Origin of the sequence: Streptomyces sp. NPDC048479 (genome assembly GCF_040651435.1) — a bacterium.
GTDB lineage: Bacteria > Actinomycetota > Actinomycetes > Streptomycetales > Streptomycetaceae > Streptomyces.
Window position 1 is genome coordinate 1 of record NZ_JBEZKA010000012.1, and the last position, 56470, is coordinate 56470.

Genomic DNA, 56470 nt, shown 5'->3' on the forward strand with positions numbered 1-56470 from the left:
AGCCGACCGAGCAGCCGTACGGCGTCCGCGACTGCGCCTTCCGCGATCCCGCGGGCAACCTGGTCCGCATCCAGGAGCTGCGCTGAGCCGTCCGGTCATCGATCCGGCCATGATGGCCGGTGTCGCGACCACCTGCGAAGAATGCGGCGGCCGGCGCTTCCAGGCAGCTGTCCTCGACCACCCCTTCGGAGCCCGCGCCATCGCAGAGGTGCTCGCGATGTCGGCCGCCGAGGCCGAGGCGCGCACGCCGACTGCCCACAACGGCGGCGTCGACATCCTCGCCGAGCCGGCCACCGGCCTCCATCCTGCCGCCGTCGAGCAGTCGCTCGGCCTGCTCGGCCTGCTCGACCGGCTCGTCGGCTCCGGCGAGCCGGTCATCGCCATCGAGCACCTCGCCGCCTACTTCAGCATGCAACCCAGGTGCTCGCGGACATCGATGAAAAGGAGTTCTCTCATGTGTCACCCATCGTGGGGCCGCGCACGCACCGCGGCGCAGCGCCTGAGCGACCTCGCGCGGCTGCGCCGAGTCCGTGACCGGATCGACCGGGAGTACGCGCAGCCGCTGAACGTCGAGGCGCTCGCCCGCGGCGTGAACATGTCGGCCGGGCACCTCAGCCGCCAGTTCCGGCTGGCCTACGGGGAGTCGCCGTACGCCTATCTGATGACGCGTCGCATCGAGCGCGCGACGGCGCTGCTGCGTCGTGGAGACCTCGGCGTCACCGAGGTCTGCTTCATCGGTCGGCTGCTCATCGCTGGGCACCTTCAGCACCCGCTTCACCGAGCTGGTCGGCATGCCGACCAGCGCCTACCGGCGCCGCGCAACGGGCGCTGCGGCGGGGATGCCGCCGTGTGTGGCGAAACAGGTGACAAGACCGATCAGGAATCAAGAAGCGCCGGTCGCCGAGCCGCAACTAGCGTGATGGCCATGGCATCCATCGAATCCGTAACCCTCGACGTGGCCGACCCCACGGCCGCCAACCACTTCTACACCGCCGCCTTCGGTTTGGACACGCAGATACGCCTGCGGGCCTCGGAGGCACCCACAACCGGCTTCCGTGGGTTCACGCTGGCGCTCACGGTGTCCCAGCCGGCCACCGTCAACAGCCTCATCGACGCCGCCCTCGACGCCGGCGCCACGTCGCTGAAGCCTGCCGCGAAGTCGCTGTGGGGCTACGGCGGTGTCGTACAGGCCCCGGACGGGACGATCTGGAAGGTCGCGACCTCGGCGAAGAAGGACACCGGCCCTGCCACCCGGCGGGTCGACGAGATTGTGCTCCTGCTGGGAGTCGCGGACGTGGCCGCGAGCAAGAGGTTCTACGTCGACCAAGGCCTTGCCGTGGCGAAGAGCTTCGGCCGCATGTACGTCGAGTTCGCTGCTGGGTCGAGTCCCGTCAAGCTGGCGCTGTACAGACGCCGTGCCCTTGCCAAGGACGTCGGCGTCTCTCCCGACGGCACCGGATCGCACCGGCTCATGATCGGCGGCGATGCCGGGCCTTTCACCGACCCGGACGGGTTTGCATGGGAGGCCGCATCGCTGGCAGCCACGCCCTGATGTGTCGCTGCTGCCTGCCCTGCCTGGTCGCCCATCACGAGACAGCCGCCGGGCTCGGGGCGGTGCCGGGTGCCGAGCTGATGCGCCCGCCGTGGCCGACCACCATCGTCACTCGGACCGAGTGCACCGCGCCCCTCGCCGGCCATGGGGTTCGGGTACTGCCGCCGCCGAGCTGCTGAGCCAGGCCGGGTTGGTTATGCACGCGCACCTGCTGCGCGAGCCCGACGATGCCGAGAAGGTGCCGCGGGCCCACCTGCCGGCTCGCAAATCGGCCGACGTGCTCAGCCGCCGATCGCTGTGCTGACCAGCGCTTCGAGTTGGGTGGAGTTGGCAGAGGGGCGGGTGCTGCGTTTGGCGCGGCATATGGCGACGGCGCCTTCGACCGCGGCGACGATGCCCCGTCAAGCCTCTTGGGTATAGAGAGGCCTGTGCCGCGTCTCCTTGTACCGCGTACTCAAGTCGACGCGGGGGACCGACAGCGATAGACCTGCCCCATGACCTCACCTTTTGGAGAGCTGCTCCCCGGTACGCAACGAGCCCTTCTGCATCGCATCGCCGTCGCTCAGTCCGAAGGGCGCGCCCCCTCGGTCGTCGCCGCTGTGGCGCGCGAGGGACACCTGGTCTGGACGGGTTCCCGTAGCTCGGTCGACGGACATGCCCCGGACGCCGACACCCAGTACCGCATTGGCTCGATCACCAAGACCTTCACGGCCGTCCTGGTGCTGAGGCTGCGCGACGAGGGGCTGCTGGACCTGAACGACCTTCTGGAGAAGCATCTCCCCGGCACGGGAGTGGGGGATGTGACCGTCGCTCAGCTCCTCGGCCACAGCGCCGGTCTGGGCGCGGAATCCCCGGCGCCGTGGTGGGAGCGGACGCCGGGCTCGCTCCGCCCCGAACTCTCCGATGTCCTCGGTGAACAGCCGCGGATGCATCCCGTCGGCCGCCGCCACCACTACTCCAACCCTGGCTATACACTGCTCGGTTCGCTGATCGAGGCGGTACGCGGGGCGTCCTGGGAGGAGGTCCTGCAGCGCGAGATCCTGGAACCGCTCGCCATGGACCGTACAAGCGCACAGACTCGGGCCCCGTATGCCGGCGGCTGGGCGGTGCACCCTTGGGCCGATGTGATACTCCCCGAGCCTTCCGAGGATCTCGGTCTGATGGCTCCGGCCGGACAGCTCTGGTCGACCGCCGCCGATCTCTGCAGGTTCGCCGCATTCCTTGCCGAGGGTGACGACCGCGTGCTGAGCGCCGCGTCCGTGCGGGAGATGCGGACGCCGTCCGTGCCGGCGGAGGTGGGCGAGTGGGACAGCGCCTACGGCCTGGGGATGCAGGTCCAGCGGAGGGACGGGCGCACTCTGGTCGGGCACACGGGTTCGCTGCCCGGCTTTGTCGCCGGGCTCTGGGTGAGCGTGGACGACGGGGTGGCCGCCGTCGCGCTCGCCAATGCCACCTCGGGGCCGCTTACCGCGGTGGTCGCCGCCGATCTCGTGCGGATCGTGGCCGAGGCCGAGCCGCGTATCCCTGAGCCCTGGCTGCCGCTGCCCGAGGTCGATCAGTCGCTCCTTGAGCTGACCGGGCCCTGGTACTGGGGGACATACTCCTTCGGTCTGCGCCTTGGCGCCGACCGTGGTGTGGAACTGCAGCCGCTCCGCGGCACCGGCCGCGGTTCGCACTTCGTTGCAGAGGCGGACGGGACCTGGACGGGCCTTGACGGTTACTACGCGGGGGAGACATTGCGGGCGGTGCGGCGGGACGACGGGTCGGTGAGCCATCTCGACCTGGGGTCGTTCGTTTTCACACGTGCACCGTACGAGCCGGGCGAGGCGGTGCCCGGCGGCGTGGACAAGGAGGGCTGGCGCGGACTCCGAAGCTGAAGCGGATGTCCGCGTGGAACGGATGTGGACTGAAACGGATGAGGACGTGAAACGGAGGTGATGTTTCACGTGAAACGGGCGCGAGGCTGACCCCGGACAGCCGTCAGGCAGTCAACTCCCGCTCCAGCGGCGTACGGAAGCGGGGCGTGATCCGTGCCTCTCCCACCCACGCCGACAGTCGTGAGGCCTCCGCTTCGATCGCGGCGGCGGCCTCACGGCCCGGGTCGGTCAGCAGTCGCCAGACGATCTCGCCGTCCGCGCGCTGGGTCCAGCCGCCGATGATCTCTCCGTTCCACCACACGGTGGGGCCGATATTGCCCGAGCGGTCGAAGAGAGCGGCGCGATGGTCAACGCTGAGATGAAAGCCGCGGTCGGCCCAGGCCATGGCACTCGGATCGAGCGCGGGGAGCAGTGCGGCCCAGGACTCCACGGGCGGTTCGGGCACGGTGTCGCCGGGCGCCACATAGCCCGTGCCCGCATCGAGGCCGACCTCCTCGGCGCCGACGGCAGCCAGCGCTGTGCGTACATCGCCGAGGGTCCACCCCGTCCACCATTTGAGGTCGGCCTCGGTGGCCGGTCCGTACGAGAGCAGCCAGCGCCTGGCCAGTTCGGCCCGTGCCTCGGCGGGCGGCAACGGAGGCCATGGCTCGCTCGCCGTCCACCGGAACTGGCTGGAGGTCCAGGATCCGCGCGGCCGGTCCCGCCGGATGCGGCCGTCGGCGGCGAGTACGCGGATCACCCGGCTGGCCACGCCCTGTACCGTCTCGTACTTCTTGCCGGGGAAGACGGTGATCTTCGTCCGAAGGGCCGGGACGTCGGTGGAGAGCTGGCCGCCGGTCGCGGAGCCGCGTGCGGCGAGAGCGGCCAGGACCGCCTCCTCGGCTTCGGCGAGCCACTGTTCGTCCAGCCCGTTCCCGTCCTCCGCCAGATGACTGATGAGTGTCCTGCGCTCCTTGGCGGCGATGGAACGCGCGGTGGACGCATCGACATACGGGGCGAGTTCGGCTGAGACGGCGAAGAGCGTGCGCCGCATGGAGAGCAGCCGGACCAGCGTCACGTCCTCGTACAGGGACTGCTCCACGGCTTGGACGCCCGGATCGGTGAGGCGTGCGCAGGCGGAGAGGAAGACGGTCGAGGCGTCGGTGGCGTGCAGTGCGACGATCGCGTCGGCGACCGCCACCGGTGTGTCACCCCGTACGGACGGGGCCAGCAGATGGCGGCGGCCGAGCCGGATGCGGCGCTGCTCGTCACTGATCCGGTGCACGATGAATTCCCTTGGTCAGAGCGGGAGTTTGAACCCCACATGGGAGGCGGTGAAGCCGAGCCGCTCATAGAAGCGGCGCGCATCGGTGCGGCTGACGTCCGACGTCAGCTGCACCAACTGGCAGTCCTGACGTCGCGATTCGTCGATGGCCCATTCGATGAGCCGGGTGCCGAGTCCGCTGCCGCGCTCGTCGGCGTGGATGCGGACGCCCTCGATGATCGAGCGGGTGGAGCCGCGGCGGGACAGCCCGGGGATGATCGTGAGCTGGAGCGTGCCGACGACCCGGTCCTCGCGTACAGCGACGGCCTGGTACTGATTCGGGTCCTGGGCAAGCCGTTCGAAGGCGGCGGTGTACGGGGCGAGGTCCTCCGGCGATTCGCGCTGAGCGCCCAGCGGGTCGTCGGCGAGCATCGCCACGATCGCCGGGATGTCTTCGACTGCCGCCGGCCGTATTTCCAGATCGCTCATGATCGGCAGACTACGCGGGGACCCGCAGTTCCTCGACAGTCCTGACCAGGGGAGCCAGCTCGGGGTTCTTGGCTGCCTCATCGAGCGCCTCGCGCAGAGCCGTGTCGTTGGTGGGCCGCGCCTCGGCGAGCAACTGCAGACCGGCCTCGGTGACGTCGGTGTAGATGCCGCGCCGGTCGGTGTCGCAGAGATAGCGGGTCAGCAGGCCGCGGTCCTCGAGGCGGGTGACCAGGCGGGTGGTGGCGCTCTGGCTGAGGACGACGGCGTCGGCGACCTGCTTCATCTGCAGATGGCCGCCGGGGCCGCTGTGCTGGCGGCTCAGGACGTCGAGCAGTGAGTACTCGCGCATGCTCAGGCCGTGCCGGGACTCGAGGGCGCGCTCGATATGGGCCTCGATCTTCCCGTGGAGCAGGGAGAGAGCGCACCAGCTCTGAGAGAGAGCGATGAGTGCGGGATCGGTCGCGGTCATGTGTCTTCCTCCTCCGGGCCGGAGCGGCTTCTCACCAGAATAGACGACGAGTGCAATAGCCCGCGCTTGCAATTAGCCCGCGTATGCAATTATTGTCGACGCTCGTAAGGCGCAGATGCAATCGTCTCGGAAGGTGTTGTTCCATGCCACTCGCGCTCCTCGCACTCGCCATTGGGGCCTTCGGTATCGGCACCACCGAGTTCGTGATCATGGGGTTGCTGCCCGAGGTCGCCACGGACTTCGGGGTGTCGATCCCCACAGCCGGGTTCCTGGTTACCGGCTATGCGCTCGGTGTCGTACTCGGCGCCCCGCTGATGACCGTCCTCGGCACCCGGATCTCCCGCAAGCGCATGCTGATGCTGCTGATGGGACTCTTCATTGCGGGCAACCTGCTCTCCGCGGTCGCCCCGGTGTTCGGCGTGATGCTCGCCGGCCGGGTAGTCGCCTCGCTGGCGCACGGCGCGTTCTTCGGTATCGGCTCGGTCGTCGCGGCGGATCTCGTCGCCCCCGAGAAGAAGGCCGGCGCCATCGCGATGATGTTCACCGGTCTGACAGTGGCCAATGTCGTGGGCGTCCCGCTGGGCACCTTCGTAGGCCAGAGCATCGGATGGAGGGTGACCTTCGCCTTCGTCGCCGGGCTCGGTGTCATCGGCCTCGTCGGCATCGCGAAGCTCGTACCCCACATGCCGAAGGTCGAGGGTGTACGGCTGCGCCACGAGCTGGCCGCCTTCCGCAATGCGCAGGTGCTGCTCGCCATGGCGATGACGGTCCTCGGCTTCGGCGGAGTCTTCGCCGCCATCACCTACATCACGCCGATGATGACCGAGGTCACCGGCTTCGCCGATGGCTCCGTCACCTGGCTGCTCGTCCTCTTCGGCCTCGGCATGGTCGGTGGCAACCTCGTCGGCGGCAAGTTCGCGGACCGTGCCCTGATGCCGATGCTGTATGTGTCGCTGGGTGCCCTTGCGGTCGTGCTCGCCCTGTTCACGCTCACCGCCCACAACAGGATCGCGGCGGCCGTGACCATCGTGCTGATCGGGGCCCTGGGATTCGCGACCGTCCCGCCCTTGCAGAAGCGGGTCCTGGACCAGGCTGCCGGAGCCCCCACGCTGGCCTCTGCCGTCAACATCGGCGCCTTCAACCTCGGCAACGCGCTCTCGGCCTGGCTGGGCGGCATGGTCATCGCGGCCGGCCTCGGCTACACCGCCCCCAACTGGGTCGGCGCCGCCCTCGCCGCCTCGGCTCTCGCTCTCGCCGTCCTCTCACGCCGTCTCGAGCGCCGCACCGACACCAGTCAGGTCATCGCCGCCTCCAGCCCCGACGCGGCGCTGGCCACCGCAGCCCACCACTGAAGGTGGATCTGCCCGACCGGCTAGCCCGCCGCGACCGTCAAAGGTGCAAAGCGGCGGGTCCAGTCCCCCGGAAGGCTCGGGATGCCGTACGTCATCACCGCGTTGAAGGCGATCGGCTCCAGGCCGTGCTTCTTCACCCAGGTGAGCAGTGCCTCATGGCGTAGGTCGATATCCGTACGGAGCGGCCGGTCCGTGCCCGCCGCCAGCGAGGCGATCAGCGCTTGCGCCGTCTCCGTGTCCCGGGCGATCAGTGGTCCGACGACCTGAGTCTCCATGTTCGGCCAGGCCGCCGCGTAGCCCGTCAGGACGCCGTCCTCCTCCGCCACCCGGAGCTGGTCCGCGAAGGCGGGCAGGCGGGTGATCATATGGGTGCGGTCCAGGCCGAAGACCTCGGTGTCGAGGCGCAGGACGGCAGGGAGGTCCTCGGCGGTCGCCGGGCGGGTGAACACTTCGGCGGCCGGGCCCGAGGCATGGAAGTGGCCGCGGACCATTTCGGCGCGGCCAGTGTTCATGAAGCCCAGCTCCTCGTAGAGCGGCTGTCCGTTCGGGGTGGCGTGCAGGGTGACCGGGGTCTCCGCGGTCACCTCGAGCACATGCTTCATCAGGCGCCGTCCGACGCCCTGGCGGGCGAACCGTTCGGCGACGAGCACCATCCCGATCGCGGCGAGCCCAGGGCCGTACGAAGTCAGTACGCAGGCGGTCATCAGTCCCTTGCCGGCCGGGTCGTCGATGCCGTACCCCGTCCCTGCCGTCAGCAGCAGGCCCCATTTGTGCTCCTCGCGAGGCCAGCCGCGGTCCTCGGACAGATCGGCGCACGAAATGAGGTCATCCGTGGTCAGACGGCGAATGGGCAGCTCGGAGAGCGGTGTCGACATAGAGGTCAGGCTGTCTGACGCGGTGATCGTTCGTCCAGTGCTTTCGGTGAAGTGGCCAAGACGCGCGACCGCCGGCCGCGCCGCGTGAGTCCCCACGGCTTGAGGACGGAGATGACGGTCATGAAGACGTATGTGGTCAGGGAGACGGCCGGGCCCATCACCAGGTCGAGCGGCTCGGCCAAGGGAGCGCCGGACGAGATGGTGTCGACCGCGCTGTTGACCCCAGGGCGCAGAGCGAAGAGTGACGCGGTGATGGTGGCGAGGGTCAGCCAGAACTTCGTATAGACCCAGCGGTGTCTGGCAAGGCCCCATTTGGTGCGGAGCGACAGCAGCAGACCACTGATCAGGGTCAGCATCGCGACCGGGATCACCAGCCAGTCTGTGAAGACCTTCATTGAGCGGCACGTGGCCTCGGTCATCGGCCCCGACTCGGTGGTGGCGGCGGTGACGGCAAGCGCGAGCAGACCGAGCGTGAGCCCGAGCCAGCCGGCGGATGCGGCTACATGGACGACGAGGAGGGCCCGGCGAGTGGGGCGCCTGAGTGGTTTCACGTGAAACACGGTGCCGGGTGGGCCGGACCGTCGCGTCTGACAGCGGGAGTAATCGCGAGTACTAGCCTCGGCGTACATGGAGGGAACACGCAGGCTGCACATATTCGATCTCGACGGCACACTGATCCGCGGATCGGCGGCGCCCGTGGAGATATCCCGGCAGCTGGGGCTGCTGGAAGAGATCGGCGAGCTGGAGCGGGACATCATCGCCCGCAGGATCGACCCGCCGGAGTATGCGGTGCGTGTGCACGCTCTGTGGGCCGATCTCACCGAGGCGCATGTGGCGGCCGCTTTTGAGACGGCGCCCTGGCTCGACGGTATCCAGGAGGTGTGGCGGGAGATCCGTAAAGGCGGCGACTACTGCGCCGTCATTTCACTCTCGCCCTCCTTCTTCGTGGAGCGGCTGCTGGGCTGGGGAGCTCATGCGGCGCATGGCTCACTCTTTCCCGAGCTGCCCTTCACCCGGCCCGTGGACCCCGCGGGCATTCTCAACGCGGCCGCGAAAGTGGAGATCGCTGATCGGCTTTGTGCAGACTTCGGGGTTGGCCTGGACGCATGTGTTGCATACGGTGATTCCATGTCCGACGCGGAGATCTTCGCGTCGGTGCCCACAACGGTGGCGGTGAATGCCGACCACCATCTGTCGGGTCTGGCTACACACACCTATATGGGGGACGATCTGCGCGAGGTCTATGAACTGGTGCGATTTCGCAGATAGTTCACCAGCTCCGGGGGTCCGGGAGACCCGGCACATGGACATGGGGGCATTGGAGCCTAACGGGAAAGCGGGTTCGGATGCCCGGACTTTCCGCTCTTTGTCCAATGCGGTCCCGCCACCTGGCATGCTGCGACGACGGGCGCTGCGGTCAATGTCACATTCCGGGCTTACCTCTCCCTGATCGGCGCGTGGCCGAGGTTAGTGTGGGCCGGCAGCAGTCTTGAGGCAACGGGGAATTGAGGCACGTTCCGGACCAGCGGAAGTGCGTGGACCGACCGAAAGATGTTCGAGGCGAGGCAGACAATGGACGCTCCGACCACCACGTCGGCCGACAACGGCACTGCAGGTGACAGCGGCGGAGGCGGATGGTTCACCCCTCGTAAGCAGCCGGCCCAGGGCCGGGCCGCCCCCGCTCCCGCCCCCGGCGAGGGGGCGTCTGCGGGTGATGGCGGGCAGGAGCGAATAGCCGCCCCGCGGCGCCCCGTCGCCTCCATACGCCCGGTGGGCTCCGGTCCGTCCCGTACCGCGCCGTCGCCCGCGGCTGAAACTCAGACAGCCCATGTGGCCGCTGCCGCCGCCCCCATGGCCGCCGCCCCGCTCGATGAGACTGCTCTCGACGAGGTCCCCGTCGACGACCTCCCGATCGAGCACGACCCGATCGAGCGCGCCCCGGACGAGCGCCCCCCGCTCGACAACGCCCACGAGGCCCAAGAGGCCCACACAGTGCATGAAACCCCCGGCCGCCACGAGGCCCCCACCCCTCATGAACCACCACCCGCCGCCCCCGCGGTCCCCGCTTCCCCCGACGCCATTCTCATCCGCCGCACCATGGCGGAGATCGAGCCCGTCGCCGACAAGGTCACCTCGTACTTCTACGCCCTGCTCTTCGTCCGCCATCCCGAGCTGCGTGGCCTCTTCCCCGCCGCCATGGACTCTCAGCGTGACCGGCTCCTCAAAGCCCTGCTCACCGCCGCCGATCACATGGACAACGCGGCCGTGCTCACCGACTACCTCCAGCACCTGGGCCGCGGCCACCGCAAGTACGGCACCCAGGCCGCGCACTACCCAGCCGTCGGAGAAGCGCTGATCGGCGCGCTGAGCCGGTACGCCACGACGACCTGGGACGAGGAGACCGAGGCCGCCTGGGTCCGTACGTACATCACGATCTCCCAGATCATGATCGACGCGGCCTCCGAGAACGAGCGGCACGCTCCCGCCTGGTGGCACGGCGAGGTGGTGTCGCACGACCTCAGAACTCCTGACATCGCGATCATCACCGTTCGCCCCGACCAGCCGTACGCCTTCCTGGCCGGCCAGTACACAAGCGTGGAAACGCCCTGGTGGCCGCGGATCTGGCGGCACTACTCCTTCGCCGGAGCGCCCCGCTCCGACGGTCTGCTCTCATTCCATGTCAAGGCGGTCCCGGCCGGCTGGGTCTCCAACGCCCTGGTCCACCACGCCCGCCCCGGGGACATCCTGCGCCTCGGGCCGCCCGCCGGCTCGATGACCGTCGACCACACCACCGACAACGGTCTGCTCTGTCTGGGCGGCGGTACCGGTATCGCTCCCATCAAGGCGCTGGTCGAGGATGTCGCTGAGCACGGCGAGCGGCGTCCGGTACAGGTCTTCTACGGAGCGCGCACCGATTTCGACCTCTACGACATCGACACGATGCTGCGGCTCCAGCAGACGCACCCCTGGCTCTCGGTCCGCCCGGTGGTCGACGGCCGGTCGCAGTTCCCGGACGCCGTACGGGAGTTCGGCCCGTGGTACGAGTACGACGCCTATCTCTCCGGACCGCCCGGAATGATCCGCAGCAGTGTCAACGCGCTGCGCGGCATCGGCATCCCGTCCGACCGGATCCGCCACGACTCCCTCGAAGAACTCGTGGCGGCCGGCGACTAGCGGCGTGCTGGGTGGCGTACTAGCCCAGGTCGGGTGCGTGCATCGCGCGTACGCCCTCGATATTGCCGTCCAGGTAGTGCCGCAGTGACAGCGGTACGAGATGGACGGCCGCGATCCCGACCCGGCTGAACGGCACCCGTACGATTTCGTACTCCCCGCAGGGCTCGTCGATCTCCGGGCCGTGCCGCCGCGCCGGGTCCATGGACTCCAGTCGGCAGACGAAGAAGTGCTGCACCTTCACCCCCGTCACACCGCCGTCCGTGATGTGTTCGACAGTGTCGACGAAGCAGGGCACCACATCGGTGATCTTGGCGCCGAGCTCTTCGTCCACCTCCCGGTGGAGCGCGTCGACGACAGTGGCGTCCTCGGGCTCGACCCCGCCACCGGGCGTGAGCCAGTAAGGATCCACTCCGGGTTTGGTGCGCTTGATCAGGACGAGGTCGCTGCCGTCCAGCAGGATGGCGCGTGCGGTGCGCTTGACCACAGGTCGTTCGGTCATGGCAAGAGAGTGGCCCACTCCACCCGTTCTGAAACTCCTGTCCGCCTTGCGGTCACCAGTCGACGGCTGCGCGCAGCAGCCACTCGTGCGCCCGCGCGATGTGCGGAAGGGGGAGTGTGCCGGTGCGTACGACCAGAAAGTACGTACGCAGCGGGGGCACCGGCGGGTCGAGCAGCGCCACCACCCGGCCGCGCTGCAAGGCGTCCTCGCAGAGATAGCGCGGCAGCACGGCGAGCCCGGCGCCCGAGGCCGCGGCCTCCAGGACCGCCCGCAGATCGGGCGCGATGACGGCGCCCGCGGCGGCCGGCCGGGAGTCGAAGACGGCGGACCAGTAGCGCGAGACCAGCGGCAGGGACTCGTGGACCTCCACGACCGGAAGCTGCTCGAGCACCACATGCCCCTTGCACAGGACGCCGGGCCCCAGCCGCGCCGCCCAGCGCGGCGAGGCGACGAGTACGTGCTCCTCGTCGCAGAGCGGAGTCGCGGTGAGCAGCCCGCCGCGTGGACGGGCCGTGGTGATGGCCAGATCGTGGTGTCCGGCGGCCAGCCCCTCCAGTGTTTCTTCGGAGTTTCCGAACGAGGCGCGCAGCGCCAGTCCCCGGGAGATCAGCGGGGTGAGGGCGGGCAGGGCGCGCAGCGAGGTGAACTCCGGGAGACCGGCGAGATGCAGGGTTCGTACGCCCGCCTCCTCGTCGAGCCCGGTCTCGGCGATCTCCACCAAGGCGTCCAGATGCGGCGCGGCCCGGTGCGCGAGCTCGTCGCCGATGGTCGTGGGGGTCACTCCGCGCGCCTGGCGCAGGAACAGCGGGCGGCCAAGCTGCCGCTCCAACGTGCGGATCTGGCCGGTCACCGCGGGCTGGGAGAGGCCGAGCAGCGCCGCGGCGCGGGTGAATGAGCCGGCCCGGTGCACCGTGACGAATGTGCGTAACAGGGCCAGATCCATGCCATGCCCTCCCGACCCGACGATACGCGCCCGACGATGCAGCCTGACTGCGTCCACCGGGCAATGCCCGCGGACCCGGCCAACTATAAATAAGTCGATAGGTCGCTGTCGCTACTGTGATTGGACACTGACACAGAGTCAACTAGCCTTGGTCACGCGGTTCTTGACGCGTGGAACCGAGGGCGGTCCGAGCCATGAGGGGGGAGGCTCGGGCCGCCCGTTGTACGTACAGCCTCTCAGCGCGCCGACGTACACCGGCGTACGCCCCCGGGCCCCCGGGCTACGGCCCCGGCCTACGGAGTCGAGTCCGCCGCCTCGTCCAGCGCCCGCAGCACATCTGCCACCAGGTCCTCGGCGTCCTCTGCGCCCGCCGAGAAGCGGATGAAGCCATCCGGCACGGCGTCGCCGCCCCAGCGTCCGCGCCGTTCCGCAGTGGAGCGCACGCCACCGAAGCTCGTCGCGTCGTCCACCAGCCGCAGACTGTCCATGAAGCGTTCCGCGTGGCCGCGGTCCGGCAGGACGAACGAGACCACACAGCCGAAGCGCCGCATCTGCAGCGAGGCTGTTTTGTGCGAAGGGTCCGTCGCCAGGCCCGGATAGCGCAGACCGGTCACCTCGCCACGCCCGCTCAGCGTCTCCGCGAGCGCCAGCGCGTTCGCGCACTGCCGCTCGATCCGCAGCTGCAGCGTGGCCAGCGAGCGGTGCGCGAGCCACGCTTCCATCGGGCCCGGGATCGCTCCTACGACCTTGCGCCACTGCCGTACACCCGCGGCCAACTCCGTATCACGGCAGGTCACATGGCCGAGCAGGATGTCGCCGTGACCTGTCATGCCCTTGGTGTCGCTGGCCACCGAGAAGTCGGCGCCCAGCTCCAGCGGGCGCTGGCCGAGCGGCGTCGCCAGGGTGTTGTCGACCGCGACCAGAGCACCGGCCGTGTGCGCAGCCTCCGCGAGCCGCCGCACATCGCACACATCGAGCCCCGGATTGGACGGTGTCTCGATCCACAGCAGCCGGGCGCCGTCCAGGACGGACAGCTGCGCGTCGTCGCCGGTCGGCGCGGTGCGCACCTCGACGCCGTACGCCTCGAGCCGCTCGCGCACCAGCGGCAGCGCCTGATAGCCGTCGACCGGCAGCACGACTGCGTCACCGGCCTTGAGCTGCGAGAAGAGCACGGCCGAGACCGCTGCCATGCCCGAGGCGAAGGTCACGGTCTCGACGGACTCCCCCGGCGCCTCCAGCTCGCCGATCGCCCGCTCGAGATGCGTCCAGGTGGGGTTGGTGTCACGGCCGTAGGTGTACGGCCCGGTGGCTTCGCCCGGCAGATGGAAGTGGGCCGCGAAGACCGGACCCGGCAGGGTCGGTTCGTACTTCACCGGCTCGGGCAGCCCCGCTCGTACCGCCCTGGTGCCATCCCCTGTCTTCGATGGGAAGGTCGTATGTCCCGCGCTCATGCAGCTCGCTCCTCGACAGCCGTGCGTACCGCGTCGAGCAGGCCCTCGCTCGCCGCCTCCACCATGTTCAGGCACTCCTCGAAGCCGTCCATGCCGCCGTAGTACGGATCCGGAACATCCAGATCCGCGACGGCCGATGGATCGTACGCCCGCAGCAGACGTACCTTCGCGGCGTCCACGGCTGTCGGCGCGAGCCGCCGCAGCTCCCGCAGATGCCCCTCGTCCAGCGCGATCACCAGATCGAGGAGAGGGAACCAGGCGGCGCGAAACTGGCGCGCGCTGTGCCTGGACTCGTAGCCGCCTGCCTCCAGCACGGCGACGGTGCGCCGGTCGGCACCGTCGCCCTCGTGCCAGCCATCCGTGCCGGCACTGTCCACCTCCACCACCCCGTCGAGTCCGGCGTCCGCCACTCGCGCGCGGAAGACGGACTCGGCCATGGGCGAGCGGCAGATGTTGCCGGTGCAGACAAAACAGATGCGATACGCAGAATTCACGCGGTACTCAGTCCTTGTCGGGCAGGGCGACATTCATCGCCCATGAAACGACGGAGATGATCAGGCCACCGAGCACGGCCGTCCAGAAGCCCTCGACATGGAAGTTCAGATCGAACTGGTCGGCCAGCCAAGAGGTCAGCAGCAGCATCAGGGCATTGATCACCAGCGTGATCAGCCCCAGCGTGAGGATGAACAGCGGCAACGTGAGCAGCTTCACCACCGGCTTGACAAGGAAATTGACCAGCCCGAAGAGCAGGGCCACCAGAACCAGCGTCCATGCCTTCCTGCCGGTGCTGTCACCGGTCAGGGTGATGTCCTGCAGCAGCCATATCGCGATCAGCAGGGCTGCCGCGTTGGCGATCGTCTTGACTACGAAATTCTTCATGTGTCTGATCGTGGCAGACGTGATCGGACCAAGGCAGGGGCGGGCGGACGATGAAGGCATTCCGACTGGACGAGCTGGAGGCGGAGCGCGCCGCCAATGACGGTGCGTATCTGCAGTTCCTGCGCGAACGGAACATGTCGGTCGGCCTGTACGCACTGGACGCAGGCGAGCTCGACCCGCAGCTGCCCCACCGCCAGGACGAGGTGTACTTCGTCGTCAGTGGCCGGGCCGCCATCACCGTCGGGATGGAAACGACGCAAGTCGGACGGGGCAGCGTGGTCTATGTCCCGGCCGGAGTGGCGCACAAGTTCCACCACGTCACCGAGGATCTGCGGGTCATGGTGGTCTTCTCTCCGCCTGAGAGCTGAGCGTGACCCTGTCCTGTCCCTAGGGGTTCGGTCAGGGGAGTTCAAGGGCCGGCGAGCCCCCGCTGCCGCCCTCTCCCGCCTAGCATCGAAGCCAGGAACTCAGAGAAACGAGGTAAGGACGATGGCTGTGCGAGAGATGTTCGCGGGGATGCCGTGGTGGGTGAAGTGGGTTGCGGTGCCCGTTATCACCCTTGTTGTGTTCGGTGGGCTGATTGCCAGCGTCGTCGGCTTTGTGATCGGGCTGCTCTTCAAGGCTCTGGTCTTCGTCGCTCTCGTCGGCGGACTCATCTTTGTCGTACGGAAGTTCATGGCGTCCTCGAGTTCGAACAGCGACTGGTAGAGCGACCGGTGCCCTTGGTCAGCGTCTGCTGAGCCGGCGCGACGAGCGGATCCGCCGAACATCGGGACCGCAATCGCGGTCATGGCCGGATCCTGTCGCCGTGATGGCCATTTCCCTCCCTTCGCCTGGAAGAACGATTACTGCCTGAGATCGAACAGCTACGTAGCGGTATGGCTGGGCTGCTAAGTTCGCTAACCTTCTCTATCAGTATCTGAAAAATCACTCCTTGTGATCTTCCAGCGCTTCCAGCACCATTGCGTCAAGAGGGCCATGGGGTGCCAATCCTGGCCGTTTTCAGCAGGTTTCATCTCTGCTTCAGCCACTGCGGGGTACACGATGCGTGAGTCGGTCCATGCCGAGGTCCTCATGAGTTTCCTTGTCTCAGAGGAGCTCTCCTTCCGGATCCAGGTGGAGCTCCGATACGAGACGGAGGACCCCTACGCGGTACGGATGACCTTCCATCTACCCGGAGACGCCCCCGTGACCTGGGCATTCGGCCGTGAGTTGCTGCTCGACGGCATCAACGGGCCGAGTGGGGACGGCGATGTGCACATTGCGCCGACCGGTCCCGCAGGGCTGTCCGACGTCGGCATCAGGCTCCAGGTCGGCCGCGACCGGGCGCTGTTCCGGTCGAGCGCGGCGCCACTGGTGGGCTTCCTCGACCGCACCGACAAGCTGGTGCCGCTGGGGCAGGAGCGCACACTGGGCGAATTCGAGGGCAGTCTGGAAGAGGCGCTCGGGCGCATCCTCGCCGAGGAGAACGCCGGTTGAGCGGTGGCCGGAGTGCCGATGAGCTACTTCTTGCGGCGGCGGCCCTTCCCGCTGCGCACCGGCGGCACCGGTGATCCCGGCGGACCGCTCACCGCGCCTGACGCTCCCGCCGTACTCGGCCGGTCCGCGGACACCACCATCGCGGCGAGCGCGGTGGTCACCGGAACCGAAGCAACCAGACCGATCGACCCCACCAGGGTCCGAACGATCTCCACTGCCACCAACTCACTGCTGGCCACCGTGCCCACACTGCTCTGCGCGATCGAGAAGAGCAGCAGCAGCGGCAACGCCGCGCCCGCGTAAGCGAGTACGAGCGTGTTCACGACCGACGCGATATGGTCCCGGCCGATCCGGATGGCTGCCCGGTAGAGCCCGCGCGGCCCCAAGCCCGGATCCGCCTGGTGCAGCTCCCAGACCGCCGAGGTCTGGGTCACTGTCACATCGTCGAGCACACCGAGCGAACCGATGATGACGCTGGCCAGCAGCAGACCGCTCAAGTCGATGTTCGGAAACAGGCCATGGATCAGGCCGGTGCTGTCGTCGGTGTTGCCGGTCAGTCTCGCCCAGCCGATGAAGAGCGAACCGAGCAGTCCGATCAGCAGCAGCGAGATCAGCGTGCCGAGGACCGCGACCGACGTACGTGCGGTGAGTCCGTGGCACAGATAGAGAGCGATCAGCATGATGGCGCTCGCCCCGATCACCGCGACGATCAGGGGATTTGAGCCCTGCAGGATCGCCGGCAGGATGAACAGGGTCAGTACGGCAAACGAGGCGGCGAGCGCGATCAGCGCCATCACACCGCGCATCCGTCCCACCAGCACCACCACGAGCGCGAAGATCCCGGCCAGCAGCACCATCGGGAACTTACGGTCCACATCGGTCACGGAGTACTGAAGATCGCGGGGCGCATCGGGTGCGTACGCCACCACCACCCCCTGGCCCTTGCTCAACTGCCGTGGAGCGTCCGGCTGGACGATCTCGGTGAAGGTACGGCCCTTGTCCTTACCGCTGGTGACCTCGATCGTCGCCTTCGCGCAGCTGCCCCGCTGGGAATTGACCGCCTCGCGCCCCTCGGGCGTCGAGGTGTCACCGGTCGGCGGCACCTGCGCCGCATTCACGTCCTTGCAGTTGACCTTCGCGACCGTCACCACCTTGCCCTGCTCGGTCTGCCGGTCGAAGCCGACACCGCTGCGCTGATGGTCGGGAGCGCCGCCCGGCCAGAGTACGAACAGCCCGACCAAAACCGCCGTGGAGAAGGGAATCAGCACCGCGGCGATGACCTTGCGAAGGTGCTTGGAGACGGGCGCGGCCGGCCCGTGGCTGTGCGCATGGCCGTGTGCTTCGGGTGTCTGCTGCGAGGAGGTCACCGGCCGATCATCGCAAGAACGGGAGAGGCCCACTGTTCAGCACGCCAGAAATGACGCTAGCGTGGTGGCACCTTTGCACACGCGGGAGCTCGGAGCACCGGGCTGAGAGGGCGCTGACCTTCGTACGAGTCGTGACGAATCGTACGGAAGCCGCTGCGTCGACCGCCGAACCTGTTACCGGGTAATGCCGGCGTAGGGAGTAGGTCTCATGACCGTTCAGGATGCACGCACGCCTGCCGCCGACCAGGCGGAGCGCAAGCCCGGCTGGCACAAGGGGTACGTCGAGGGTTCGCGCCCCGACCTCCGGGTGCCGGTCCGGCAAGTGCACCTCACCAATGGCAAGGACGTGACGCTGTACGACACGTCCGGCCCGTACACCGATCCCACCGTCGAGACCGACGTCCGCCGCGGCCTGCCGCCGCTGCGGGAGAACTGGATCATCGGCCGCGGCGACACCGAGGAGTATGCCGGCCGCCCGGTCCGTCCCGAGGACGACGGGATCAAGCACACCTCGCCGCGCGGGGGACTGCGCAACCTCGACGCCGTCTTCCCCGGCCGCCCGCGCCAGCCCCGCCGGGGCCGCGACGGCCAGGCGGTGACACAGCTCGCGTACGCCCGCCGCGGTGAGATCACCCCGGAGATGGAGTACGTCGCGATCCGTGAGAACGTCTCCGCCGAGGTCGTCCGTGAAGAGATCGCGGCGGGCCGGGCCGTCCTGCCCGTCAACGTCAACCACCCCGAGATCGAGCCGATGATCATCGGCAAGCGATTCCTGGTGAAGGTCAACGCCAACATCGGCAACTCCGCGGTCACCTCCTCCATCGAGGAGGAGGTGGACAAGATGACCTGGGCCACCAAGTGGGGCGCGGACACGGTCATGGACCTCTCCACCGGCCGCAACATCCACACCACCCGCGAGTGGGTGCTGCGCAACTCCCCGGTCCCGATCGGCACCGTGCCCCTCTACCAGGCGCTCGAGAAGGTCGACGGCAAGGCCGAGGAGCTGACCTGGGAGGTCTACAAGGACACGGTCATCGAGCAGGCCGAGCAGGGCGTCGACTACATGACCGTCCACGCGGGCGTGCTGCTGCGGTACGTGCCGCTCACCGCCCGCCGCAAGACGGGCATCGTTTCCCGCGGTGGCTCGATCATGGCGGCCTGGTGTCTGGCGCACCACAAGGAATCGTTCCTGTACGAGAACTTCGAGGAGCTCTGCGAGATCCTCGCCTCCTACGACGTGACGTACTCCCTCGGCGACGGACTGCGCCCCGGCTCGATCGCGGACGCCAATGACGAGGCGCAGTTCGCGGAGCTGCGTACGCTCGGCGAGCTCAACACCATCGCCAAGCGTCACAACGTGCAGACGATGATCGAGGGCCCGGGCCATGTCCCGATGCACAAGATCAAGGAGAACATCGACCTTCAGCAGGAGATCTGCGAGGAGGCCCCCTTCTACACGCTCGGCCCGCTGACGACGGACGTGGCGCCCGCGTACGACCACATCACCTCCGGTATCGGCGCCGCGATGATCGCCTGGTGGGGAACGGCGATGCTCTGCTACGTCACGCCCAAGGAGCACTTGGGCCTGCCGGACCGCGACGATGTGAAGACCGGTGTCATCACCTACAAGATCGCGGCGCATGCGGCGGACCTCGCGAAGGGCCACCCGGGAGCGCAGGAGTGGGACGACGCGCTCTCCGACGCGCGCTTCGAGTTCCGGTGGGAGGACCAGTTCAATCTGGCCCTCGACCCGGACACGGCACGGGAGTTCCACGACGAGACGCTGCCGGCCGAGCCGGCGAAGACCGCACACTTCTGCTCGATGTGTGGTCCGAAGTTCTGCTCGATGAAGATCTCCCAGGACATCCGGCGGCAGCACGGTGCCTTGCAGGAGGAGATCGAGGCGGGCATGGACGAGAAGTCCAAGGAGTTCGCCGCGGCCGGCAACCGGGTCTATCTGCCGATCGCGGAGTGAACTCCCGGCCACGGGCGCCGGCCGGGGTCACTCCGGCTGGTGCTCGGGGCCGCCGAAGTCCGGACTGGTGAAGTCCGGACTGGTGAAGGTGGGTCTCTGGCCCGTCGTCGAGCCCTCGCTCGGGCTGGAGTAGTCCGGGCCGCTGTAGCCGACTTTCGGGATACGGCTCACATGGCTCGGCGGGTCCGCGGACGACGGGTCGGCGCTGGGATCGGCCAGCGCTGCCCGCAGAAACGGCAGCAGGCCGCGTTCCAGCACCGCATGACGCCAGGCCTCCCTGGCGCGGGCCACCTCGTCCGGCTCGCCCGCCGACTCTTCGGCCGGGACCTGGGTCGCGCCGTTGCGCAGAGCGGTGAGCAGCAGTGCGACCGCGGCGACCAGGATTCCGGCCGCCGTGACCGCGCCGAAGAACCACCCGGCGGTGAGCAGGCTGTCCGCGAAGGACGGCGTGGGGCTGAGCATCTTCAGGATGTAGCCGACCAGCAGAAAGATCGCCGCAGCCGTTCCCGCGAGCACCGGCGCCAGTACGGCGATGACGGCGGCGAATCCGGCGCCGCTCTCGTCTGCCTCGCCCGCGGCCGGGGCCAGCACGGAATTGTGCACGGACGCGGCGGCCGTGGGCGCGCGCAGGTCCTCGCGGACCTTCACATAGTGCTCGTACTCGGCTGCGGCCGCTGTGGTGATGAGTGCTGTCGCGTTCAGGGCCATGGTGCGGAGTTGCTCGGCGTTCAGGCGCTGCCCCACGGCAGCGAGATCCGGACGGTCATGGGCGTTGCGCAGCGCGTCATCGAGGATTCGCTCGTACTCGGCACGATCCTCGGTCAGCAGGTGCGGAGCGCTGTTCATGTGCATCCCCCGATGCTCCGTAGGGCCGGATTGCCCGCATCGACCGGGCGGTTGGGCAGAAACGGAGGAGAGCCTGCTACGGATAAGCCGATGGTAGAGCGGTTACGGCACGGGGTGACAGGGGGTTTCCGTAAATCCCCTGTCGAGGGTTGGCTCAGTCAGGCAGCGGGAGTTCGACCACAAGCAGCTTTCCGGCCATGGTCACGCCGCCGTCCATGGCGATCGCGAGCCCGTCGGCGTACACATGCGGGCCTTCGACAACCGGACGCGCGCCGTCCTCACCGTCCTCGGTGCCCACCTCGCCGAGCAGATACGGAATGGGGCTGTGGCCGTGCACAACGCGTCGGCCGCCGTAGGCGGAGAGCAGTTCGCGTACGGCCTGCGGGCCACCGTCGTCGCGGAAGGCGAAGCGCCTGGTGAACTTGCGGAACAGGTCCCAGCACTCGTCGGCGTCATTGCGGGTCAGGGTCTCGCGGACGGTGTCGTTGACCGCTTCGATCGAGTCGCCGTACTCGAGATAGGCCGTGGTGTCGGAGTGCATCAGCAGATGCTCGTCCTCCAGCTCGATGGCGTCGAGGCGCGCCATCCACTGCAGATGGACGTCCTGCAGACGGTCCATATCGGACTTCTGGCCGCCATTGAGCAGCCAGGCGGCCTGGAAAGTGGCGGTTCCGGCCCCGGAGTTGACGGGGGTGTCGCCGAACCGCTTGGCGCCGAGCAGCAGCAGTTCGTGGTTGCCCATCAGGGCCTTGCAGTAGCCGCCGGCGGCCGCGGCCTCGGCGGAGAGCCGCATGACGAGGTCGATGACGCCGATGCCGTCGGGGCCCCGGTCGGTGAAGTCGCCGAGGAACCAGAGCCGGGCGTTGCCCGCGGCCCACTGGCCGTCCGCGTCGATGAGGCCCTGTTCGGTGAGGGCCGCGTGGAGTTCGTCGAGATACCCGTGGACGTCGCCGACGACGTAGAGCGGGCCGAGCCCGTCGGCCGCGGGCGTCTCGGACGGGTTGATCTGCACCTGGACGGTGTCGCCGGGGCCGCTGCGGCTGATCACCGGGAGGTCACGCGCGGTGGGGGTGTAGCCCTCCGGGGTCTCGCTCTCCGGGACGGCGTTGCCGGGATGGCCGGACTCCGTGGACTGCTGCACTTGAGACCGCTGTGGCTGTGGCTGTGATTGCTGTGCCTGTGCCTGCGGCTCCTGCGGCTGCGGTGCGTGCTGCTCTGGCGCCTCGGACTGTGGTTCCTGCTGCTGCGGCGCCGAGGACTGCGGTGCATGCTGCTGCGGCGCCGCGGATGGCGCTTCCTGCTGCTGCGGTGCAGCGGTCTGTGGTTCCTGTGACTGCACGGGAACCTGCGCATACGGCGGTACACGGAAATCGCGCAACGTCGCCGTCCGCACCACGGGTCCTTGACCGGCCCCCTGAGTCATCGACCCCTCCACCACCGTCGCGCCGCCGTTCACCTCTCGGCCCAGCCTGGTCGGGGTGGTCCGCGGTGTCGTGCGCCCATCATAGGAATGAGCTCCGCGCTGTGTGACGCACCAGGGGTGGTGAATCCGTTTCGCACCCCTGGTGCGCCGACTGTTTCGTACCGATTAGGAAGGTCTAGTCCGGAGAAGGGGATCGCGGGGCGCTCACAGTCGTTCGCTGAGGGCGGCGCTGTGATGACGTCCGTACGATCAGTTCGGTCGGTATTACCTGCCCGACCGGCCGGTCCTCGTCGACTCCTTCGATGGCGTCGATGAGGAGCTGGACGACCGCCGTGCCGATCCGGCGCGGTTTGAGCGAGAGCGTGGTGATGGGCGGTTCGGTGGTGGCGTACACGGTCGACTCGCTGCAGCAGACGAGCAGCAGATCGTCGGGGACGCGCAGGCCGTACCGCCGGGCGGCGGCGAGGAGATCGGTGCCGTTGGGGTCGAAGAGCCCGTAGACGGCGTCGGGCCGGTCGGGGCGGGCGAGCAGCCGGTCGGCCGCGACGGCTCCGGCGCACGGGTCGTGGGCCGGATAGGACTCGTAGACCGGGTCCTGGCGGACGCGCTCGCACCAGCTGAGATACGCGGTGGTGGACAGTCGTGTGTAGGTGTCGGTGGTGGTGCCGGTGAGCAGGCCGATACGGCGGGCGCCGGCGGCGGCGAGATGGTCGAGCAGATCGAGTACGGCGGCTTCGTGGTCGTTGTCGACCCAGGCGGTGACCGGGAGCGTGCCGGCCGGACGGCCGTCGGAGACGACGGGAAGGCCCTGGCGGACAAGTTCGGTGACGACCGGGTCGTGGTCGGACGGATCGATGACGACGGTGCCGTCGAGGGCGACGTTCGACCAGACGTCATGGCGTGAGGTGGCGGGCAGGATGACGAGGGCGTAGCCGCGGGCGAGCGCGGCGGAGGTCGCGGCTCTCGCCATTTCGGCGAAGTACGCGAACTCGGTGAAGGTGAAAGGTTCATCCCCGTACGTCGTCACCGTCAGGCCGATAAGGCCCGACTTTCCGGTACGGAGCGTGCGGGCCGCGGCGGACGGGCGATAGCCCAGCCGGTCGGCGACCTCGCGGACATGTCGGCGGGTGGCGTCCGGGAGCCGGCCCTTGCCGTTGAGTGCGTCGGAGACTGTCGTGATGGAGACACCGGCGGCGGCGGCCACATCTCGGATGCCCGCCCGACTCTGCCGGCTGCCCCGGCGTGATGTCTCCGTCCGGCTCACCTGGTGCTTCCCTGCTGCTGTCATGGCGAGCCGATAGTAGGGCTCGCGCGGGCGGTTGAGCCGGTCGCATATTCACTCGTTGACAGGCACGTTTCTGCATGGCCGTTCATCATCAATCACCTTGGAAATCAAGGCAGTTGGGTGGCGCGCCCACGGCGTCTCGCGCGTCCAGCCGCATGGGCCTGTCGAATGGTTGATGTTTCGAAGAGGTCTCAACTCACCACTACGGGGGATGCGCGCCACGGAGTGAGCTACCGGCGCGCGCGATATGGAGGAGCGCCCCTCCTTTTTCCCGGGGCCCCCATTCGCAGCGGACGTGAATCCTCATAAGGTGAGCAGTATTGGAGTACTGCTGTGTACAGATGGTCGAGGAGGACCCGCGGTGAGCGAGACGAGCCCCAAGCTGCGCGCCGAGCTGGACGGCATCCCCACGTACAAGCCCGGCAAGCCGGCTGCTTCGGGCGGCCCGGTCGCGTACAAGCTGTCGTCCAATGAGAACCCGTATCCGCCGCTGACCGGTGTGGTGGAGAGCGCGATCGCCGCTGCCCACAGCTTCAACCGTTATCCGGACATGGCCTGCACCGGGCTGATGAACGAGCTCGCGGACCGTTTCGGGGTGCCCGTGACGCATCTGGCCACCGGCACCGGCTCGGTCGGCGTCGCCCAGTCGTTGCTGCAGTGCACCTCGGGCCCCGGCGACGAGGTTATCTTTGCCTGGCGGTCCTTCGAGGCGTACCCGATCATCACGCAGATCAGCGGGGCCAAGCCGGTGCAGGTGCCGCTGACCGCGGGTGATGTGCATGATCTGGACGCGATGGCCGGTGCGATCACCGACCGGACCCGGCTGATCTTCGTCTGCAACCCCAACAACCCGACCGGCACGGTGGTGCGCCGGGCCGAACTGGAGCGCTTCCTCGACCGGGTGCCATCCGACGTCCTGGTGGTGCTGGATGAGGCGTACATCGAGTTCGTCCGTGATGTCGACGTCCCGAACGGCATCGAGATCTACCGCGACCGCCCCAATGTGGCGGTGCTGCGTACGTTCTCCAAGGCGTACGGACTTGCCGGGCTGCGGGTCGGCTTTGCGATCGCCCATGAGCCGGTGGCCGCAGCGCTGCGCAAGACCGCGGTCCCCTTCGGTGTCTCGCAGCTCGCGCAGGACGCAGCGGTAGCCTCGCTGCGCGCCGAGGACGAACTGCTCGGCCGGGTCGGCTCGCTGGTCTCCGAGCGCGTACGGGTGCACGAGAGCCTGGTCAAGCAGGGCTGGACGGTGCCGGAGACCCAGGCGAACTTCGTCTGGCTGCGGCTCGGCGACCGTACGCTCGACTTCGCGGCGGCGTGCGAGAAGGCCGGTGTCGTGGTCAGGCCCTTCGCGGGTGAGGGCGTGCGGGTCACCATTGGTGAGACCGAGGCCAACGACCTCTTCCTGCACGTCACCGAGGCATTCCGCAAGGAGTTCTAGGTCTCGACCCTCTCCACGCGGATCGGGTCGCCGGCGCGGACCGTCGCCAGCAGGCGGGGATCGCCGTCGATCCGGCCGAGGACATTGCACGGGCCTGCGAGCCGGCATTCGTCGCCGCGCGAGATCGGTGTGGGGCCGTAGGGCAGCGCGAGTGCGTCGCCCTCGGTCCAGAAAGCGACCGTGCCCGGTTCCACCACCTGCCGGGCGGCTGCCTCCAGGGCGGGGGAGATGGTCGTGTCGAAGTAGACCTCTTCGCCCCAGGTGTGGGCGGTGGAGGCGAGTGGCAGAGCCCCCATGAGCGCCTCGCTCGTGGGGGTTTCTTCGAGGGTCGCGGTCAGGTGGCCGGCGGGCCAGGAGATCCGTATCTGCATTCGCCGGATTCAACAAGACGTTGAAGGACTTGGGAAGAGGTACCCCCGGTCGAAGGCGTGAATGTCGCATGAGCCATAATGCTTGTGAATGTGAACGCGTTCACAAGCGTGCCTCGTTTCTCCCGTCATTAGCGGGATTAAAGGGGCAGACTGCCGCAGTCACCATGGCGATGTAAGGAGAAGACGACGTGGACGTAGCTCTGGCGCCGGAGACCTTGGCGCGATGGCAGTTCGGCATCACCACCGTCTACCACTTCCTCTTCGTCCCTCTGACGATCTCGCTCGCCGCGCTCACCGCCGGCCTGCAGACCGCCTGGGTGCGCACCGAGAAGGAGAAGTACCTCAGGGCCACCAAGTTCTGGGGCAAGCTCTTCCTGATCAACATCGCCATGGGTGTGGTCACCGGCCTCGTCCAGGAGTTCCAGTTCGGCATGAACTGGTCCGACTACTCGCGCTTCGTCGGTGACGTCTTCGGTGCCCCGCTCGCCTTCGAGGCGCTGTTCGCGTTCTTCTTCGAGTCCACCTTCATCGGGCTGTGGATCTTCGGCTGGGACAAGCTGCCGAAGAAGATCCATCTGGCCTGCATCTGGATGGTCTCGATCGGCACCGTCCTCTCGGCGTACTTCATCCTGGCTGCCAACTCCTGGATGCAGCACCCGGTCGGCTACCGGATCAACAAGGAGCGGGGCCGGGCAGAGCTCACCGACTTCTGGCATGTACTCACGCAGAACACCGCGCTCACCCAGTTCTTCCACACCATCACGGCCGCCTTCCTCGTCGGCGGCGCCTTCATGGTCGGCATCGCTGCCTTCCACCTGGCGCGCAAGAAGCACATTCCTGTGATGCGCACCTCGCTGCGGCTCGGGCTCGTCACCGTCGTGATCGCCGGACTGCTCACCGCTGTCAGCGGTGACCTGCTCGGCAAGGTCATGTTCAAGCAGCAGCCGATGAAGATGGCCGCAGCCGAGGCGCTGTGGGACGGCGAGGCGCCCGCGCCCTTCTCGGTGTTCGCGTACGGCGACGTCGAAAAAGGCCACAACACGGTCGCGATCGAGATCCCGGGACTGCTGTCCTTCCTGGCCAACGACGACTTCTCCTCGTACGTCCCCGGCATCAACGACGTCAACAAGTCCGAGCAGGAGAAGTTCGGCCCCGGCGACTACCGGCCCAATATCCCCGTCGCCTACTGGGGCTTCCGCTGGATGATCGGCTTCGGGATGACGTCCTTCGCCATCGGCCTGCTCGGGCTCTGGCTCACCCGCAAGAAGTTCATGCTGCCGCCGGGCCTGCGGACGGGCGCGGACGAAGTGCCGCAGCTGGTGCTCTTCAAGAACAAGGCGCTGAATCCCAGGCTGACCAAGTGGTACTGGATCGTCGCGCTCTGGACGATGCTCTTCCCGTTGATCGCCAACTCCTGGGGCTGGATCTTCACCGAGATGGGGCGTCAGCCGTGGGTCGTGTACGGCGTGCTCCGTACCCGCGACGCCGTCTCCCCCAGTGCCTCGCAGGGTGAGGTGCTCACCTCGATGATTGTCTTCACCCTGCTCTACGCGGTGCTCGCCGTCATCGAGGTCAAGCTGCTTCTGAAGTACGTCAAGGCCGGACCGCCCGAGCTCACCGAGGCCGACCTCAACCCGCCCACCAAGATCGGCGGCGACGACCGTGACGCCGACCGCCCGATGGCCTTCTCGTACTGAGGCCCTGAGGAGCTGCTGAGGCATGGAACTTCACGACGTCTGGTTTGTACTCATCGCCTTCCTCTGGATCGGCTACTTCTTCCTCGATGGCTTCGACTTCGGGGTCGGCGTCCTGACCAAGCTGCTGGCCCGGGACCGGACCGAGCGGCGGGTCCTGATCAACACCATCGGACCCGTCTGGGACGGCAACGAGGTCTGGCTGGTGACGGCAGGCGGTGCGACTTTCGCCGCCTTCCCCGAGTGGTACGCCACCCTCTTCTCCGGCTTCTATCTGCCGCTGCTGCTGATCCTGTTCTGCCTGATCGTGCGCGGAGTCGCCTTCGAGTACCGGCACAAGCGGGACGAGGAGAGGTGGCAGACCAACTGGGAGCACGCGATCTTCTGGACCTCACTGCTGCCGGCCCTGCTGTGGGGCGTCGCGTTCGGCAACATCGTGCGCGGCGTGAAGATCGATGGGCAGAAGGAGTACGTCGGCAACCTCTTCGATCTGCTCAACCCGTACGCGATCCTGGGCGGGCTGGTGACGCTGACGCTGTTCACCTTCCATGGTGCGGTGTTCGCGGCGCTGAAGACGGTGGGGGACATCAGGGTCCGGGCCCGGGGGCTGGCGCTGAAGCTGGGGCTGCTCACCGCCGTGCTGGCGCTCGGCTTCCTGATCTGGACCCAGGTCTCGCGCGGTGACGGCAAGAGCCTGATCGCGATGATCGTCGCGGTGGTGGCGCTGGTCGGAGCGGTCGGGGCCATCAAGGTGGGACGCGAAGGCTGGTCGTTCGCGCTGTCGGGCGTGACGATCGCTGCCGCGGTCGCGATGCTGTTCCTGACGCTCTTCCCGAACGTCATGCCGTCCTCGCTCAATGAGGAGTGGAACCTTACGGTCACCAACGCCTCGTCGAGTCCGTACACGCTGAAGATCATGACCTGGTGCGCGGGCATCGCTGCGCCGCTGGTGATGCTCTACCAGGGCTGGACGTACTGGGTATTCCGCAAGCGGATCGGCACGCAGCACATCGCCGATGTTCATTAGTGGGGGATGTTTCACGTGAAACCGATCGACCCGCGTCTGCTCCGGTACGCCCGGGCCACCCGCCTCTTCTTGACCGCGGTGGTGCTCCTCGGCCTTGCCGGGGCGGCGCTGGTCGTCGCCCAGGCGATGCTCATCGCCGACGTGGTGGTGGGCGCGTTTGAGCGGGGGCTCTCCACCTCTGCTCTGGGGACGCCGCTGGCACTCCTGGCGGCGGTCGCGGTCGGACGGGCTGTCATCTCCTGGCTGACCGAACTGGCCGCGCACCGGGCGAGTGCGGCGGTCAAGTCGGAGCTGCGGGGGCGGCTGCTGGAGCGGGCCGCTCACCTGGGGCCCGAGTGGCTGAGTGGACAGCGGACCGGTTCGCTGGTCGCGCTCGCCACGCGCGGTGTCGACGCTCTGGACGACTACTTCTCGCGCTATCTGCCGCAGTTGGGGCTCGCTGTCGTGGTGCCCGCGGCGGTGCTGGCGCGGATCGTGACCGAGGACTGGGTCTCGGCGGCGGTCATTGTGCTGACCCTGCCGCTGATTCCGCTGTTCATGGTTCTCATCGGCTGGGCCACCCAAGCCCGGATGGACCGCCAGTGGCGGCTGCTGTCCCGGCTGTCGGGGCACTTCCTGGACGTGGTCGCCGGTCTGCCGACCCTGAAGGTCTTCGGGCGGGCGAAGGCCCAGGCCGAGTCGATCCGATCGATCACCTCGGAGTACCGGAAGGCGACGCTGCGGACGCTGCGGATCGCGTTTCTCTCGTCGTTCGCGCTGGAGCTGCTGTCGACGCTCTCGGTGGCGCTGGTGGCCGTCGGTATCGGTATGCGGCTGGTGCACGGGGACTTGGATCTTTACACGGGCCTGGTGATTCTGATCCTCGCGCCCGAGGCGTATCTGCCGATCCGGCAGGTGGGCGCGCAGTACCACGCGGCGGCGGAGGGGCTTTCGGCCGCGGAGGAGATTTTCCAGGTCCTGGAGACCGAGCCGCGGGCGGGCGGTACAAGGGAGGTGCCGGGCACACTCCGGTTGGAGCTCGACGGAGTGACCGTCCGTCACGCGGGGCGTGGCGAGGCGTCGTTGGATGCGGCCTCACTGGTGGTGGAGCCCGGCGACACGGTCGCGCTGGTCGGACCGAGCGGCGTCGGGAAGTCGACGCTGCTGGATGTGCTGCTCGGCTTCGTGGAGCCGGCCGAGGGGCGGGTGCGCGTCGGCGGTACCGATCTGGCGACGCTCGACCTGGACCGGTGGCGCGAGCAGATCGCTTGGGTGCCGCAGCGGCCGTATCTCTTCGCGGGGACGATCGCGGAGAACGTACGGCTGGCGCGACCGGACGCCGATGACGCCGCGGTGCGGGAAGCGCTGCGGAACGCTGGTGCGTACGACTTTGTGGCCGGGCTCCCCCAGGGTGTGGACAGCCTGCTCGGCGAGGACGGCACCGGACTCTCGGCCGGCCAGCGGCAGCGTCTCGCGCTGGCCCGGGCGTTCCTCGCGGACCGGCCACTGCTGCTGCTCGACGAGCCGACGGCCGCGCTGGACGGCGAGACGGAAGCAGGCATCGTCGACGCGGTGCGACGGCTGGCGGAGGGGCGGACGGTGCTGCTGGTCGTCCACCGGCCGGCCCTGCTGGCGGTGGCGGACCGGGTGGTCACGCTCTCCCGCCGCGCATCGCTGATTCCAGGGCCCGCGAGGTCGGGAGTTACGGCGTACGGAGGTACTCAGCCATCGAGTTCGGCGGACACTCCGACGGCAGCGAGCACAGAAGGGGACAGAGAGCAGCCCACCGAGGCCGTTGGCACCGCAGGGCCGTCGCAGTCGGCGCGCACACGGTCGCCGCTGGCACGAGTACGAAGCGCTGCCGGGGAGCTGCGGGGCCGGCTCGGGCTCGCGCTGCTGCTGGGCAGCCTTGCTCTGGGTTCCGCCGTAGGGCTTATGGCCGTTTCCGGTTGGCTCATTTCGCGCGCGTCCGAGCATCCGCCGGTGCTCTATCTGATGGTGGCTGTGACGGCGACCCGCGCCTTCGGCATCGGGCGGGCCGTCTTCCGGTACGCCGAGCGTCTGGTGTCGCACGACGCCGTGCTGCGGATGCTCGCCGAGATGCGGGTCGCGGTCTATCGCAGGCTGGAGCGGGTCGCGCCCGCCGGGCTGCGGCAGTCCCGGCGCGGGGATCTGCTGTCGCGGCTCGTCGCCGATGTGGATGCCCTGCAGGACTACTGGCTGCGCTGGCTGCTGCCTGCCGGAGTGGCCGTCGTCGTCGGCGCGGGGGCAGTCGGCTTCACGGCGTGGCTGCTGCCCGAGGCCGGGGCCGTGCTCGCCGTCGGTCTGCTCCTCGCCGGTGTGGCCGTACCGCTGATCAGCGGCGCTTTCGCACAGCGGGCCGAACGTCAACTCGCGCCCGCACGCGGGGTACTGGCCATCCGTGTCGTCGAACTGCTCGGCGGCACCGCCGAACTGACCGTCGCCGGAGCCCTGAAGGGACGGGTGGAGAGGACGCGGGAAGCCGACCGGCAGCTGACACGCATCGCCTCCCGGGGCGCGGTCGCCACCGCACTCGGCGGCGGCCTCTCCGCGCTGGCCTGCGGGCTGACCGTCGTGTGCGCCGCCTACGCCGGAGTGCAGGCGGTGCGTGACGGGCGGCTGGACGGGGTGTCCCTGGCGGTGGTGGTGCTCACTCCCCTCGCCGCTTTCGAGGCGGTCACCGGGCTTCCGGCGGCTGTGCAGTTCCGGCAGCGGGTCAGGCGGAGCGCCGAGCGGGTGTTCGAGGTGCTGGACGCGCCCGTCCCCGTACACGAGCCGGACCGGGCGGCGGCTCCGCCGGCGACGGCGTTCCCGCTCCAGGTGCGAGGACTCGGCGCCGGGTACGCCGGACAGGAGCGGGACGCGCTCCGGGGATTCGATCTGACGCTCACCGCGGGGAGGCGCATCGCCGTCGTCGGCACCTCGGGTTCGGGAAAGACCACCCTCGCGCAGGTGCTGCTCCGCTTCCTGGACGTGAGGGAAGGGACGTACACGATCGGCGGCGTGGACGCGGCCGCCCTCGACGGGGACGCGGTCCGGCGGTTCGTCGGGCTGTGCGCGCAGGACGCCCACATCTTCGACAGTTCCGTACGGGAGAACCTCCGGCTCGCGCGTACGGAGGCGACGGAGGACGAGCTTCGGCAGGCGCTCGCCAAGGCGAGGCTGCTGGAGTGGGTCGACGTGCTGCCCGACGGTCTCGACACTCTCGTCGGCGAGCACGGGGCGCAGCTGTCGGGCGGTCAGCGGCAGCGGCTGGCACTGGCCCGCGCGCTCCTCGCCGACTTCCCCGTACTCGTACTCGACGAGCCGGCCGAGCACCTCGACCTGGCGACGGCCGACGCGCTGACGGCGGATCTGCTGGTGGCGACGGAAGGCCGGACGACAGTGCTGATCACGCACCGGCTGCAAGGGCTCGACGCCGTCGACGAGATCGTCGTCCTGGAGGCAGGCCGGACCGTGCAGCGCGGCTCGTACGCAGAACTCGCCACCGCCGAGGGGCCCCTGCGCCGGATGCTGGAGCGCGAGCGGGCCGCGGACCTGCTCGGTACCCGGCTCTCGACAGCCGAGTACCCCGTTTAGTACCCGGCTCTCGTCGCCGGACAGGACCTGCTCCTCTCAAGGGCGTGACAGCGCCCGAACCGAAGGGCCCGCTGGAAGCCGCGACAGGACGAAGGGGGGTACGAGGGTGTACGGAGAGGCGTCCCAGTAGGCCAGGTGGAGTCACGACACCTCACCGGTACCCGAAATCGCCGCGGTGCCGGGCGACGATCCGTGGATGTGCTTGAGACACCGCGACCGGCCATTGCTCGTCCTGGCGGTGCTGTGCGCGCTCCTCGGTACGGCGGTACCCGCCGCCATGGCGTCCGACGGGCCCGTTATCGGTACCGGTGCCGAGGTGGCGCGACTGTTCGAGGACGCGGCGAAAGCCACCGCGAAGTACGAACAAGGCAGGCGTGCCGCTGACGCGCAGCGCACCGCGGCGGCCCGGCTCCAGGGACAGCTGGCACTGCAGCGGAACGAACTCACCACGATCCACGACGCCATCGGCGGTGTCGCCCGCGCCCAGTACCGGACCGGCGGCCCGCTTGCCGTCACCGCTCAGCTGCTGTTCGCCGACAACCCCGAGGAGCTGATGCGCGGACAGCGGCTCGCCTGGCAGGCGGAGACGGCAGTGAACCAGCTGCTCGGCCGGGCCAGGCAGGCCGAGCGGCGGCTCACCGTGACCGAGGGGAATGCCCGGACGGCCCGGCGCGAGCTCGAGGTACGCCAGGCACAGCTGGCAACCATCAAGCAGGGCATCAACTCGAAGCTGGAAGAGGCACAGTGGGAGCTGGAGGGGGAGGCGGACCGCAGCGTGGCGGCGGGCAAGTGCGCGGGCGTCGCCCGGCTCGGGAAGCGCGGAAGCGCGCCGGCAGGCACGGCATGGGTGACGCCGGTGGAGAAGTACGAACTGTCCGCCGGGTTCGACAGCGCGGGTGAGCACTGGGCCCATCGGCACACCGGGCAGGACTTCGCGGTGGACATCGGCACCCCGGTGCGGTCGGTCGGCGCGGGCCGGGTGGTGTCTGTCTCGTGCGGCGGTGGATTCGGCATCGAGATCGTCGTCCAGCACCCGGGCGGCTACTACTCGCAGTACGCGCATCTGGCGACGACCACCGTCGACCAGGGCGCGCAGGTACGCGCCGGGCAGTGGATCGGGCAGTCCGGCACCACGGGCAATTCGACAGGGCCGCACCTGCACTTCGAGGTGCGGCTCACGCCGTATCTGGGCTCCGGAGTGGATCCGCTGCCCTGGCTCCGCGAACGCGGGGTCCCAGTCGAGTAGTTCTCGTTCCTCAGAGCTCGTTCTTCAGAGCTCTTCGCTGCTTTCCGCACGCCGGGCGAGGATCTGCTCGATGACAACCGCGACGCCGTCCTCGTTGTTGGCGACGGTCCGGCCGGAGGCCGCGGCGAGCACGTCCGGATGGGCGTTGCCCATCGCGTACGAGGTGCCCGCCCAGGTCAGCATCTCCACGTCGTTGGGCATGTCCCCGAAGGCGACGACCTCGTCGGAGGAGATCCCGCGCCGGGCGCAGCACAGCGCCAGGGTGCTGGCCTTGCTCACACCGAGGCCGCTGACCTCGAGCAGCGCGGTCGGGCTGGAGCGGGTGAAGGATGCCAGGTCACCGGCGGCTGTACGGGCCAGCGTGAGGAAGCCGTCGGGTGTCAGCTCGGGGTGGTGCGCGAGCAGCTTGATCACCGGGGCGCCCTCGCCCAGCCGCTCCTCGTGAAGCAGCTTCTCCGCGGTGGCGACAGTCGCGACCGGGTCGACATGGAACGGCGGATAGTCCGGCTCGTAGTGGATGCCGGTCGTCGTCTCGACCGCGAAAGAGGTACCGGGGGCGGCGTCGCGCAGGATCCTCACGACATCGAGGGCGGTCTCCCGCTCCAGCGCGCGGACCTCCAGCAGCTTCCCCCCGGCGTGCAGATCCACGACCGCCGCGCCGTTGGCGCAGATCGCGAGCCCATGGCCGTGGACATGGTCACTGACGACGTCCATCCAGCGGGCCGGGCGGCCTGTGACGAAGAAGACCTCGATCCCGGCCTCCTCGGCGGCGGCCAGGGCGGCGATCGTACGGTCCGAGACGGACTTGTCGTCGCGCAGCAGAGTGCCGTCCAGATCGGTGGCGATCAGCCGGGGGGTGGCGGGCAGCGGGCTGGGATCGGTAGCTGAGGTCACAGATCCATTCTCCCGTACGCGGGCGCACGGGCGTGCGACGGGTCGCACATTTGAGTGTGCTCGGGCCGCTGCGGAGCCACGTACTCTCGAAGGCATGCGTTTGAGTACCGTGATCCTCCCCGTCCGCCGTTGGCACGAAGGTGGCCGCGACGAGTGGCTCCGAGCCGAGCAGCTCGGTTTTCACACCGCGTACACCTACGACCACCTGTCGTGGCGTACCTTCCGTGACGGCCCCTGGTACGGCGCGGTCCCGACGCTGACCGCCGCGGCCGCCGCCACCGAGCGGCTGCGCCTCGGCACGCTGGTCACCTCACCGAACTTCCGCCACCCGGTGACCCTTGCCAAGGACCTGATCTCGCTGGACGACATCTCCGGCGGGCGGATCACGCTCGGCATCGGCGCGGGCGGCAATGGCTTCGACGCCACGGCGCTGGGCCAGGAGGCATGGACGCCGCGCGAACGTGCCGACCGGTTCGGGGAGTTCGTGCCGCTGCTCGACCGGCTGCTGACCGAGAGCTCCGTGACGTACGACGGGACCTTCTACTCGGCGGTGGAGGCCCGCAACATTCCCGGCTGCGTCCAGCGGCCCCGGCTGCCCTTCGCGGTCGCCGCCACCGGGCCGCGCGGACTGAAGCTCGCGGCGAAGCACGGGCAGGCGTGGGTGACCACAGGTGACCCGAAGCTCTTCGAGACGGGTACGCCCGAGCAGTCCGTCGAGGCCATCCGCGGGCAGATCGACAAGCTTGGCAAGGCGTGCGCGGACATCGGCCGTGACGTGGCCGAGCTGGACAAGATCCTTCTCACCGGCTTCACGCCGGAGGCCGGCCGGCCGCTGGAGTCCCTCGACGCCTTTGTGGACTTCGCGGGCAAGCACTTCGAGCTCGGCTTCACGGAGCTCGTGATCCACGCCCCGATCCCGGACTCGGACTTCGCAGCGGACCAGGCGGTCTTCGAGCAGATCGCCACGGAGGGGCTTGCCCAGCTGAGTCGCTGACCCGCAGGAGGGCCTCCGCAGGAGGGCCCCGCAGAGGATCTAGCGGTCTGGGAAGCGCAGAAACTCCGGCGGTACGGCAGCGGTGAGCCAGACGCCGTTGGCGCTGACGTGGAAAAGGTGGCCCGCTTCATACATCGCGCCGGCATGCACGGAGAGGACGACGGGGCGGCCGCGGCGGGCGCCGACGCGGGTCGCGGTCTCGCGGTCGGGCGAGAGATGGACATGGTGGCGGTTCATGGCGCGCAGTCCCCCGGCGCGGATCGCGTCCAGGCTGCGGGCGACGGTGCCGTGATAGAGATACGCGGGCGGCTCGGCCGGAGGCAGGTCCAGGTCGACCTCGACGGAGTGGCCCTGGTTGGCGCGGATGCGGGTGCCGTCGATCGTGAACCGCTGCTTGTCGTTGACGGCGACGACATGGTCGAGCTCGGCGCGGGTGATCCGGAAGCCGTGCTCGGCCGCCGCCCGCATCAGCTCGTCGACGGCCACCCAGCCGTTCTCGTCGAGGACGATGCCGATCCGCTCCGGCTGGTGGCGCAGATGCTTCGAGAGGTACTTCGACACCTTCACGGTGCGTCGCTCATCGGGCTCATCGGGCCCATCAGGTCGTTCGGGTCTTGCGTTCATCCCGTCAGCGTGCCCGTCCGCTTGCCGACAGCGCCACTGAAAATATCGCTCCACATCGAAAATGTCGCTCCACAGGTTTGATCCACAGCCAACTGTAGTTATCCACAGGGGAATTGGCGATTCTGTGGACAACTCATGGGTCATTTAAGGGCTTTGGTCAAGTTGACGGGAATCGCCTTCGGTTGAGATGAGGGCGTCCAAGGTCCTGGCATGAAGCTCCCGTTCGGTCGCTGCGGTGATGAAGGCGGCCGCGTTCTCCTTGCCAACCAGGGCCTGGACCGAGCGAATTGTCTCCGGCGGCAACGTCACAGGACGGAACTCACTCTCCACCTGCCGCGGTCCTTCCGCACTCAGGTGCTGCTGAAGATGGCGGGTGGCGAACGTCCGCATGGCCCGAGCCAGTTCGGCATCGATCGCCTGTTGTGCGAGTGGGCGCAGCCGCCGGACCAGGGACGCCGCCTCAGCCGCATCCGCGTCGGTCGGCGGCCGATGCCCCAGATAGCGGGCGAAGACATGCTCGGTGGTGAACTCCAGGAAACGGGAGGCGATGTGCTCGACCTGCCCGCGAAGTTCCCGCAGATGACCGGAGATTGCCGGGAGCGGCACCCCGGCGGCATACAACTCTGCGGCGACCGCCAGCTCCTGGGGGCTCGGCACCAGGAATTCGTCGTCACGGCCGGGGATGCGCTCCAGCACCCCCAGGTCCACCGCTTCCGCGACGGCAGCCTCGTCCGGCTTCCCGCCGAACTTGCCGTCCAGCTCCGCGCGGGAGATCCGGGCCGCCTCCTCGTCCGTCCACGGTCCCTGCACCTCGGCGACCAGACCCAGCACCCCGCCGAGCCCGCGCCCGGCGTCCCAGGCCTCGAGCAGCTCCTTGATCGAGGCCAGGGTGTAGCCGCGGTCGAGCAGATCGGCGATCTGCCGCAGCCGGGCGAGATGGGCGGACCCGTACACATTGGCCCGCCCGCGCCGCTGCGGTTTCGGCAGCAGCCCGCGGTCCTGGTAGGCGCGGATCGTACGGACGGTGGCGCCACTGTGGTGCGCCAGGTCCTCGATCCGGTACTCGGCGGCCGACTGGGCGACTGACTGCTCGGACAAGTCCGCTCCCTCGATGACAGGCCGCCTACGACAAGGCGGCGCGGCCCACCGCTCCCGCCGCGGCACGGGCCGCGGGCGAGGTCGCGAGATAGTCGACGGCCTTGCGCAGCGAGCCCTCCTGCGAGGGATGGTACGACCGCCGGAAGTATCGAGGTATGGCCGCGCCCAGCTCGCGCCACGTGGGCAGCAGTCCTTTGCCGACCGCGCGGTTGTGCTCGCGCAGGGAGTAACGCAGCCGGCCGGCGAGCTGGGGGTCGTGCCGGATCAGGTAGGCGGTGCCCCACACCCAGAGCCAGGCCAGCACGGGCGCGGTGACGGCCATGCCCTCGATGCGGCGGGCATGGCGTGGCAGTCCCTCGCCACCGCAGTGCTGGTACATCTCGAAGGCGACTGCCCGGTGCTCGACCTCCTCCGCGCCGTGCCAGCGCAGCAGATCGAGCATGATCTTGTCGGCGTTCGCCCGGTCGAGCCCTTCGGCGTGCAGCACCCAGTTGCCCAGGACCGCCGTGAACTGCTCGATCGCGGCGATGACCGACAGGCGGAAGCGCAGCCACTCCTGGGTCGGTACCGGCGCCCCGAACGGCGGCTTCTCGCCGAGGAGTTTCTCGAAGAGGAGGTCGACGTACTTGGTGAATGCCTCAGTGTCGAGCCGCTGCGCGGCCAGGTGGTCCAGCACATACGCATGCTGCACGCTGTGCGTGGCCTCCTGGCCCATGAAGCCTTTGACGTCTTTCAGCAGCTCCGGGTCGTCGACCAGGGGCAGCGCTTCCTTGAAGACCTTGACGAACCACCGCTCGCCGGACGGCAGCAGAAGATGCAGCACATTGATGACATGCGTGGCGGTGGGCTCGTCCGGTATCCAGTGCAGCGGCGTCCCGTCCCAGTCGAACGAGACCCGGCGCGGCGCGATGGCGTAGTGGCCGGTGTGCTCCTCGGTGCTCACAGCGGCGGCTCCAATCGGGCGATCGCACGCAGCGTCCTGGGCGTGAAGCGGGATATGAACAGGGCTCCACGGGCCTCGGGCGTCACCGGCACCACCGCCTGGTTCTTCACGACAGCGCGAAGGATCGCGTCGGCGACCTTCTCCGGCGGGTAGTTGCGCAGCCCGTACAGCCGGGCGGTCTTCTTCTGGCGCCGCTTCTCCTCAGCCGCGTCGACGCCCGCGAAGCGCGCCGTGGACGTGATGTTGGTGTTGACGAAGCCGGGACAGATCGCCGAGACCCCGATCCCCTGTCCGGCCAGTTCCGCCCGCAGACACTCGCTGAGCATGAGCACCGCGGCCTTGGAGGTGCTGTATGCGGGCAGGGTCTTCGAAGGCAGATAGGCGGCAGCGGACGCGGTGTTGACGATATGGCCGCCCTGGCCGCGCTCGGCCATCTGCCTGCCGAAAAGCCGGCAGCCGTGGATGACGCCCCACAGATTGACGTCGAGGACCTTCTTCCAGTCCTCGGCGCTGGTCTGGAGGAAGGAGCCCGAGAGACCTATGCCGGCGTTGTTGACCAGGACGTCCACGACGCCGTACTCGGTGGCGACCCTCTCGGCGAGCTTCTCCATCGCCTGCTCGTCGCTGACGTCCACCGTTTCGCCCCAGGTCTGGGGGGAGCCGATCAGCCGCGACATCTCCGCGGTCCTGGCCGCGCCCTCCGCGTCCCGGTCCACGGCCACGATCCGCGCCCCCGCCTCGGCGAACGCGAAGGCCGTGGCCCGCCCGATGCCGCTGGCCGCACCCGTCACCAGGACGAGCTGCCCGGCGAACCGCTCGGCGTACGGACCCCGGGCTACGGTGTCCAGCGCGGCCACTCCGGCCACTCCGGCCGCGCTGTCCTCGTTGGCCGTGACGAACTCACTGATCCAGGCCGAGAGCTGATCGGGCCGGGTGCGGGGTACCCAGTGCTTCGCCGGCAGCGAGCGACGCGTCAACTGCGGGGCCCATTCGCCCAGTTCGTCGTAGAGCCGCTCGGACAGGAACATATCGCCGGTCGGCGTGATCAACTGAACGGGTGTGTGTGCGTACGCGTCGGAGCGCGGGCGGCGCAGCCGGGTACGGACGTTGTCGCGGTAGAGCCAGGCGCCGTGCGCCGCGTCCTGCGGCAGCGAGGCCGTCGGGTAGTCGCCGCCGGGCACCTTCTCCACCCGCTGCAGGATCTTCGGCCACAGCTTGCCCAGCGGGCCGCGCCAGGCGAGCTCCGGCAGCACCGGCGTATGCAGCATGTACACGTACCAGGACTTGGCACCCTGTCCGAGCAACTGGCCGATCCTGCGGGGTGTGGGCCGGCTCATCCGCTTCTTGATCCAGTGCCCGAAGTGGTCCAGGGACGGTCCTGACATCGAGGTGAAGGAGGCGATACGGCCTTCGGTGCGCTTGACCGTGACGAACTCCCAGGACTGCACAGAACCCCAGTCGTGTCCGACCAGATGCACCGGCTTGTCCGGACTCACCGCGTCCGCGACTGCCAGAAAGTCGTCCGTCAGCTTCTCCAGCGTGAAGCCGCCGCGCAGCGGGGCCGGAGCTGTCGAGCGGCCGTGCCCCCGGACGTCGTACAGCACTACATGCAGCCGGTAGCGGTCCACCAGCCGCTCCGCGACCTGAGACCACACCTCCTTGCTGTCCGGATAGCCGTGCACCAGCAGCACGGTCGGCTGCGAGGCGTCCCCCAGCTCGGCGACGCACAGCTCGATTCCGCCCGTACGGACCCAGCGCTCCCGCGCCCCCTTGAGACTCACGCTTCCTCCTTGACGTTCGCATTTCCGCCCGCTCGGCGCAGAGGCCCGGCGATCGCGGCTCTCGCGGCGACCATGGCCATCGTGGTCTTCTGCGGCCCGGCGGCCCCCTGTGCGTCGCTCACGCGGTCCTCTCCTCCGCCCAGCGCCGCACATGCGGCAGATCGTCGTCCAGCCAGAACGCGCTCTGCTGCGGGTCCTTGGAGTCGGTGATCACCAGGATCTCCTCGAACTTCGCGCCCGTACCCCTGAATCCGAGGTGCGGCTCGACAGCCCACAGCCCCGGTCGGGGCGGGTGGTCGGAGAACCTGTACGGGCTCCACAGCGGTGACCAGCCGTCCCGGTGACCGCGCACCGCATCGACGGCAAGCCCCTTCAGCGACTGTGTGCCGAACCCGAAGAGATGCGGCGAGATGCGGCGCTCCTTCACCCGGTCGATCTTGTGGGCGATGACTCCGAAGGGATACGCGCGGTGCCGGTTGGCGTACCCCTGCCGGACCATCAGCCGGTCCACGTCCTCGTAGATCTCGCGCAGCGAACGCCGCACCCGCACCTCGCGCAGGATCAGCTCGCGGTGCGCCTCCAGATCGGCGAGTAGTTTGTTGTGCACGGGGCTCGGGCCGAGGCAGCCGGAGTATCCGATGTCCGCGGTGTAGCCCTTGTGGACCGGGGCCATGTCGAGGATGAAGGGCATGCCCGCCTCGAGCACCCGGTTGGTCGGGAAGAACTGGAGCGGTATCCGGAAGTTGACGAAGGCCGTACGGTCCCCGAACCAGGCGAAGGGCAGGTGGAACCAGTCGCGCACACCCCGCTCACGGAGCCACTCACGCTGCATCCGCGCCGCCCGGCGCTCCGTCACGCCGGGCTTGAGCTGCGCCGCGACCGCCTCCGCGCATGCGTACGCGAGGCGCTGCACTTCCTTGAACCCCCGCAGTTCCGCGGTCAGTTCGCTTGCCACTGCTGAGGCCATGCCACCGTCCGTCCCGAGTGCGGTACGTGTCCGTAACTTGACACTGATGAATGTGACAATGCTCGGCGGCTGCGTCAAGGGTCGTGCGTCAGCCTGTGGAAAACCCGTCTGTGGAAAACCCGTCCGAAGGTCATGGGCCCCGAGACGGGCTGTCCACTTTCGTCGTAGGCCCCTACGGGTCCGTACCTCTCGAGTCGGACACCGATCCAGCCGCCAGGTCTGACGCCCGATGTGTCGCGCGCCACTACCTTCGAAATGTGACTGTGATCGCGACCGAAAGCCTGAGCAAGCGGTTCCCCAGGGTGACCGCTCTTGACCGGCTCTCCTTGGACATCGGACCCGGTGTGACCGGCCTGGTGGGCGCCAACGGAGCCGGCAAGTCCACGTTGATCAAGATCCTGCTGGGTCTGTCCCCCGCTACGGAAGGCCGGGCCGCGGTGCTCGGACTCGACGTCGCCACCAGCGGCGGCGCCATCCGCGAGCAGGTGGGGTACATGCCCGAGCACGACTGCCTGCCGCCCGATGTCTCGGCCACCGAGTTCGTCGTCCACATGGCGCGCATGTCCGGGCTGCCGCCCACGGCCGCCCGCGAGCGCACCGCAGACACCCTGCGCCATGTCGGTCTGTACGAGGAGCGGTACCGCCCCATCGGTGGCTACTCGACCGGTATGAAGCAGCGCGTCAAGCTCGCGCAGGCCCTGGTCCACGACCCGAAGCTGGTCCTCCTGGACGAGCCGACCAACGGTCTCGACCCGGTCGGCCGCGACGAGATGCTGGGCCTGATCCGCCGCGTCCACACCGACTTCGGCATCTCGGTCCTGGTCACCTCGCATCTCCTCGGCGAGCTTGAGCGCACCTGTGACCACGTTGTCGTCATCGACGGCGGCTCGCTGCTGCGCTCCAGTTCCACCAGCGACTTCACCCAGATCACCACGACCCTCGCGGTCGAGGTCACCGACACGGACACGCATCCCGACGGCACCGCGGTGCTCCGTGAGGCGCTCGCCGCCGCCGGAATCACGCTCCACGCGCGCGTGGAGGACGGTCTGCCCGGCGCGGGCCACATCCTGCTCCTCGAGGCGACGGGGGAGGAGACGTACGACGTGGTGCGCGACACCGTCGCCGGGCTCGGCCTCGGTCTCGTACGGATGGAACAGCGCCGCCACCACATCGCGGAGGTCTTCCGCCCCGAGGCACAGAGTGATCAGGGCGCGCAGGGCGCCCAGGAGCAGGAGGTGCAGGTTCGATGAGCACCGAGACCAACATCGTGACCGGGGCCGAGACCACCCGGATCCACAACATCGGCTACCGGAACTACGACGGGCCGCGGCTCGGCCGCGCGTACGCACGCCGCTCCCTCTACTCGCAGTCCCTGCGCGGGGCTTACGGACTTGGGCGCTCGGCCAAGTCCAAGGTGCTGCCGATGATTCTTTTCGCGGTGATGTGCCTGCCCGCGGCGATCATCGTCGCGGTCGCGGTCGCCACCAAACTCAAGGACCTTCCTCTCGACTACACGCGCTACGCGATCGTCACCCAGGCGGTCATCGGCCTCTTCCTGGCCGCGCAGGCACCGCAGTCCGTCTCCCGTGATCTGCGCTTCAAGACCGTGCCGCTGTACTTCTCGCGCCCGATCGAGCGCATCGACTACGTCCTCGCCAAGTACGGGGCAATGGCCTCGGCCCTCTTCGTACTCACGGCGGCACCGCTGGTCATCCTCTACATCGGCTCGCTGCTCGCCAAGATGGACTTCGTGGACCAGACGAAGGGATTCGCGCAGGGGATGCTTTCCGTCGCGCTTCTCTCCGTCCTCTTCGGCGGCCTCGGCCTGGTGATGGCCGCGCTCACGCCGCGCCGCGGCTTCGGCGTCGCCGCCGTGATCGCCACGCTGACCATCACGTACGGCGCCGTCTCCACTGTCCAGGCCATCGCCTGGGAGACCGGCTCGCCCGATGTGATCAAGTGGTTCGGCCTCTTCTCGCCGGTCACGCTCATCGACGGCGTACAGACTGCCTTCCTCGGCGCCACTTCCGCCTTCCCCGGCAAGGCGGGGCCGGAAGCCGGCGCGGGCATGGTCTATCTGCTCGTCGTCCTCGCGCTCGTCTTCGGCTCGTACGCCGTCCTGATGCGCCGCTACCGGAAGGTCGGGCTGTGACCACCATCAACATCGAGCACACCTCGCGGTGGTTCGGCAATGTCGTGGCCGTCAACGACGTGACCATGACGATCGGCCCCGGCGTCACGGGTCTGCTCGGTCCCAACGGCGCGGGCAAGTCCACGCTCATCAACATGATGGGTGGTTTCCTCAACCCGTCCACGGGAAGCGTCACGCTCGACGGTCGGACGATCTGGCGCAACGAGTCCGTCTACCGGCAGATCGGCGTCGTACCGGAGCGGGAGGCGATGTACGACTTCCTCACCGGCCGCGAATTCGTCGTCGCCAACGCCGAATTGCACGGACTGGGCAGGAAGGAGGCCCAACGCGCGCTGGCCACCGTGGAGATGGAGTACGCGCAGGACCGCAAGATCGCGACGTACAGCAAGGGCATGCGGCAGCGCGTGAAGATGGCCTCGGCCCTCGTCCACGAGCCGTCCGTACTCCTCCTTGACGAGCCCTTCAACGGCATGGACCCGCGCCAGCGCATGCAGCTGATGGACCTGCTGCGGCGGATGGGAGCGGAGGGCCGCACCGTGCTCTTCTCCTCCCACATCCTGGAGGAGGTCGAGCAACTCGCCTCCCATATCGAGGTGATCGTGGCCGGACGGCATGCTGCGTCCGGCGACTTCCGCAAGATCCGCCGCCTGATGACGGACCGGCCGCACCGCTATCTCGTACGGTCCAGCGACGACCGGGCGCTCGCCGCGGCCCTGATCGCCGACCCGTCGACGGCCGGCATCGAGGTCGACCTGACCGAGGGTGCGCTGCGCATCCAGGCCGTCGACTTCGGTCGGTTCACCCAACTGCTGCCGCGGGTCGCCCGCGAGCACTCCATCCGGCTGCTCACGGTCTCGCCGTCGGACGAGTCCCTCGAGTCGGTCTTCTCCTACCTCGTAGCGGCCTGAAAGGAGCTGTGACGTCCATGTACAACCCCACAGTCGCCCGGCTCACCTATCGGGCCGTGCTCGGCAAGCGGCGGGCAGCGATTCTGTTCGTACTGCCCGGTCTGCTGCTGCTCATCGCGGCGGCGGTACGCAGCTTCAACGGCCTGGACGACCAGGTCGCCGCCGATGTCCTGGGCGGGTTCGCCATCGCGACGATGGTGCCGCTGATCGGGGTGATCGCGGGCACCGGGGCGATCGGGCCCGAGATCGACGACGGCTCGATCGTCTACCTGCTGGCCAAGCCGGTGAAGCGGTCGACGATCGTCTTCACCAAGCTGATCGTCGCGATCGCGATCACAATGGCATTCTCGGCGGTCCCCACCTTTGTCGCGGGGTTCATCCTCAACGGCAATGGCCAGCAGGTCGCGGTGGCGTACACGGTGGCGGCGCTGGTCGCCTCGATCGCCTACAGCGCGCTGTTCCTGCTGCTCGGGACGGTCAGCCGGCACGCGGTGGTCATAGGGCTCGTCTACGCGCTGGTCTGGGAGACGCTGTTGGGCAGCCTGGTCCCGGGCGCGCGCACGCTGAGTGTGCAGCAGTGGTCCCTGTCGCTCGCCGAGAAGATCGGCGGCGAGGGCCTGATCGGCTCGGACGTGGGCCTGCCGCTGGCGGTTGCACTGCTGGTGGGGGTCACGGTGGTGGCGACCTGGTATGCGGGGCAGAAGCTGCGGGTGCTGAAGCTCGCCGGCGAGGAGTGACCGTAGAGCATCGCGTTTGTAAGTCAACCCCCGTCCGCTGGGCGGGGGTTGACGCATATCTGCGTAACTGTGCGTTTATCGGTTCGTTGTCCACTGTGCGTGGCGGCCGCGCGCACCTCGGGCTCTACACCCGCCGCACGGTGCTCAATGTCGCGATGCTGCTTCGCGACAGCGACATCGCCCGCTGCGTCCGCACGTACCTCCTCGACGCCGAGGAGGCCGGTGGCCGGCGCCAGGACTACGCCTCCCTACGGCAGTCAATGTCGTACGGCTCGCCGACGAGACGTACGCGCGATGATCGAGGGGTGACCGCAGCGACAGACCGTACCGGCCGGGGCGAACCTTCCCGGCCGGTACGGAGCTGGATCCGTTCCTCACCCGGCACCCACATCTGGCTGCTGATCATTGCCATGACCAGCGTCGTCATCGCCTTCTCCACCGAGGGACTTGAGCGTTTCCTGCTCCACCGCACCAGCAGCAATATCCATGAACTGGCCGCCCATCCCCTCCAGTCCCTCCTGACCAGCTCGTTCTGGATCGAGAACCCCTCTTCCTTGCTCCTCTACGCGGTTCTCTTCGAGGTCTTTCACGCGCCGGTCGAGCGCTGGCTCGGCACTCTGCGCTGGCTGTTCACCGTGGCCACCGCGCATATCTGCGCCACCCTCATCAGCCAGAAGGTCGTCAAGATGAGCATCGAGAACCACGAGGTGCCGCGGCGGATGGCGCATGTGGTGGACATCGGGGTGAGTTACGGGCTCGCCGCGTCGGTCGGCATCCTCACCTACCGCATTCCGCGGCCCTGGCGCTGGTTCTATCTCGCCGGTGCGCTCGCCTTCTTCGGTCTGCCGCTCGCCACCGTCGGCACCTACACCGACCTCGGCCATGTGATCGCCCTCGCCATCGGCCTGGTCTGCCGGCCGCTGACGTGCGACGGCAAGGACGGACCGAGCCGTACGTCCGGACCGTAATTCGGTGGCATCGAACCGCTGTCCGGGGCACAGTAGTTGAGCCGGAGCACGCCAGTGCGGCCGGCGTCACCTACCGGGAGAGGAGCGCGGCGATGACCGAGAGTACGAGTGCGAGTCCGTCGAGCTCCCGTCAGGGCAGCCCCGGGCAGGCAGCGGAGTAGCCACCGACCACTCCGCCGAGCCGCCCGGGGGCACTGTCCGGGGGCGGCCGCTTCGAGCGCGCATCCGCGCGGGCCGCCCCCTCCCGGAGGATTGGCCGAGTGGTAAGGCAGCGGCTTGCTAAGCCGTCGTCGGGGCCGTGAACCCCGCGCGCGTTCGATCCGCGCATCCTCCGCGCAGTCACGCAGTCACGCAGTCACGCAGTCACGCGGTCCGGCAGTCGCGCGGTCCGGCAGTCGCCCGGTCCGGCAGTCACGCAGTACCCACGGGAAGAGCCAGCCGACAGCAGGCGCCGGCCGCACTCTCGAAAAGTGTTGGGGCATGTGAATGCCCGTGTGGGTTCGACCCCCACCTCTTCCGCCTCAGCCGAGCAAGTGCTCCAGCACCACCGCGATGCCGTCGTGCTCGTTCGACGCCGTGATCTCGTGCGCCACGGCCTTCAGTTCGTCGTGCGCGTTGGCCATCGCCACACCGTGCGAGGCCCAGCCGAACATCGGGATGTCGTTCGGCATATCACCGAACGCGATCGTCTCCGAGGCCCGCAGCCCCAGCCGCCGCGCCGCCAGCGAGAGGCCCGTCGCCTTGCTCAGCCCCAGCGGCAGTATCTCGACGACGCCGGGCCCCGCCACCACCACATCCACCAGGTTGCCGACCGTCGCTCTGGAAGCCTGTGCCAGCGCGTCGTCACCGAGCTCCGGATGCTGGAGGAACACCTTGTTCAGCGGCGCGGACCACAGCTCGGCCGGGTCCTCGAACGCCACCACCGGCAGCGGGCCTTCCTGCACCCGATAGCCAGGACCGACCAGCACCTCGCCGTCGAGCCCGTCGCGGCTGGCGGCCACCGCGAGCGGCCCGACTTCCGCCTCGATCTTGGAGAGCGCGAGTCCGGCCAGCTGCCGGTCCAGCGTCACCGAGGTCAGCAGCCGGTGCTCACCCGCGTGGTACACCTGCCCGCCCTGGCCGCAGACCGCGAGGCCGTCGTACCCCAGGTCGTCGAGGATGTGCCGGGTCCACGGCACAGCCCGCCCGGTGACGATGATGTGCGCGGCGCCCGCCGCGGTGGCCGCGGCGAGCGCGTCGCGCGTGCGCTCCGAGACCGTGTCGTCGCCACGCAGCAGCGTGCCGTCGAGATCGGTCGCGACAAGCTTGTACGGAAAGGGGGCAGGGCTCACTTGGAGATCGGCTCCAGGATCTCTCGTCCCCCCAGGTACGGACGGAGCACCTCGGGCACCCGCACCGAACCGTCGGCCAGCTGGTGGTTCTCCAGGATCGCCACGATCGTGCGCGGTACGGCGCAGAGCGTGCCGTTCAGCGTCGCCAGCGGCTGCACCTTCTTGCCGTCACGCATCCGGACCGAAAGCCGTCGGGCCTGGAAACTGTCGCAGTTCGACGCGGAGGTCAGCTCGCGGTACTTGCCCTGGGTCGGGATCCACGCCTCGCAGTCGTACTTGCGCGAGGCCGAGGCACCCAGGTCGCCGGTGGCCACATCGATCACCTGGAAGGGCAGCTCGAGGCCGGTCAGCCACTGCTTCTCCCAGTCCAGCAGACGCTTGTGCTCGGCTTCCGCGTCCTCGGGAGCGACGTACGAGAACATCTCGACCTTGTCGAACTGGTGCACCCGGAAGATGCCCCGGGTGTCCTTGCCGTACGTGCCGGCCTCGCGGCGGAAGCACGGCGAGAAGCCCGCGTACCGCAGCGGCAGCTTGTCGGCCTCGATGATCTCGTCCATGTGGTACGCGGCGAGCGGGACCTCGGAGGTGCCGACCAGGTAGTAGTCGTCCTTCTCCAGGTGGTACACGTTCTCCGAAGCCTGGCCGAGGAAACCCGTGCCCTCCATGGCGCGCGGGCGGACCAGCGCCGGGGTCAGCATCGGGATGAAGCCGGCCTCGGTGGCCTGCGCGATCGCGGCGTTGACCAGCGCGAGCTCAAGCAGCGCGCCGACGCCCGTCAGGTAGTAGAAGCGCGAGCCCGACACCTTCGCGCCGCGCTCGACATCGATGGCGCCGAGCGCCTCGCCGAGCTCAAGGTGGTCCTTGGGCGAGAAGCCCTCGGCGCCGAAGTCGCGGATCGTGCCGTGCGTCTCGAGGACGACGAAGTCCTCCTCGCCGCCGACCGGGACGTCCTCGTGGACGATGTTCCCGAGCTGGAGCAGCAGCCGCCTGGTCTCTTCGTCGGCTTCGTTCTGTGCGGCGTCGGCCGCCTTCACGTCGGCCTTCAGCTGCTCGGCCCTCTTCAGCAGCTCGGCGCGCTCGTCCGGAGTGGCCTTGGGGATGAGCTTGCCGAGCGACTTCTGCTCGGAGCGCAGCTCGTCGAAGCGAAGGCCGGACGACCTGCGCCGCTCATCGGCAGAGAGCAGGGCGTCGACGAGGTCGACGTCCTCTCCACGGGCGCGCTGGGAGGCGCGAACACGGTCGGGGTCCTCACGAAGCAGGCGAAGGTCAATCACCCCACCAGGCTACCGGTGCGGACTCGCGCCACCTCACTCGATATAGCCTTGCGTGCCACTTTGCCCGAATTGCCGGAATTTAGAAAGGTGCGGGTAAATCACCGGCGTAAGCGTCAATAAACAGGACGCTATTCGCTGAAATGGGGCACCCGGTGGGCGCCCGCATTGACCTGCTCCCCTTGCCCTGTCCGGGATTTGGACATCCCTTGTCCACAGGGGCGCGGGCCTTCGTAAAGTTATCCACAGCCTGTGTGGGGGATCTGTGGACTACGGAAGAGATCGTTCCGAAAGCCCTGCGTGGGTCGAAGGATTCCTCACCCAAACCCACCCCACACACTCATTCGGGTGGGAATTCCTCGCTCCAAAGGGTTGATCAATGGAATTGAGGTGACACGGCGCAACCTGCCGTTCTGTGGAGGGAAGTGGGGTGAGTGAGCCGATATGTCGACCATGTCGCCCTCTGTTGTCGACTTGTCCCCAGGTCGAGAAGCATGCCTGTGGATAACTTCTGTGGACAACGAAAATGTGCAGGTAGGACCGGCTGCTCCGATCCCTCAGCACCGACCGTTCAGGCCCGGCCGTCCTGGCAGCGCGCCAGCCAGTCCGACGCGGCCGTGAACTCGGCGTCCGACGTCCCCGCGCGCAGCGCCCGTACGTCCTCCACCGCAACACCCGCCCGCGGATACGAACCGAGGAACCGTACCTTCGGGCAGATCCGCTTCAGCCCCATCAGCGCCTCGCCCACCCGCCGGTCCGAGATATGGCCCTCGGCATCCACGGCAAAGCAGTAGTTCCCGATGCCCGCTCCGGTCGGCCGGGACTGGATCAGCATCAGGTTGACCCCGCGCACCGCGAATTCCTGGAGCAGCTCCAGCAGTGCACCCGGGTGGTCGTCGCCCAGCCAGATGACCACCGAGGTCTTGTCCGCGCCGGTCGGCGCCGCGGGCCTGGCGGGCCGGCCCACCAGCACGAAACGCGTCTCCGCGTTCTCCGCGTCATGGATCTCGCTGACCAGCGGCTCGAGTCCGTACGTCGCGGCCGCGAACTCGCCCGCGAAGGCCGCGTCGTACCGCCCCTCCTGCACCAGCCGCGCCCCGTCCGCGTTCGACGCGGCCGACTCCCACAGCGCGTCCGGCAGATTCGCCCGCAGCCAGTTGCGCACCTGCGGCTGGGCGACCGGATGGCCGGTCACCGTCTTCACCTCGGAGAGCTTGGTGCCCGGCCGCGCCAGCAGCGCGAAGGCGATCGGCAGCAGCACCTCGCGGTAGATCATCAGCGGCTGTCCGGAGGCCAGCTCGTCGAGGGTCGCGGTGACGCCGCCCTCCACGGAGTTTTCGATCGGTACGAGGGCGGCCGCGGCATCCCCGTTCCGTACGGCATCCAGCGCCGCGGGCACGGACAGCATCGGGACGAGCTCGCGGGTGGCTGCTTCGGGAAGCGTGCGCAGGGCGGCTTCGGTGAAGGTGCCCTCGGGACCGAGATACGTGAAGCGCGTGGCCGACATACCGTCACCCTAATGGGCCCGAGATCCGAAGGGCCCGCGATCCTTACGACTCCAGAAGCCGCTGGCCCACGTACTCGCCGGTCCGTGCCCCGCCAGGCACCGCAAACAGCCCGCTCGCCTCGTGCCGGATGAACGCCGACAGCGCGTCGCCCCGGTCGAGCTTGCGCTGCACCGGTACGAAGCCTCGCAGCGGATCGGCCTGCCAGCAGACAAAGAGCAGCCCCGCGTCCGGCGTTCCGTCCGCGCCGATCCCGTCGTGGAAGGAGAACGGCCGACGCAGCATGGCCGCACCGCCGTTCTGCTCCGGAGCCGAGATCCGGGCGTGGGCGTTGTCCGGAATGACCAGCTTCCCGTCGGGCCCCGTCTTGTCCAGCGCGAGCTCGGTGATCTCGGTTCCGCCGGTAAGCGGGGCGCCGTCGGACTTGCGCCGGCCGATGACCAGCTCCTGCTTCTTCAGCGAGAGCCGCTCCCAGCCGTCGAGCAGCATCCGGATGCGTCGTACGACGGCGTACGAGCCTCCTGCCAGCCAGTCGTACTTCGTCCCCGACATCTCGGACGGCACGAAGATCCGCTTGTCGAAGTCGGCCTCGGCCGGTTTCGGATTGGCCGTTCCGTCGAGCTGGCCCATCAGATTGCGTGCGGTCATCGGCTTTCCGGTGGCGCCCGGCGAGCGGTTGAAGCCGTTCATCTGCCAGCGCACCCGGGCCGCGTCCCCGGCCGCCTTCTGGATCGCGCGCAGTGCGTGGAAGGCGACCAGCGCGTCGTCCGCGCCGATCTGCACCCACAGATCGCCGTTGGACCGCTTGGCGTCCAGTTGGTCGGAGGAGAAGGCGGGCAGCGGATCCAGCTCCGGCGGCCGCTGTGCCACCAGCGCCGTACGGTCGAAGAAGGTGCGGCCGAAGCCGAACGTGACGGTCAGCGAAGAGGGCCCGGCGTCCAGCGCGACACCTGTGTCGCCGTCGCCGGCCGCCCTGCCCGCCATCAGTTCGCTCGCGAGCGCGGACCAGCGGCGCATCAGCGCGGCCGCCTCCTTGCGGCCCGCGCCCGGCGCCAGGTCGAAGGCGATCAGATGGCCGCACGCCTGCAGGGGCGTGGTGATGCCCGCCTGGTGCTCGCCGTGGAAGGCGATGCCGGTCGCGCCGACGGTGGTCAGCGCGGCCGGGGCTTCGCCGGCCGCGCCGGCGTACGCGGCGGCGCCGCCCGCAGCGCCCAGCGCAAGACCGGTGGCGCCGGCGCCCACGGTGCCGAGCAGCCGCCGCCTGGAGATGTCGTTTTCGCGCACAGGGTCACTCACGGGTACGTCAGCCGATCTTGATGTTCTTGTCGATGGTCGTCTGGTCGATGTCGGAGGTCCGTACGGTCACCTGGACCTGCCAGTCGCCGGGCATCGGGATCTGGACCGCGGCCGCGCTCCAGTGTCCGGCAGCGATGCGGTCGGGGGTGATCGGCAGCGGACCGATCTGCTTGGCCTTGAGCGTGAAGGCGACCTTCACCTCGGGCACGTCCAGCGGCTTTCCGTCCGGCCGGTCGACCCAGACGTGCATCTCGTTGGCGCCCGAGGTGGCCGGATCGAAGGTGAGCCGTACCGTGCCCTTGCCGCTCCCGCCGCCGGTGTCGAAGGGCATCTTGATCTCGGTCGGCCCCTGGGGCACGGTGGCGGCCGCCTGAGTGCTGCCGGCCCTGGCCGCCTCTTCCTCCGTACGGCCCGGTTCGGTGCTCGTCAGCACGGTCGTCACGGCCAGCAGGATCACCGCGATGCCTGCCTCGGCCAGCACGGAACGGCGCAGTCCGGAGCGCTCGGGATCGGCGTCCCGGTTCCGCTTCTTCTCCGCCGTCGCCACCGCGGCCTTCTGGCGGGCGAGTTGAGCCGCCCGCTCCGGGTCGGCGGAGACCTCCGAGACCCGCGAGAGCTCCGAGACCTGCGAGAGCTCCGAGACCTGCGAGTCCTCCGCTTCCTCGGCGTCCGTGTTCTCGGGGACGGTCACCGGCTCCGGCTCGGCCTCGTCTGTCCGAGCTTCGGCCGCCCGCGTCTCACTGAGCTGCGCCGTCCACCGCCGCGAGATCCACGCCACGGCGACCATGACAACAACCAGCGCCACCTTGGCCAGCAGCAGCTGTCCGTACGTCGTCCCGGTCAGTGCCGACCACGAGCCGACCTGCCGCCAGGACTGATAGATCCCGGTCGCGGCGAGCACCATGACGCTGCCGAACGCGACCTTCGAGAAGCTCCGTACCGCCGCGCGCTCGATCGACGGCGCCCGGTAGAGCGCGGTCAGCAGCGCCGCGAGCCCGCCGAGCCAGGTCGCGACGGCCAGCAGATGCAGTACGTCCACGGGCATCGCGAGCCCCGGCTGGATACCGGTCGATGCATGCTCCGACAGCGCCCAGGTCCCGGCGATCCCGGCTGCGACGACCGTGCCGCCGACGGCAAGACCGAAGGTCAGATCCTTCTTTTCGGTCTCGTCCTCCCGCTTCGCATACGCCCCGAAGAGCACGGCGATGAACAGCGCGGCGGCCCCGAGCAGCATCAGCCGGGAGCTGAGCGCGGCCCCGGTCTTGGTCTGAAGGACGTCCCGCAGCCCGCCGAGGTCGAAGGTGTCCGCCAGTTTTCCGGAGCCGGTGTAGGGGTTGCGCAGCAGGAGCAGCGCAAGGGTGGCCGCGGTGAGCGTCACCCATCCCTGGACGACCAGACGCTGCAGCGGCCTTACGGAAGCGCCGCGCCGCCAGCAGAGGAGGACGAAGGCCGCGCCGCCGGTGAGCAGAACGAAACCGGCGTACGAGGCGTAGCGCGCGATGTCGTAGAGGACCCCGACCACACCTCCGCCGGCCTTCTGGTCGGGCACGGCGGCGGTGGTCCTGGAAGGCGCTCCGATGGAGAAGGTGAAGGCTCCGGAGACCGGATGGCTGTCGGCGGAGACGGCCTTCCAGGCCACGGTGTACGTGCCGTTGGGCAGTCCGGGCGGCAGATCGACGCCGTACATGACCTTGCCGCCGGTGCCGAGGTCGCGGACCTTGGCCTTGTCGGCGCGTTTGCCGCTGGGTTCGAGGACCCGGATCGAGTCGTCGCCCATGGCGACCTGCTCGGAGAAGGTGAGCGTGACGTCGCCCGGGGCCGTGGCGACCACCGCCCCGTCCTTCGGGTTGCTCCCGGTCAGTGCGGCGTGGGCCGACGCGGGGTTCGCGCCGGCCAGGAGTGCGCCGATGAGCGTGCCGAGGAGCACGGTCGCGGCGAGCAGCAGCCGGACCGGTGAAGGGCCGAAGCGCGGGGCAGTGGCTGTCATGGCGTGATCAGTCCCTCGGTGCTCAGTGCTTCTTCGGGCTGTAGGTGGGTTCCTTCACGGGAAGTTCGACCTTGATCGCGCCGGACTTCTCGAAGCGCAGCTCCAAGGTGACCTTCTCGCCCTGCTTCGGCTTCTGCTTGAGCTTCATGAACATGATGTGGTTTCCACCGCGTTCGAGATTGAGTTCGCCGTCCGCCGGTACATCGAAGGTTTTCACCTCCTGCATCCTCTGGTCCTTGGACTCATGGATCGTGATGTCGTCGGAGAGGTCGCTGGTGACGGAGGTGAGCTTGTCGGCCGTGCCCCCGCTGTTGTGGACCGTCAGAAACCCGGCTGCCATGTCGTCGCCGACGGGCTGTGGCATGAAGGCACCATTGACCTTCAACTCGGGCTCGCCGTCGGACGAGCAGCCCGCCAGCGCCAGCCCCGCGCTCAGGGCCATGACGCCGACGAGGGTCGAACGGCGGCTCACGGGTTCTCTCCACGGATGATCTTCGGCAGGTCCTTGGCGTAGTCGTCCGCCGTGGTGTCCTGGCTGTACAGGACGTAGCCCGCGTCGGTCTTCGGGGAGAACGCGATGACCTGCGCGCCGTGCATGGAGACGACCGTGCCGTCCTTCTCCTTCTTCGGCGGGTCGATGCCGATGCCGATCTGGCGTGCGCCCGCCTGGATGGTCGGGAAGTCGCCGGTGAGACCGGTGAACGACGGATCGCCTGCGCTCGGCAGCCACTTGGCGAGCTCGGCCGCGGTGTCCCGCTCCGGGTCGGTGGTGACAAAGACGACCTGGAGCTTGTCCTGGTCGGCCTTGGGGAGCTTCTTCCTGGCGATGGCGATGTTGCTCATCGTCAGCGGGCAGACGTCGGGGCAGTGCGTGTAGCCGAAGTAGATCAGCGTCGGCTTGCCCTTGGTCTGCTCGCGCAGGTCGTACTTCTTGCCGTGGGTGTCCGTCAGGACGAGGTTCGGCTTGGTGTAGGGCTGGTCGAGCAGGGTCGCGGGCCGGTTCGCCTTGGCGGAGACATCGGCGACGGGGCTCTTGGCCGAGTCGTCTCCGCCCCCGCAGGCGGACAGCGTGAGCCCGGCGGCCACGACGAGCGTGGCCGCGAGCACAGTCTTCTTACGCATGGAGAGATATCCCAAATGTGATGTACGAAGCGTCGGGCGGCGCATCAGGACGTGCGGCGGCGTCCGGCCAGGACGCCGAAGGCAACACCCGCGACACCGACGAGAATGCCGACGATGCCCAGGATGCGGGCCGTGGCGTCACTGCTGCTGTCCGACGCCTCCTCGGACTTCGTGTCCTCGTCATGACCGGCGTTCTTGCCGTCCTTCGCGGACGCGCCCTTCGCGCCGCCGCCGTGCTCGTCCCCGGTGGCGGCCGACAGCTTCAGGACGGGCGCGGGCGACTCGGGCTCCGCGGCGCCCTCCTTCGCCTCCTCGATCCAGCGCACGACTTCCTTGTTGTCGTACGTCTGGAGGGCCTTGAACACCAACTGGTCGGCGTCCTCGGGAAGCTTGCCGAGAGAGAGCGGGAACTGCTGGAACTGGCCGGGCCCGATCTTGGAGCCGTCCGCCGTCCAGGTGACCTTGGAGACCGCCTCGGTGATCTGCTTGCCGTGCACCTGGAGCGGCTTGGCCAGCTTGGACTTGGTGACCTCGACCTTCCAGCCGGGCACAGGCTGCGGCATCACGGACGACAGCGGGTGCTCGGTGGGGAGGTTGACCTCGAGCTTCACGGTCGAGGCGTTGTCGCGCTCGTTGGGGACCTTGATGTTGACCGTCGCGTAGCCGCCCTTGGCGGCCTCGCCCTGCGGCTGCACGGTGACGTGCGCGAAGGCGGTGCCGGAGAGCAGCAGTACGGAGGAGGCGGCGACGCCGGTCGCGAGCGCGATACGGGAAACGTTCATGGCAGAACACACTCCGGGTCAGGAGAGGCGAGTGAGTGCCGGCGCATACGGGTGCGCGGGCACCGCGACACCACTCCCGTCGAGTGGGCCGCGTCAGGCTGCGAGAGCGAGGCGGGCGGGGGGCCCGCGCCTGATCACCGTGTGCTGAAGCGCCTCACCGGCCGGTGGCGGCGGCGGACCGGAGGACGGCCGAGGAGCGCGCGGATCCACCGCGGGCGCCCCCTGGAGACCGGCACGCAGCGCCCGTACGAGAACGAGCGCGGCACGCAGCGAACGCAGCCACGCCGCCTGAGCCACCTCATGCGCCGAGTCGGCAGAGAGCCTGATCAGCCGGAGCAGCGCCAGATCCCCGCGCCGCAGCAGCCAGCCGGTGGCGAGCGCGGCCAGCAGATGCCCCAGGATCATGGGGAGGGTCGGCAGCAACTCGGGCGATGCGGCGGCGGTCTGCGCCATATGAACGTGGGTGCTGTGCCCCGCCGGAGCGATGCCCGCGTTGGTGACGATCCGCTGCGCGTCGGTGTGGCTCAGGGACGAGGCGCCCGCGCCGCACACCAGCTTTGCGGCCATCCTGATCAGCGCGTCGTCGGCCGTCGGCGCCAGCCGCAGCTGATGCTGCTGCTGCCCGAGGCCGAGCAGAGTGTGCAGAGCGAGCTGTCCGACGGTCAGCGCGACGGCGATGGACGGCAGTGAGCGCGCCCGTCCGGCGAACGGCGCGACCAGCGCGAACACGGCGAGGAAGCCGAACGCCAGCGTCCACCAGGGGACGGCCGCACAGGCGGCCAGCGCATGTCCCGTCGCGGACAGCACAACACAGACCGCGGTGAACACCGCGGCCCTCAGCAGCCGTAGACCGGCTCCGGCGCGTGCAACGGGGATGGACGACATGGCCGGGCCATCATCGCACTGCGGTGGGACGGCCCACACGGCAGGTCCGGAAGATCCCCTTTTCCGACATACACCGGCGCGCTCGGGGGGCGCATCCGCCGAATGAGCGGAATCACGTCAACTGTGTGCTTACGGGCCGCGTCTTGCGGCAATACGTATCGGTATGTCGAGGCGCAGCCAGGAGGCTGGAGCATGAGCATCTGGTGGTCCCTCCACTTGAGGCGCGAAGCTGCGAGCGTTCCGCTCGCCCGTCGGCTGCTGCTCGGCACGATGGAGACCGCGGGGGTTGATCCTGATATTTCGTACGATCTCTCGGTCGCGCTGAGCGAAGCCTGCGCGAATGCCGTCGAGCACGGCGGTGACCGGGCGGCCGGCGAAGCCTCGGCGGCGTACCGGGTGACCGCATATCTGGACGGCGAGACGTGCCGTATCGAAGTGGCCGATTCGGGGCCGGGCTTTCCGATGCGGCACGGCGGGCAGTGCGCGTACGCCATGCCAGCCTCGCCGACCGCGGAGAGCGGCCGCGGGCTCTGTCTGATCGAGCAGCTCGCCGACCATGTCCACTTTCGCAACCGGCCGGGCCGGGGCGCGGTGGTCAGCTTCGACAAGATCCTGAAGTGGCGGGAGGACGCGCTTCTCAAGGTGTCCTGAGCCGCGCGCCCTCCGCCGTATCCGTCGTCCGGTCAGCCCTTGAGCGAGGCCATCCAGGCCTCGACCTCGTCGGCCTGCCGCGGCAGCGCCGCCGACAGGTTCCGGTTGCCGTCCTCGGTGACCAGGATGTCGTCCTCGATCCGGACGCCGATGCCGCGGTACTCCTCCGGCACCGTCAGATCGTCCGCCTGGAAGTAGAGACCGGGCTCCACCGTGAGGCACATGCCGGGCTCCAGCGTCCCGTCGACGTATGCCTCGGTGCGCGCGGCGGCGCAGTCGTGGACGTCCATGCCGAGCATGTGGCCGGTGCCGTGCAGCGTCCAGCGGCGCTGCAGACCCAGTTCGAGGACACGCTCCACCGGGCCCTCGACCAGACCCCACTCAACGAGCTTCTCAGCGAGCACGCGCTGCGAGGCGTCGTGGAAGTCGCGGTACTTGGCGCCCGGCTTCACCGCCGCGATGCCCGCCTCCTGAGACTCGTACACCGCGTCGTAGATCTTGCGCTGCAGCTCGTTGAAGCGGCCGTTGATCGGCAGGGTGCGCGTGATGTCGGCGGTGTAGAGGGTGTGGGTCTCCACGCCGGCGTCCAGCAGCAGCAGCTCGCCGGAGCGGACCGGGCCGTCGTTGCGCACCCAGTGCAGGGTGGTGGCGTGCGGGCCCGCCGCGCAGATCGACCCGTAACCGATGTCGTTGCCCTCGACGCGGGCGCGCAGGAAAAAGGTGCCCTCGATGTAGCGCTCGCTGGTCGCCTCGGCCTTGTCCAGGACCTTGACGACGTCCTCGAATCCGCGCGCGGTGGAGTCGCACGCCTTCTGCAGCTCGCCGATCTCGAACTCGTCCTTCACGGCACGCGCCTCGGAGAGATAGACGCGCAGCTCCTCGTCGCGCTCCGCGGTGACCTTGTCGGTCAGCGCCGCCTCGATGCCCGCGTCATGCCCGCGTACGCAGCGGACCGCGCCGGTCGCCTGGCGCAGCTGCTCGGGCAGCTCGCGCACATCCTTGGCGGGGATGCCCAGCAGCTGCTCGGCCTCGCTGAGG

The 56470-nt window shown here is 68.7% G+C and carries 53 protein-coding genes, 2 tRNA genes, 2 pseudogenes and 1 riboswitch (1 of these 58 cut by a window edge); of the genes and pseudogenes, 25 read left to right on the forward strand and 32 right to left on the reverse strand.

All coding sequences use genetic code 11. The annotated features are described in order from the left end of the window. The 4 genes and pseudogenes from AB0D12_RS19635 to AB0D12_RS19650 form a co-directional block, all read left to right on the forward strand. Positions 1-86: pseudogene (locus tag AB0D12_RS19635) on the forward strand (VOC family protein); the annotation flags it as partial. A 368-nt stretch (positions 87-454) separates the two neighbouring features. Then, positions 455-920: pseudogene (locus AB0D12_RS19640) on the forward strand (AraC family transcriptional regulator). Between the two features lie 5 nt (positions 921-925). Further along, complete coding sequence (locus tag AB0D12_RS19645; RefSeq protein WP_362684106.1) at positions 926-1552, forward strand: glyoxalase; 627 nt, start codon at positions 926-928, stop codon at positions 1550-1552. Positions 1553-2046: 494 nt separating this feature from the next. Beyond that, positions 2047-3429 carry a serine hydrolase domain-containing protein gene (locus AB0D12_RS19650; protein ID WP_362684109.1) on the forward strand — a complete coding sequence of 461 codons (1383 nt, stop codon included), beginning with the start codon at positions 2047-2049 and terminating at the stop codon, positions 3427-3429. 103 nt (positions 3430-3532) lie between these two features. Here the strand turns inward: AB0D12_RS19650 and AB0D12_RS19655 are convergent, their stop codons facing one another. The 3 genes from AB0D12_RS19655 to AB0D12_RS19665 are packed head-to-tail and all read right to left on the reverse strand — an operon-like array spanning position 3533 to position 5630. Further along, a complete protein-coding gene (locus tag AB0D12_RS19655; RefSeq protein WP_362684112.1) occupies positions 3533-4693 on the reverse strand; it encodes a winged helix DNA-binding domain-containing protein in 1161 nt (386 codons plus the stop codon). 15 nt (positions 4694-4708) lie between these two features. Next, positions 4709-5161, reverse strand: coding sequence for a GNAT family N-acetyltransferase (locus AB0D12_RS19660; protein ID WP_362684115.1), 453 nt, complete (start codon positions 5159-5161; stop codon positions 4709-4711). A 10-nt stretch (positions 5162-5171) separates the two neighbouring features. After that, positions 5172-5630, reverse strand: coding sequence for a MarR family transcriptional regulator (locus tag AB0D12_RS19665; protein ID WP_362684118.1), 459 nt, complete (start codon positions 5628-5630; stop codon positions 5172-5174). Positions 5631-5773: 143 nt separating this feature from the next. On the opposite strand from AB0D12_RS19665, the gene AB0D12_RS19670 reads away from it, so the two are divergent. Next, positions 5774-6982 (forward strand): MFS transporter, encoded by a 1209-nt coding sequence (locus AB0D12_RS19670; protein WP_362684121.1) that lies wholly within the window; start codon positions 5774-5776, stop codon positions 6980-6982. 20 nt (positions 6983-7002) lie between these two features. Here the strand turns inward: AB0D12_RS19670 and AB0D12_RS19675 are convergent, their stop codons facing one another. After that, entirely contained in the window at positions 7003-7857 is an 855-nt protein-coding gene (locus AB0D12_RS19675; protein WP_362684124.1) for a GNAT family N-acetyltransferase, read from the reverse strand. A gap of 5 nt (positions 7858-7862) precedes the next feature. After that, positions 7863-8408, reverse strand: coding sequence for a DUF2269 domain-containing protein (locus AB0D12_RS19680; protein WP_362684127.1), 546 nt, complete (start codon positions 8406-8408; stop codon positions 7863-7865). Positions 8409-8484: 76 nt separating this feature from the next. On the opposite strand from AB0D12_RS19680, the gene AB0D12_RS19685 reads away from it, so the two are divergent. After that, positions 8485-9126, forward strand: a complete 642-nt coding sequence (locus AB0D12_RS19685) for an HAD-IB family phosphatase (protein WP_362684130.1) — start codon at positions 8485-8487, stop codon at positions 9124-9126. Between the two features lie 303 nt (positions 9127-9429). Further along, on the forward strand, positions 9430-11031 hold the full coding sequence (locus AB0D12_RS19690) for a globin domain-containing protein (RefSeq protein WP_362684133.1): 1602 nt from the start codon (positions 9430-9432) through the stop codon (positions 11029-11031). Between the two features lie 19 nt (positions 11032-11050). Here the strand turns inward: AB0D12_RS19690 and AB0D12_RS19695 are convergent, their stop codons facing one another. From AB0D12_RS19695 to AB0D12_RS19715, 5 genes are all read right to left on the reverse strand, one after another. After that, entirely contained in the window at positions 11051-11530 is a 480-nt protein-coding gene (locus AB0D12_RS19695) for an NUDIX hydrolase (RefSeq protein ID WP_362684136.1), read from the reverse strand. A gap of 52 nt (positions 11531-11582) precedes the next feature. After that, positions 11583-12473, reverse strand: a complete 891-nt coding sequence (locus tag AB0D12_RS19700; protein ID WP_362684139.1) for a LysR family transcriptional regulator — start codon at positions 12471-12473, stop codon at positions 11583-11585. 293 nt (positions 12474-12766) lie between these two features. Beyond that, positions 12767-13924: a cystathionine gamma-lyase gene (locus AB0D12_RS19705; protein WP_362684142.1), complete on the reverse strand. Its 1158-nt coding sequence runs from the start codon at positions 13922-13924 to the stop codon at positions 12767-12769. Then, entirely contained in the window at positions 13921-14418 is a 498-nt protein-coding gene (locus AB0D12_RS19710; protein ID WP_362684145.1) for a low molecular weight protein-tyrosine-phosphatase, read from the reverse strand. The genes AB0D12_RS19705 and AB0D12_RS19710 overlap by 4 nt, the downstream gene beginning before the upstream one ends. A gap of 7 nt (positions 14419-14425) precedes the next feature. Then, a complete protein-coding gene (locus AB0D12_RS19715) occupies positions 14426-14803 on the reverse strand; it encodes a phage holin family protein (protein WP_362684148.1) in 378 nt (125 codons plus the stop codon). 50 nt (positions 14804-14853) lie between these two features. Here AB0D12_RS19715 and AB0D12_RS19720 point away from each other — a divergent pair, with 50 nt between their 5' ends. The 3 genes from AB0D12_RS19720 (at position 14854) to AB0D12_RS19730 (ending at position 16282) form a co-directional block, all read left to right on the forward strand. Beyond that, positions 14854-15171 (forward strand): cupin domain-containing protein, encoded by a 318-nt coding sequence (locus AB0D12_RS19720; protein WP_362684151.1) that lies wholly within the window; start codon positions 14854-14856, stop codon positions 15169-15171. A gap of 127 nt (positions 15172-15298) precedes the next feature. Continuing rightward, positions 15299-15511 carry a DUF5326 family protein gene (locus AB0D12_RS19725; RefSeq protein WP_362684648.1) on the forward strand — a complete coding sequence of 71 codons (213 nt, stop codon included), beginning with the start codon at positions 15299-15301 and terminating at the stop codon, positions 15509-15511. Positions 15512-15847: 336 nt separating this feature from the next. Continuing rightward, positions 15848-16282: an SsgA family sporulation/cell division regulator gene (locus AB0D12_RS19730; RefSeq protein WP_362684154.1), complete on the forward strand. Its 435-nt coding sequence runs from the start codon at positions 15848-15850 to the stop codon at positions 16280-16282. A 23-nt stretch (positions 16283-16305) separates the two neighbouring features. Here AB0D12_RS19730 and AB0D12_RS19735 read toward each other — a convergent pair whose 3' ends face one another. Then, positions 16306-17649 (reverse strand): YibE/F family protein, encoded by a 1344-nt coding sequence (locus AB0D12_RS19735; RefSeq protein ID WP_362684157.1) that lies wholly within the window; start codon positions 17647-17649, stop codon positions 16306-16308. A gap of 71 nt (positions 17650-17720) precedes the next feature. Further along, positions 17721-17865: riboswitch (TPP riboswitch) on the forward strand. Here AB0D12_RS19735 and thiC point away from each other — a divergent pair. After that, a complete protein-coding gene (gene thiC, locus AB0D12_RS19740) occupies positions 17858-19624 on the forward strand; it encodes a phosphomethylpyrimidine synthase ThiC (protein WP_362684160.1) in 1767 nt (588 codons plus the stop codon). It overlaps the preceding riboswitch by 8 nt. Positions 19625-19651: 27 nt before the next feature. Here thiC and AB0D12_RS19745 read toward each other — a convergent pair whose 3' ends face one another. The 3 genes from AB0D12_RS19745 to AB0D12_RS19755 form a co-directional block, all read right to left on the reverse strand. Next, positions 19652-20476 (reverse strand): hypothetical protein, encoded by an 825-nt coding sequence (locus AB0D12_RS19745; protein ID WP_362684163.1) that lies wholly within the window; start codon positions 20474-20476, stop codon positions 19652-19654. A gap of 148 nt (positions 20477-20624) precedes the next feature. Further along, a complete protein-coding gene (locus AB0D12_RS19750) occupies positions 20625-21893 on the reverse strand; it encodes a metallophosphoesterase (RefSeq protein WP_362684166.1) in 1269 nt (422 codons plus the stop codon). A gap of 175 nt (positions 21894-22068) precedes the next feature. Further along, entirely contained in the window at positions 22069-23181 is a 1113-nt protein-coding gene (locus tag AB0D12_RS19755; RefSeq protein WP_362684169.1) for a LacI family DNA-binding transcriptional regulator, read from the reverse strand. 358 nt (positions 23182-23539) lie between these two features. On the opposite strand from AB0D12_RS19755, the gene hisC reads away from it, so the two are divergent. Continuing rightward, on the forward strand, positions 23540-24619 hold the full coding sequence (hisC, locus tag AB0D12_RS19760; protein ID WP_362684172.1) for a histidinol-phosphate transaminase: 1080 nt from the start codon (positions 23540-23542) through the stop codon (positions 24617-24619). Here hisC and AB0D12_RS19765 read toward each other — a convergent pair. Continuing rightward, entirely contained in the window at positions 24616-24990 is a 375-nt protein-coding gene (locus tag AB0D12_RS19765; protein WP_362684175.1) for a cyclophilin-like fold protein, read from the reverse strand. The genes hisC and AB0D12_RS19765 overlap by 4 nt on opposite strands. Positions 24991-25178: 188 nt before the next feature. Here AB0D12_RS19765 and AB0D12_RS19770 point away from each other — a divergent pair, with 188 nt between their 5' ends. The 4 genes from AB0D12_RS19770 (at position 25179) to AB0D12_RS19785 (ending at position 32536) form a co-directional block, all read left to right on the forward strand. Next, complete coding sequence (locus AB0D12_RS19770) at positions 25179-26687, forward strand: cytochrome ubiquinol oxidase subunit I (RefSeq protein ID WP_362684178.1); 1509 nt, start codon at positions 25179-25181, stop codon at positions 26685-26687. A gap of 22 nt (positions 26688-26709) precedes the next feature. Beyond that, positions 26710-27711 carry a cytochrome d ubiquinol oxidase subunit II gene (cydB, locus tag AB0D12_RS19775; RefSeq protein ID WP_362684181.1) on the forward strand — a complete coding sequence of 334 codons (1002 nt, stop codon included), beginning with the start codon at positions 26710-26712 and terminating at the stop codon, positions 27709-27711. 15 nt (positions 27712-27726) lie between these two features. Next, a complete protein-coding gene (gene cydD / locus AB0D12_RS19780) occupies positions 27727-31290 on the forward strand; it encodes a thiol reductant ABC exporter subunit CydD (protein WP_362684184.1) in 3564 nt (1187 codons plus the stop codon). A gap of 196 nt (positions 31291-31486) precedes the next feature. Beyond that, positions 31487-32536 (forward strand): M23 family metallopeptidase, encoded by a 1050-nt coding sequence (locus AB0D12_RS19785; RefSeq protein ID WP_362684187.1) that lies wholly within the window; start codon positions 31487-31489, stop codon positions 32534-32536. A gap of 24 nt (positions 32537-32560) precedes the next feature. On the opposite strand, the gene AB0D12_RS19790 is transcribed toward AB0D12_RS19785, so the two are convergent. Then, on the reverse strand, positions 32561-33430 hold the full coding sequence (locus tag AB0D12_RS19790; protein WP_362684190.1) for a Cof-type HAD-IIB family hydrolase: 870 nt from the start codon (positions 33428-33430) through the stop codon (positions 32561-32563). Positions 33431-33524: 94 nt separating this feature from the next. On the opposite strand from AB0D12_RS19790, the gene AB0D12_RS19795 reads away from it, so the two are divergent. After that, on the forward strand, positions 33525-34424 hold the full coding sequence (locus tag AB0D12_RS19795; protein WP_362684193.1) for an LLM class flavin-dependent oxidoreductase: 900 nt from the start codon (positions 33525-33527) through the stop codon (positions 34422-34424). Positions 34425-34463: 39 nt separating this feature from the next. On the opposite strand, the gene AB0D12_RS19800 is transcribed toward AB0D12_RS19795, so the two are convergent. From AB0D12_RS19800 to AB0D12_RS19825, 6 genes are all read right to left on the reverse strand, one after another. After that, entirely contained in the window at positions 34464-35048 is a 585-nt protein-coding gene (locus tag AB0D12_RS19800; protein ID WP_362684196.1) for an RNA 2'-phosphotransferase, read from the reverse strand. Between the two features lie 144 nt (positions 35049-35192). Then, the gene (locus tag AB0D12_RS19805) at positions 35193-36146 is read right to left on the reverse strand and encodes a MerR family transcriptional regulator (protein ID WP_362684199.1); all 954 of its coding nucleotides are present in this window, start codon (positions 36144-36146) and stop codon (positions 35193-35195) included. Positions 36147-36171: 25 nt separating this feature from the next. Beyond that, positions 36172-37089: a metal-dependent hydrolase gene (locus AB0D12_RS19810; RefSeq protein ID WP_362684202.1), complete on the reverse strand. Its 918-nt coding sequence runs from the start codon at positions 37087-37089 to the stop codon at positions 36172-36174. After that, positions 37086-38870 (reverse strand): SDR family oxidoreductase, encoded by a 1785-nt coding sequence (locus AB0D12_RS19815; protein ID WP_362684205.1) that lies wholly within the window; start codon positions 38868-38870, stop codon positions 37086-37088. The genes AB0D12_RS19810 and AB0D12_RS19815 overlap by 4 nt, the downstream gene beginning before the upstream one ends. Further along, positions 38867-38992, reverse strand: coding sequence for a hypothetical protein (locus tag AB0D12_RS19820; RefSeq protein WP_362684208.1), 126 nt, complete (start codon positions 38990-38992; stop codon positions 38867-38869). The genes AB0D12_RS19815 and AB0D12_RS19820 overlap by 4 nt, the downstream gene beginning before the upstream one ends. Beyond that, entirely contained in the window at positions 38989-39837 is an 849-nt protein-coding gene (locus tag AB0D12_RS19825) for a M24 family metallopeptidase (protein ID WP_362684211.1), read from the reverse strand. The genes AB0D12_RS19820 and AB0D12_RS19825 overlap by 4 nt, the downstream gene beginning before the upstream one ends. Positions 39838-40100: 263 nt before the next feature. Here AB0D12_RS19825 and AB0D12_RS19830 point away from each other — a divergent pair, with 263 nt between their 5' ends. The 7 genes from AB0D12_RS19830 to AB0D12_RS19860 all read left to right on the forward strand — a co-directional run bounded on the left by AB0D12_RS19830 (position 40101) and on the right by AB0D12_RS19860 (position 45121). Beyond that, on the forward strand, positions 40101-41087 hold the full coding sequence (locus AB0D12_RS19830) for an ABC transporter ATP-binding protein (protein ID WP_362684651.1): 987 nt from the start codon (positions 40101-40103) through the stop codon (positions 41085-41087). After that, positions 41084-41989, forward strand: coding sequence for an ABC transporter permease (locus AB0D12_RS19835; RefSeq protein ID WP_362684214.1), 906 nt, complete (start codon positions 41084-41086; stop codon positions 41987-41989). The genes AB0D12_RS19830 and AB0D12_RS19835 overlap by 4 nt, the downstream gene beginning before the upstream one ends. After that, positions 41986-42897: an ABC transporter ATP-binding protein gene (locus tag AB0D12_RS19840; protein WP_327324706.1), complete on the forward strand. Its 912-nt coding sequence runs from the start codon at positions 41986-41988 to the stop codon at positions 42895-42897. The genes AB0D12_RS19835 and AB0D12_RS19840 overlap by 4 nt, the downstream gene beginning before the upstream one ends. 17 nt (positions 42898-42914) lie before the next feature. After that, positions 42915-43634, forward strand: coding sequence for an ABC transporter permease (locus AB0D12_RS19845; RefSeq protein ID WP_362684217.1), 720 nt, complete (start codon positions 42915-42917; stop codon positions 43632-43634). Positions 43635-43939: 305 nt separating this feature from the next. Continuing rightward, entirely contained in the window at positions 43940-44602 is a 663-nt protein-coding gene (locus AB0D12_RS19850) for a rhomboid-like protein (RefSeq protein ID WP_362684654.1), read from the forward strand. Between the two features lie 246 nt (positions 44603-44848). Continuing rightward, positions 44849-44936: transfer RNA gene (locus AB0D12_RS19855), tRNA-Ser, on the forward strand. Between the two features lie 93 nt (positions 44937-45029). Next, positions 45030-45121: transfer RNA gene (locus tag AB0D12_RS19860), tRNA-Ser, on the forward strand. 2 nt (positions 45122-45123) lie between these two features. On the opposite strand, the gene AB0D12_RS19865 is transcribed toward AB0D12_RS19860, so the two are convergent. From AB0D12_RS19865 to AB0D12_RS19905, 9 genes are all read right to left on the reverse strand, one after another. Then, entirely contained in the window at positions 45124-45933 is an 810-nt protein-coding gene (locus AB0D12_RS19865; protein ID WP_362684220.1) for an HAD family hydrolase, read from the reverse strand. Further along, entirely contained in the window at positions 45930-47207 is a 1278-nt protein-coding gene (gene serS / locus AB0D12_RS19870; protein WP_362684223.1) for a serine--tRNA ligase, read from the reverse strand. The genes AB0D12_RS19865 and serS overlap by 4 nt, the downstream gene beginning before the upstream one ends. Before the next feature lie 568 nt (positions 47208-47775). Next, positions 47776-48711, reverse strand: a complete 936-nt coding sequence (gene pheA, locus AB0D12_RS19875; RefSeq protein WP_362684226.1) for a prephenate dehydratase — start codon at positions 48709-48711, stop codon at positions 47776-47778. A gap of 43 nt (positions 48712-48754) precedes the next feature. Next, positions 48755-50005: an iron uptake transporter deferrochelatase/peroxidase subunit gene (gene efeB / locus AB0D12_RS19880; RefSeq protein WP_362684229.1), complete on the reverse strand. Its 1251-nt coding sequence runs from the start codon at positions 50003-50005 to the stop codon at positions 48755-48757. A gap of 7 nt (positions 50006-50012) precedes the next feature. Continuing rightward, positions 50013-51992: a copper resistance protein CopC gene (locus AB0D12_RS19885; RefSeq protein WP_362684232.1), complete on the reverse strand. Its 1980-nt coding sequence runs from the start codon at positions 51990-51992 to the stop codon at positions 50013-50015. Positions 51993-52014: 22 nt separating this feature from the next. Then, positions 52015-52464: a copper chaperone PCu(A)C gene (locus AB0D12_RS19890; protein ID WP_362684235.1), complete on the reverse strand. Its 450-nt coding sequence runs from the start codon at positions 52462-52464 to the stop codon at positions 52015-52017. Further along, positions 52461-53114: an SCO family protein gene (locus AB0D12_RS19895; protein WP_362684238.1), complete on the reverse strand. Its 654-nt coding sequence runs from the start codon at positions 53112-53114 to the stop codon at positions 52461-52463. Before AB0D12_RS19895 ends, AB0D12_RS19890 begins: the two co-directional genes overlap by 4 nt. Before the next feature lie 44 nt (positions 53115-53158). Further along, positions 53159-53896: a YcnI family protein gene (locus tag AB0D12_RS19900; protein WP_362684241.1), complete on the reverse strand. Its 738-nt coding sequence runs from the start codon at positions 53894-53896 to the stop codon at positions 53159-53161. Positions 53897-53989: 93 nt separating this feature from the next. After that, entirely contained in the window at positions 53990-54781 is a 792-nt protein-coding gene (locus AB0D12_RS19905) for a hypothetical protein (RefSeq protein ID WP_362684244.1), read from the reverse strand. A gap of 192 nt (positions 54782-54973) precedes the next feature. On the opposite strand from AB0D12_RS19905, the gene AB0D12_RS19910 reads away from it, so the two are divergent. Beyond that, on the forward strand, positions 54974-55432 hold the full coding sequence (locus tag AB0D12_RS19910) for an ATP-binding protein (RefSeq protein WP_362684247.1): 459 nt from the start codon (positions 54974-54976) through the stop codon (positions 55430-55432). Between the two features lie 32 nt (positions 55433-55464). Here the strand turns inward: AB0D12_RS19910 and AB0D12_RS19915 are convergent, their stop codons facing one another. Then, positions 55465-56470: the 3' portion of an aminopeptidase P family protein gene (locus AB0D12_RS19915; RefSeq protein ID WP_362684250.1), read on the reverse strand. 479 nt of this gene lie beyond the right edge of the window; the window shows 1006 of its 1485 coding nt (coding positions 480-1485); its start codon lies beyond the right edge, outside the window; the stop codon is at positions 55465-55467.

Coding starts and splice junctions, on each gene's coding strand:
- AB0D12_RS19645 (WP_362684106.1), top strand. CDS start 926: ATGGCATCCATCGAATCCGTAACCCTCGACGTGGCCGACCCCACGGCC.
- AB0D12_RS19650 (WP_362684109.1), top strand. CDS start 2,047: ATGACCTCACCTTTTGGAGAGCTGCTCCCCGGTACGCAACGAGCCCTT.
- AB0D12_RS19660 (WP_362684115.1), bottom strand. CDS start 5,161: ATGAGCGATCTGGAAATACGGCCGGCGGCAGTCGAAGACATCCCGGCG.
- AB0D12_RS19665 (WP_362684118.1), bottom strand. CDS start 5,630: ATGACCGCGACCGATCCCGCACTCATCGCTCTCTCTCAGAGCTGGTGC.
- AB0D12_RS19670 (WP_362684121.1), top strand. CDS start 5,774: ATGCCACTCGCGCTCCTCGCACTCGCCATTGGGGCCTTCGGTATCGGC.
- AB0D12_RS19675 (WP_362684124.1), bottom strand. CDS start 7,857: ATGTCGACACCGCTCTCCGAGCTGCCCATTCGCCGTCTGACCACGGAT.
- AB0D12_RS19685 (WP_362684130.1), top strand. CDS start 8,485: ATGGAGGGAACACGCAGGCTGCACATATTCGATCTCGACGGCACACTG.
- AB0D12_RS19690 (WP_362684133.1), top strand. CDS start 9,430: ATGGACGCTCCGACCACCACGTCGGCCGACAACGGCACTGCAGGTGAC.
- AB0D12_RS19695 (WP_362684136.1), bottom strand. CDS start 11,530: ATGACCGAACGACCTGTGGTCAAGCGCACCGCACGCGCCATCCTGCTG.
- AB0D12_RS19700 (WP_362684139.1), bottom strand. CDS start 12,473: ATGGATCTGGCCCTGTTACGCACATTCGTCACGGTGCACCGGGCCGGC.
- AB0D12_RS19705 (WP_362684142.1), bottom strand. CDS start 13,924: ATGAGCGCGGGACATACGACCTTCCCATCGAAGACAGGGGATGGCACC.
- AB0D12_RS19715 (WP_362684148.1), bottom strand. CDS start 14,803: ATGAAGAATTTCGTAGTCAAGACGATCGCCAACGCGGCAGCCCTGCTG.
- AB0D12_RS19720 (WP_362684151.1), top strand. CDS start 14,854: ATGAAGGCATTCCGACTGGACGAGCTGGAGGCGGAGCGCGCCGCCAAT.
- AB0D12_RS19730 (WP_362684154.1), top strand. CDS start 15,848: ATGCGTGAGTCGGTCCATGCCGAGGTCCTCATGAGTTTCCTTGTCTCA.
- thiC (WP_362684160.1), top strand. CDS start 17,858: ATGACCGTTCAGGATGCACGCACGCCTGCCGCCGACCAGGCGGAGCGC.
- AB0D12_RS19745 (WP_362684163.1), bottom strand. CDS start 20,476: ATGCACATGAACAGCGCTCCGCACCTGCTGACCGAGGATCGTGCCGAG.
- AB0D12_RS19750 (WP_362684166.1), bottom strand. CDS start 21,893: ATGACTCAGGGGGCCGGTCAAGGACCCGTGGTGCGGACGGCGACGTTG.
- AB0D12_RS19755 (WP_362684169.1), bottom strand. CDS start 23,181: ATGACAGCAGCAGGGAAGCACCAGGTGAGCCGGACGGAGACATCACGC.
- AB0D12_RS19765 (WP_362684175.1), bottom strand. CDS start 24,990: ATGCAGATACGGATCTCCTGGCCCGCCGGCCACCTGACCGCGACCCTC.
- cydB (WP_362684181.1), top strand. CDS start 26,710: ATGGAACTTCACGACGTCTGGTTTGTACTCATCGCCTTCCTCTGGATC.
- AB0D12_RS19785 (WP_362684187.1), top strand. CDS start 31,487: ATGTGCTTGAGACACCGCGACCGGCCATTGCTCGTCCTGGCGGTGCTG.
- AB0D12_RS19795 (WP_362684193.1), top strand. CDS start 33,525: ATGCGTTTGAGTACCGTGATCCTCCCCGTCCGCCGTTGGCACGAAGGT.
- AB0D12_RS19800 (WP_362684196.1), bottom strand. CDS start 35,048: ATGAACGCAAGACCCGAACGACCTGATGGGCCCGATGAGCCCGATGAG.
- AB0D12_RS19825 (WP_362684211.1), bottom strand. CDS start 39,837: ATGGCCTCAGCAGTGGCAAGCGAACTGACCGCGGAACTGCGGGGGTTC.
- AB0D12_RS19835 (WP_362684214.1), top strand. CDS start 41,084: ATGAGCACCGAGACCAACATCGTGACCGGGGCCGAGACCACCCGGATC.
- AB0D12_RS19845 (WP_362684217.1), top strand. CDS start 42,915: ATGTACAACCCCACAGTCGCCCGGCTCACCTATCGGGCCGTGCTCGGC.
- pheA (WP_362684226.1), bottom strand. CDS start 48,711: ATGTCGGCCACGCGCTTCACGTATCTCGGTCCCGAGGGCACCTTCACC.
- AB0D12_RS19885 (WP_362684232.1), bottom strand. CDS start 51,992: ATGACAGCCACTGCCCCGCGCTTCGGCCCTTCACCGGTCCGGCTGCTG.
- AB0D12_RS19895 (WP_362684238.1), bottom strand. CDS start 53,114: ATGCGTAAGAAGACTGTGCTCGCGGCCACGCTCGTCGTGGCCGCCGGG.
- AB0D12_RS19900 (WP_362684241.1), bottom strand. CDS start 53,896: ATGAACGTTTCCCGTATCGCGCTCGCGACCGGCGTCGCCGCCTCCTCC.
- AB0D12_RS19905 (WP_362684244.1), bottom strand. CDS start 54,781: ATGTCGTCCATCCCCGTTGCACGCGCCGGAGCCGGTCTACGGCTGCTG.
- AB0D12_RS19910 (WP_362684247.1), top strand. CDS start 54,974: ATGAGCATCTGGTGGTCCCTCCACTTGAGGCGCGAAGCTGCGAGCGTT.